This is a genomic window from Andreprevotia sp. IGB-42 (assembly GCF_009848685.1).
Lineage (GTDB): Bacteria > Pseudomonadota > Gammaproteobacteria > Burkholderiales > Chitinibacteraceae > Andreprevotia.
Map to the genome: position 1 here is coordinate 115,344 of NZ_WXTX01000002.1, position 56,346 is coordinate 171,689.

General features: G+C 62.2%; 54 protein-coding genes (2 of these 54 running past the window's edge). 23 read left to right on the forward strand and 31 right to left on the reverse strand.

The features are described 5' to 3' along the window. The 3 genes from IGB42_RS03240 to yaaA form a co-directional block, all read left to right on the forward strand. A protein-coding gene (locus tag IGB42_RS03240) for a PAS domain-containing sensor histidine kinase (protein WP_159666676.1) crosses the window boundary here: on the forward strand, window positions 1–2,060 show its 3' portion. The gene continues 142 nt to the left of window position 1, outside the view; the window shows 2,060 of its 2,202 coding nt (coding positions 143–2,202); the start codon falls outside the window, past its left edge; its stop codon occupies window positions 2,058–2,060. After that, a complete protein-coding gene (locus IGB42_RS03245) occupies window positions 2,044–2,661 on the forward strand; it encodes a response regulator transcription factor (protein WP_159666679.1) in 618 nt (205 codons plus the stop codon). Before IGB42_RS03240 ends, IGB42_RS03245 begins: the two co-directional genes overlap by 17 nt. Before the next feature lie 259 nt (window positions 2,662–2,920). Next, entirely contained in the window at window positions 2,921–3,685 is a 765-nt protein-coding gene (gene yaaA / locus IGB42_RS03250) for a peroxide stress protein YaaA (protein WP_159666682.1), read from the forward strand. Between the two features lie 45 nt (window positions 3,686–3,730). Here yaaA and IGB42_RS03255 read toward each other — a convergent pair whose 3' ends face one another. Continuing rightward, on the reverse strand, window positions 3,731–4,798 hold the full coding sequence (locus IGB42_RS03255; RefSeq protein ID WP_159666685.1) for a LysR family transcriptional regulator: 1,068 nt from the start codon (window positions 4,796–4,798) through the stop codon (window positions 3,731–3,733). Window positions 4,799–5,283: 485 nt separating this feature from the next. Here IGB42_RS03255 and IGB42_RS03260 point away from each other — a divergent pair, with 485 nt between their 5' ends. Continuing rightward, entirely contained in the window at window positions 5,284–6,375 is a 1,092-nt protein-coding gene (locus IGB42_RS03260) for an ABC transporter ATP-binding protein (RefSeq protein WP_255461408.1), read from the forward strand. Between the two features lie 10 nt (window positions 6,376–6,385). On the opposite strand, the gene IGB42_RS03265 is transcribed toward IGB42_RS03260, so the two are convergent. Further along, window positions 6,386–6,802 (reverse strand): hypothetical protein, encoded by a 417-nt coding sequence (locus IGB42_RS03265; RefSeq protein ID WP_159666692.1) that lies wholly within the window; start codon window positions 6,800–6,802, stop codon window positions 6,386–6,388. A 307-nt stretch (window positions 6,803–7,109) separates the two neighbouring features. Next, entirely contained in the window at window positions 7,110–8,114 is a 1,005-nt protein-coding gene (locus IGB42_RS03270) for an NAD(P)-dependent alcohol dehydrogenase (RefSeq protein WP_159666699.1), read from the reverse strand. Window positions 8,115–8,281: 167 nt separating this feature from the next. Here IGB42_RS03270 and IGB42_RS03275 point away from each other — a divergent pair, with 167 nt between their 5' ends. Further along, complete coding sequence (locus tag IGB42_RS03275; RefSeq protein ID WP_159666703.1) at window positions 8,282–9,160, forward strand: LysR family transcriptional regulator; 879 nt, start codon at window positions 8,282–8,284, stop codon at window positions 9,158–9,160. Window positions 9,161–9,290: 130 nt separating this feature from the next. Here IGB42_RS03275 and asd read toward each other — a convergent pair whose 3' ends face one another. Then, complete coding sequence (asd, locus tag IGB42_RS03280; protein ID WP_174764168.1) at window positions 9,291–10,397, reverse strand: aspartate-semialdehyde dehydrogenase; 1,107 nt, start codon at window positions 10,395–10,397, stop codon at window positions 9,291–9,293. A 155-nt stretch (window positions 10,398–10,552) separates the two neighbouring features. Between asd and dtd the strand changes: the two genes are divergently transcribed. The 3 genes from dtd to IGB42_RS03295 all read left to right on the forward strand — a co-directional run bounded on the left by dtd (window position 10,553) and on the right by IGB42_RS03295 (window position 13,007). Beyond that, window positions 10,553–11,005 (forward strand): D-aminoacyl-tRNA deacylase, encoded by a 453-nt coding sequence (gene dtd, locus IGB42_RS03285; protein ID WP_159666712.1) that lies wholly within the window; start codon window positions 10,553–10,555, stop codon window positions 11,003–11,005. Window positions 11,006–11,388: 383 nt separating this feature from the next. Next, window positions 11,389–11,685: a hypothetical protein gene (locus IGB42_RS03290; RefSeq protein ID WP_159666717.1), complete on the forward strand. Its 297-nt coding sequence runs from the start codon at window positions 11,389–11,391 to the stop codon at window positions 11,683–11,685. Further along, window positions 11,652–13,007: an MATE family efflux transporter gene (locus tag IGB42_RS03295; protein ID WP_201799807.1), complete on the forward strand. Its 1,356-nt coding sequence runs from the start codon at window positions 11,652–11,654 to the stop codon at window positions 13,005–13,007. Before IGB42_RS03290 ends, IGB42_RS03295 begins: the two co-directional genes overlap by 34 nt. Window positions 13,008–13,041: 34 nt before the next feature. Here IGB42_RS03295 and IGB42_RS03300 read toward each other — a convergent pair whose 3' ends face one another. The 11 genes from IGB42_RS03300 to IGB42_RS03350 all read right to left on the reverse strand — a co-directional run bounded on the left by IGB42_RS03300 (window position 13,042) and on the right by IGB42_RS03350 (window position 21,597). Then, window positions 13,042–13,656, reverse strand: coding sequence for a flavin prenyltransferase UbiX (locus IGB42_RS03300; protein WP_159666741.1), 615 nt, complete (start codon window positions 13,654–13,656; stop codon window positions 13,042–13,044). Between the two features lie 197 nt (window positions 13,657–13,853). Next, entirely contained in the window at window positions 13,854–14,708 is an 855-nt protein-coding gene (gene rapZ, locus IGB42_RS03305; protein ID WP_159666744.1) for an RNase adapter RapZ, read from the reverse strand. Next, entirely contained in the window at window positions 14,708–15,652 is a 945-nt protein-coding gene (gene hprK, locus IGB42_RS03310) for an HPr(Ser) kinase/phosphatase (protein WP_159666747.1), read from the reverse strand. Before hprK ends, rapZ begins: the two co-directional genes overlap by 1 nt. A 16-nt stretch (window positions 15,653–15,668) precedes the next feature. Beyond that, window positions 15,669–16,136, reverse strand: coding sequence for a PTS IIA-like nitrogen regulatory protein PtsN (ptsN, locus tag IGB42_RS03315; protein WP_159666750.1), 468 nt, complete (start codon window positions 16,134–16,136; stop codon window positions 15,669–15,671). A gap of 149 nt (window positions 16,137–16,285) precedes the next feature. Beyond that, window positions 16,286–16,621: a ribosome hibernation-promoting factor, HPF/YfiA family gene (gene hpf / locus IGB42_RS03320; RefSeq protein WP_159666753.1), complete on the reverse strand. Its 336-nt coding sequence runs from the start codon at window positions 16,619–16,621 to the stop codon at window positions 16,286–16,288. Between the two features lie 26 nt (window positions 16,622–16,647). Further along, on the reverse strand, window positions 16,648–18,084 hold the full coding sequence (locus IGB42_RS03325; protein ID WP_159666756.1) for an RNA polymerase factor sigma-54: 1,437 nt from the start codon (window positions 18,082–18,084) through the stop codon (window positions 16,648–16,650). A 139-nt stretch (window positions 18,085–18,223) separates the two neighbouring features. Continuing rightward, complete coding sequence (gene lptB / locus IGB42_RS03330; RefSeq protein WP_159666759.1) at window positions 18,224–18,976, reverse strand: LPS export ABC transporter ATP-binding protein; 753 nt, start codon at window positions 18,974–18,976, stop codon at window positions 18,224–18,226. Next, complete coding sequence (lptA, locus tag IGB42_RS03335; protein WP_159666762.1) at window positions 18,973–19,539, reverse strand: lipopolysaccharide transport periplasmic protein LptA; 567 nt, start codon at window positions 19,537–19,539, stop codon at window positions 18,973–18,975. Before lptA ends, lptB begins: the two co-directional genes overlap by 4 nt. Next, complete coding sequence (gene lptC / locus IGB42_RS03340; protein ID WP_159666765.1) at window positions 19,520–20,089, reverse strand: LPS export ABC transporter periplasmic protein LptC; 570 nt, start codon at window positions 20,087–20,089, stop codon at window positions 19,520–19,522. Before lptC ends, lptA begins: the two co-directional genes overlap by 20 nt. Before the next feature lie 6 nt (window positions 20,090–20,095). Continuing rightward, a complete protein-coding gene (locus tag IGB42_RS03345) occupies window positions 20,096–20,611 on the reverse strand; it encodes an HAD family hydrolase (RefSeq protein ID WP_159666768.1) in 516 nt (171 codons plus the stop codon). 11 nt (window positions 20,612–20,622) lie between these two features. Then, the gene (locus IGB42_RS03350; RefSeq protein WP_159666771.1) at window positions 20,623–21,597 is read right to left on the reverse strand and encodes a KpsF/GutQ family sugar-phosphate isomerase; all 975 of its coding nucleotides are present in this window, start codon (window positions 21,595–21,597) and stop codon (window positions 20,623–20,625) included. 163 nt (window positions 21,598–21,760) lie between these two features. Between IGB42_RS03350 and IGB42_RS03355 the strand changes: the two genes are divergently transcribed. Beyond that, window positions 21,761–23,734, forward strand: a complete 1,974-nt coding sequence (locus tag IGB42_RS03355; protein WP_159666774.1) for a monovalent cation:proton antiporter family protein — start codon at window positions 21,761–21,763, stop codon at window positions 23,732–23,734. Between the two features lie 151 nt (window positions 23,735–23,885). On the opposite strand, the gene IGB42_RS03360 is transcribed toward IGB42_RS03355, so the two are convergent. Beyond that, entirely contained in the window at window positions 23,886–25,046 is a 1,161-nt protein-coding gene (locus IGB42_RS03360; RefSeq protein ID WP_159666777.1) for a Do family serine endopeptidase, read from the reverse strand. Between the two features lie 24 nt (window positions 25,047–25,070). Between IGB42_RS03360 and IGB42_RS03365 the strand changes: the two genes are divergently transcribed. The 7 genes from IGB42_RS03365 (at window position 25,071) to IGB42_RS03395 (ending at window position 30,633) form a co-directional block, all read left to right on the forward strand. After that, window positions 25,071–25,820 carry a Nif3-like dinuclear metal center hexameric protein gene (locus IGB42_RS03365; RefSeq protein WP_374705043.1) on the forward strand — a complete coding sequence of 250 codons (750 nt, stop codon included), beginning with the start codon at window positions 25,071–25,073 and terminating at the stop codon, window positions 25,818–25,820. A gap of 5 nt (window positions 25,821–25,825) precedes the next feature. Continuing rightward, window positions 25,826–26,326 (forward strand): hypothetical protein, encoded by a 501-nt coding sequence (locus tag IGB42_RS03370; protein ID WP_159666780.1) that lies wholly within the window; start codon window positions 25,826–25,828, stop codon window positions 26,324–26,326. A 133-nt stretch (window positions 26,327–26,459) separates the two neighbouring features. Then, window positions 26,460–27,044 carry a ubiquinol-cytochrome c reductase iron-sulfur subunit gene (gene petA / locus IGB42_RS03375; RefSeq protein ID WP_159666783.1) on the forward strand — a complete coding sequence of 195 codons (585 nt, stop codon included), beginning with the start codon at window positions 26,460–26,462 and terminating at the stop codon, window positions 27,042–27,044. 15 nt (window positions 27,045–27,059) lie between these two features. Continuing rightward, on the forward strand, window positions 27,060–28,421 hold the full coding sequence (locus IGB42_RS03380; protein ID WP_159666786.1) for a cytochrome b N-terminal domain-containing protein: 1,362 nt from the start codon (window positions 27,060–27,062) through the stop codon (window positions 28,419–28,421). Between the two features lie 12 nt (window positions 28,422–28,433). Further along, complete coding sequence (locus tag IGB42_RS03385) at window positions 28,434–29,210, forward strand: cytochrome c1 (protein ID WP_159666789.1); 777 nt, start codon at window positions 28,434–28,436, stop codon at window positions 29,208–29,210. A 207-nt stretch (window positions 29,211–29,417) separates the two neighbouring features. Beyond that, window positions 29,418–30,023 carry a glutathione S-transferase N-terminal domain-containing protein gene (locus IGB42_RS03390; protein ID WP_159666792.1) on the forward strand — a complete coding sequence of 202 codons (606 nt, stop codon included), beginning with the start codon at window positions 29,418–29,420 and terminating at the stop codon, window positions 30,021–30,023. Between the two features lie 175 nt (window positions 30,024–30,198). Continuing rightward, window positions 30,199–30,633, forward strand: a complete 435-nt coding sequence (locus IGB42_RS03395; protein WP_159666795.1) for a ClpXP protease specificity-enhancing factor — start codon at window positions 30,199–30,201, stop codon at window positions 30,631–30,633. A gap of 38 nt (window positions 30,634–30,671) precedes the next feature. Here the strand turns inward: IGB42_RS03395 and IGB42_RS03400 are convergent, their stop codons facing one another. The 4 genes from IGB42_RS03400 to purM form a co-directional block, all read right to left on the reverse strand. Further along, complete coding sequence (locus IGB42_RS03400) at window positions 30,672–31,994, reverse strand: RsmB/NOP family class I SAM-dependent RNA methyltransferase (RefSeq protein ID WP_159666798.1); 1,323 nt, start codon at window positions 31,992–31,994, stop codon at window positions 30,672–30,674. 29 nt (window positions 31,995–32,023) lie between these two features. Then, on the reverse strand, window positions 32,024–33,184 hold the full coding sequence (locus tag IGB42_RS03405) for a DUF3108 domain-containing protein (RefSeq protein ID WP_159666801.1): 1,161 nt from the start codon (window positions 33,182–33,184) through the stop codon (window positions 32,024–32,026). Further along, the gene (gene purN / locus IGB42_RS03410; protein WP_159666805.1) at window positions 33,185–33,781 is read right to left on the reverse strand and encodes a phosphoribosylglycinamide formyltransferase; all 597 of its coding nucleotides are present in this window, start codon (window positions 33,779–33,781) and stop codon (window positions 33,185–33,187) included. Between the two features lie 113 nt (window positions 33,782–33,894). Next, complete coding sequence (gene purM / locus IGB42_RS03415; protein ID WP_159666808.1) at window positions 33,895–34,932, reverse strand: phosphoribosylformylglycinamidine cyclo-ligase; 1,038 nt, start codon at window positions 34,930–34,932, stop codon at window positions 33,895–33,897. Window positions 34,933–35,035: 103 nt separating this feature from the next. Between purM and IGB42_RS03420 the strand changes: the two genes are divergently transcribed. Beyond that, the gene (locus IGB42_RS03420; protein ID WP_159666811.1) at window positions 35,036–36,133 is read left to right on the forward strand and encodes an AI-2E family transporter; all 1,098 of its coding nucleotides are present in this window, start codon (window positions 35,036–35,038) and stop codon (window positions 36,131–36,133) included. Further along, window positions 36,130–36,807 (forward strand): DnaA regulatory inactivator Hda, encoded by a 678-nt coding sequence (gene hda, locus IGB42_RS03425; RefSeq protein ID WP_159666814.1) that lies wholly within the window; start codon window positions 36,130–36,132, stop codon window positions 36,805–36,807. The genes IGB42_RS03420 and hda overlap by 4 nt, the downstream gene beginning before the upstream one ends. 131 nt (window positions 36,808–36,938) lie before the next feature. Here hda and IGB42_RS03430 read toward each other — a convergent pair whose 3' ends face one another. The 7 genes from IGB42_RS03430 to yihA form a co-directional block, all read right to left on the reverse strand. After that, window positions 36,939–37,697: a copper homeostasis protein CutC gene (locus IGB42_RS03430; RefSeq protein WP_159666817.1), complete on the reverse strand. Its 759-nt coding sequence runs from the start codon at window positions 37,695–37,697 to the stop codon at window positions 36,939–36,941. 4 nt (window positions 37,698–37,701) lie between these two features. Then, window positions 37,702–43,779 (reverse strand): Hpt domain-containing protein, encoded by a 6,078-nt coding sequence (locus IGB42_RS03435; protein ID WP_159666820.1) that lies wholly within the window; start codon window positions 43,777–43,779, stop codon window positions 37,702–37,704. 72 nt (window positions 43,780–43,851) lie between these two features. Further along, window positions 43,852–46,020 carry a methyl-accepting chemotaxis protein gene (locus tag IGB42_RS03440; protein ID WP_159666823.1) on the reverse strand — a complete coding sequence of 723 codons (2,169 nt, stop codon included), beginning with the start codon at window positions 46,018–46,020 and terminating at the stop codon, window positions 43,852–43,854. A gap of 95 nt (window positions 46,021–46,115) precedes the next feature. Beyond that, window positions 46,116–46,622 (reverse strand): chemotaxis protein CheW, encoded by a 507-nt coding sequence (locus tag IGB42_RS03445; protein ID WP_159666826.1) that lies wholly within the window; start codon window positions 46,620–46,622, stop codon window positions 46,116–46,118. 27 nt (window positions 46,623–46,649) lie between these two features. Beyond that, window positions 46,650–47,006: a response regulator gene (locus tag IGB42_RS03450; protein ID WP_201799828.1), complete on the reverse strand. Its 357-nt coding sequence runs from the start codon at window positions 47,004–47,006 to the stop codon at window positions 46,650–46,652. A gap of 47 nt (window positions 47,007–47,053) precedes the next feature. After that, complete coding sequence (locus IGB42_RS03455) at window positions 47,054–47,437, reverse strand: PleD family two-component system response regulator (RefSeq protein WP_159666832.1); 384 nt, start codon at window positions 47,435–47,437, stop codon at window positions 47,054–47,056. 300 nt (window positions 47,438–47,737) lie between these two features. Further along, window positions 47,738–48,370, reverse strand: a complete 633-nt coding sequence (gene yihA / locus IGB42_RS03460; protein ID WP_159666835.1) for a ribosome biogenesis GTP-binding protein YihA/YsxC — start codon at window positions 48,368–48,370, stop codon at window positions 47,738–47,740. 166 nt (window positions 48,371–48,536) lie between these two features. Here yihA and IGB42_RS03465 point away from each other — a divergent pair, with 166 nt between their 5' ends. The 5 genes from IGB42_RS03465 to IGB42_RS03485 all read left to right on the forward strand — a co-directional run bounded on the left by IGB42_RS03465 (window position 48,537) and on the right by IGB42_RS03485 (window position 53,772). Continuing rightward, window positions 48,537–49,199 carry a cytochrome c gene (locus IGB42_RS03465; protein ID WP_159666838.1) on the forward strand — a complete coding sequence of 221 codons (663 nt, stop codon included), beginning with the start codon at window positions 48,537–48,539 and terminating at the stop codon, window positions 49,197–49,199. Between the two features lie 69 nt (window positions 49,200–49,268). Continuing rightward, window positions 49,269–51,299, forward strand: a complete 2,031-nt coding sequence (locus IGB42_RS03470; protein ID WP_201799808.1) for a cytochrome c biogenesis protein ResB — start codon at window positions 49,269–49,271, stop codon at window positions 51,297–51,299. After that, window positions 51,296–52,423, forward strand: a complete 1,128-nt coding sequence (ccsB, locus tag IGB42_RS03475; RefSeq protein ID WP_159666844.1) for a c-type cytochrome biogenesis protein CcsB — start codon at window positions 51,296–51,298, stop codon at window positions 52,421–52,423. The genes IGB42_RS03470 and ccsB overlap by 4 nt, the downstream gene beginning before the upstream one ends. Before the next feature lie 125 nt (window positions 52,424–52,548). Next, window positions 52,549–53,037, forward strand: coding sequence for a hypothetical protein (locus IGB42_RS03480; protein ID WP_159666847.1), 489 nt, complete (start codon window positions 52,549–52,551; stop codon window positions 53,035–53,037). A 237-nt stretch (window positions 53,038–53,274) separates the two neighbouring features. After that, the gene (locus tag IGB42_RS03485; protein ID WP_159666851.1) at window positions 53,275–53,772 is read left to right on the forward strand and encodes a hypothetical protein; all 498 of its coding nucleotides are present in this window, start codon (window positions 53,275–53,277) and stop codon (window positions 53,770–53,772) included. Here IGB42_RS03485 and IGB42_RS03490 read toward each other — a convergent pair. The 4 genes from IGB42_RS03490 to pth form a co-directional block, all read right to left on the reverse strand. Continuing rightward, window positions 53,762–54,847 carry a GTP-binding protein gene (locus IGB42_RS03490; protein WP_159666854.1) on the reverse strand — a complete coding sequence of 362 codons (1,086 nt, stop codon included), beginning with the start codon at window positions 54,845–54,847 and terminating at the stop codon, window positions 53,762–53,764. The genes IGB42_RS03485 and IGB42_RS03490 overlap by 11 nt on opposite strands. A 66-nt stretch (window positions 54,848–54,913) precedes the next feature. Further along, window positions 54,914–55,537 (reverse strand): ParA family protein, encoded by a 624-nt coding sequence (locus IGB42_RS03495; RefSeq protein WP_159666857.1) that lies wholly within the window; start codon window positions 55,535–55,537, stop codon window positions 54,914–54,916. Then, window positions 55,534–55,851, reverse strand: coding sequence for a chorismate mutase (locus tag IGB42_RS03500; protein ID WP_159666860.1), 318 nt, complete (start codon window positions 55,849–55,851; stop codon window positions 55,534–55,536). Before IGB42_RS03500 ends, IGB42_RS03495 begins: the two co-directional genes overlap by 4 nt. After that, window positions 55,844–56,346, reverse strand: the 3' portion of a protein-coding gene (gene pth / locus IGB42_RS03505; protein WP_159666863.1) for an aminoacyl-tRNA hydrolase. Its footprint extends 112 nt past the window's final position; only the last 503 of its 615 coding nucleotides appear in the window; the start codon falls outside the window, past its right edge; it ends in the stop codon at window positions 55,844–55,846. The genes IGB42_RS03500 and pth overlap by 8 nt, the downstream gene beginning before the upstream one ends.

Consider the following 56,346-nt stretch of genomic DNA (forward strand, 5'->3'; position numbering starts at 1 on the left):
GCACCGATGTGGATGCGTTGTCAGGCTTGGCCGCCACGCTGTATACCAGCATTGATTACACGGTACCGCTATTTCAGGCCCGCGCGCTATCGCTCACGCAGAACAGCCCGGAAGTGGTCGGGCTGACGATACAGGATGCGCAGGGGCATATCATCTGGCGCGCGGCGCAGGCATGGCAAACGCTGCCCTTCAATGGCGAAGCGGGCTGGGGCGACCTGGTGCAGCAGGAGCGCACGCCGCTGCTGCAGTACGCGGTGACCACGCCGGACCGGCAGCACTTCGTGGTGGCCACACTGGCGATGGACCGGCTGCTGCAGCAGCAGGTGCCCTGGTGGATTGCCCAGCGTTACCAGGTGGCGATGGTGGATGCGCAGCAGAATATCGTCACCGCCAAATCGCAGCGCCAGCTCGATCCATCCGGCGTATTCAAGAGCGTGGCGCTGGACATGCCGCCGCTGGGGCTATCGCTGCGCGCCGAGGTCTACCACGCATCCGACCGGCGCTCGTTTGCCGATTACCTCCCGTGGCTGCTGTTTGCGCTGTCGCTGGCCATCCTTGCCACCACGCGGCTGCTGCAGAACCACATGCGCCAGCATGCGGATGCGGTGATCCAGCTGCGCAGCGAAACCGCACTGCGCGAGGCAATGGAAAACTCGCTGGTGACCGGCATGCGTGCGATGGACATGACCGGCCGGGTGATTTACGTGAACCGGGCGTTTTGCGACATGGTGGGCTTCGATTCCGCCGAGCTGCTGGGCCACCAACCCACCATGCCGTACTGGCCACCGGAAGAAATGGCGCGCTGCCAGGCTGCCAGCGATGCCATCCTGGCCGGCCGGCTGGACCCGAACGGCTTTGCCGTGCGCTTCATGCGCAAGAACGGCGAGCGCTTCGACGTGCGCCTGTACGCATCCAAGCTGATCAATGGCGAGGGCCGGCAGATCGGCTGGATGGCATCGCTGTACGACATCACCGAAATCCGCCGCGAGCGGCAGGCATTGCAAGCATCGCACGAGCGCTTCGTGACGGTGCTGAACGGGCTGGATGCCGCGGTGGCGGTATCGGATGCGCAAAGCGGCGAGTTGCTGATGAGCAATCACCAGTTCGACCGCGCATTCGGCCTGCCGGACTGGCGCGGCCGCTGCTGCGTGGTGCCCTTCGTGGTGCGCCGCGCCGAACCACCGGTGGATGCCGAATGGTTCGACAGTTACCGCGAACACTGGTACCAGGTGAAAAGCCGCCAGAGCGTGTGGGTGGATGGCAGTGCGGTGTGGCTGGAAATCGCCACCGACATCACCGCGCTGAAAACCGCCGCCGCGCGCGAGCGCCGCCAGAACGAAACGTTGCAGCAAACCTCGCGGCTGATCTCGATGGGCGAAATGGCATCGAGCCTGGCGCACGAGCTCAACCAGCCACTGGGGGCGATTGCCAGCTATGCCAGCGGTTGCCGCAACCTGCTGGCCGCACCACAGCCCAACCTGGGCCAGCTCTCGCAGGCCATTGAAAAAATGGGCGAGCAAGCCAAGCGCGCCGGCCACATCATCCGCGGCATCCGCGAATTCGTGCAGCGCCGCGCGCCGCACCGCAAGCGCTGCGAAATCGATGCGCTGCTCGACACCGTGCTGGGCCTGCTGGGCCACGAGATCACCCGCCGTGGCGTGCAGGTGTCGTTCCGGGAAGACAACGCACTGCCCACGCTCTACGCTGACCCTGTGATGCTGGAACAGGTGATTTTCAACCTGATCAAGAATGCGCTGGAAGCGATGGAATCCACCCCGCCGGCGCAGCGCCTGCTGACCATAGACCTGGCACGCGACGGCAACCAGCTGCGCGCGACCATTGCGGATAAAGGGGCTGGCATTGCACCCGAGCAGCTGGAACAATTATTCAAACCGTTTTTCACCACCAAGGACGCCGGGATGGGCATGGGGCTGAACATCTGCCGCTCCATCATCGAGCATCATCAGGGCCGCTTGTGGGTGGAAGCCAATCCCGGCGGCGGTAGCCGCTTCATCTTTACCGTGCCGTTCAACGAGGAAACCGATGCCGTCGAACCCTAACCGAATTGCCATCGTCGATGATGACGATGCGCTGCGCGACGCGCTAGCCTGGCTGTTCTCCACCCGCGATCACGAAGCGCAAAGCTTTGCCAGCGCAGATGCTTTCCTCAAGGACTACAGCCCCGACCGCTTCGGTTGCATCCTGCTCGACGTGCGCATGCCCGGCATGAGCGGGCTGGAGCTGTTCCAGAAGCTGAAGGAGTACGCATACCTGCCACCGGTGATCTTCCTCACCGGCCACGGCGATGTGCCGATGGCGGTGGGCGCACTCAAGGATGGCGCCACCGATTTCGTCGAGAAACCGTTCAACGACAACGACATCGTCGACCTGGTGGAAAAAAGCCTGGCAGCCGACCTGGAACACCGCAATCAGTGGCAAGCGCGCAACGCGGTGGAAATCCGCCTGGAATCACTCACCCCGCGCGAACGCGAGGTGATGGCGCTGATCCTCACCGGCCGTCTCAACAAGCAGATCGCCGATGACCTGTCGATTTCGATGAAAACCGTCGAAGTGCATCGCGCGCGCATCCTGGAAAAAATGCACGTCAAGACCGCGATGGAGCTGGCGGCACTGCTGCGCGATGCCGGCGTGGAAACCTGATCCGGCAATACGGCTGCACCCGCGCTGAATACGGCAGCTTCCTTGTGGAAGCTGCCGACCCGCTTTTTGCGGGATGCCCCATCGCATGCGGCTGCGACTGCCCCAGCCCGCCGTGCACGCCGGGCAAGCGCCTCAAGATAGCTACCGGGCAAAATGGCGTTTACACGCCGCAGCACGCGCCCTACCCTGTCGCCACACTGCACGCCCCGCTGCTGCCAGATCAATCGCCCTATCCATCCCGCCTTTTGCAGACCCCGCCATGCTCATGCTGATCTCGCCAGCCAAAACGCTGGACTATCAATCGCCGTTGCCCACGAAACACCACACCGAAGCCGCTTTCCTCGCCCGCTCGGAACAGCTGATCACGCAATTGCGGCAGTTAGCGCCGGCCGATCTGTCGCGCTTGATGGCCATTTCGGATGAACTGGCGGTGCTCAATGCCGGCCGCTACCACAGCTGGAGCCTGCCATTTACGCCTGCCAATGCCCGCGCGGCAGTGTTCGCGTTCAAGGGCGATGTGTACGAAGGGCTGGATGCATACTCGTTCGATGCCAGGGGGCGTGATTACCTGGAAAAACACCTGCGCATCCTGTCCGGCCTGTATGGCCTGCTCAAGCCGTTCGACCTGATCCAGCCGTACCGGCTGGAAATGGGCACGCGGTTGGCCAACCCGGAGGGCAAGGACCTGTATGCGTTCTGGGGGGATGCGATCACGCAGGCGGTCAACGCCCGCAGGAACGATGTGGTGATCAACCTCGCCAGCGAGGAGTACTTCAAATCGGTGAAGCCCCGGCTGCTGGAGGTACCGGTGATCACGCCGGTGTTCGAAGACTACAAGGGCGGCCGCTACAAGATCATCAGCTTCTACGCCAAGCGCGCACGCGGGCTGATGGTGCGCTATGCAGCGCTCAACAACGTGAGCGACGCCGCGGCGCTCAAGCACTTCGATTACGAGGGCTACCGCTTCGTACCCGAGGACAGCGATGCCAGCCGCTGGCTGTTCCGCCGCCGGCTGCAGGATTGAGCTGCGACTGGCCTCTCCCCACCGGCAAACGGCCCGGCAGCACGCTCAAACGCCGCGGTACCCCGGATAGAAACTGCCCACGCGTGGATACTCTCGCGGCGCTTCGTACTTCGCCCCCGGTACTTCCGGTGGCAGCGGGCGCATCTGCTTGATGGCGGCCAGATCGGTCGGCGCATGCTGCTGTCGCGCCTGCCAGTTGCGGTATTGCTCCTGCAGCCCCTCGCACAGTGCGTTGCGCAGCCAGATATGTGCCGGATCATTATGCCGGCGCGCGTGCCAGAACAGTGACATCGTCAATGGCGGCACATCAAATGGCAGCGGCAGGATCACCAGGCCATCGCGTGCCTCACGCCGTAATACATGCTCCGGTGCCGTCAGGATCAGATCGCTGTCGGCGATCACCGGCAGTGCAGCGCTGATCTGCGCCAACTGCAGGCCTACCTGCCGCGCCGCGCCCAATGCCAGCAGGCGGTCATCCACTAGCCGGCGCAAATCATGCCCCAGCTGCAACTGCAGATGCGGCCAGCGGCAATAGTGTTCGACATTCATGCCTTCTCCGGTGCGCAGCAGCGGATGATCGGCACGCACCGCGCACATCAGCCGGTCGCGGTAAACCACACGCTGGTACACATCCGCCGGTGCGTTGCTGGCAAGGCCCAGCAGCAGATCGGCGCCGTCATCACCCAGGCGCTCGAACGGCTGCGCCTCCAGCCCCACCACATCCAGCCCCAACTGCGGTGCACGGCCGATCACGCCGGGCAGCACCTGTGGCAGGAACCCCGTCTGCGCAAACTCCACACAGGCCACGCGGAAGCGCCCGCGCGCGCGCGCCGGGTCGAAATCCGTGGGCACCACCAGTTGATCGATCTGCTGCAGGATGGTATTGAGCGGCGTACGCAGCGCTTCGGCACGCGGCGTGGGCGCCAGCTTGTTCGCAGCACGCACGAACAACGGATCGTCAAATGCCTCGCGCAGCCTTGCCAGCGAACGGCTCATTGCCGACTGCGTGACACCCAGCGTATCCGCCGCCCGCGTCACACTGCCATGCGTAAGCAAGGCATTCAGACACAACAGCAGGTTGAGATCGAGGGGTACCTGACTGGTTTGCAGCATGGCCGTCTCCGAATCTTGTAGTCATTTTTCTGGCAATACATAAATCACATTATTACCACAGTGTGAAGTACAACACATGCACTGCATGCATGCCAGCCATGCAGCAAACGCCTGCTGCAATCAATCGGGCAAATATCGCCTTCCGCGTGGACAACCGGCTGACCACAAAATACTGATTACAAACGCTTTATCCGCCCGCGCTGCACCCGTTTCGCCCCATGCATGCGGTGCATGGATGGCATTCGCCAGCGCATCTGGCCGCAGGCAATGCCGGCCGCTACATTGCGATGGCAGGTCTTACCGGGCTTTGCATTTCATCCTCACTCTCCATCCTTCATCCCCGCCCGTGCGGGGATTTTTTATGCGCCGCGCAATCGGCGAGCACACAGCCATGCAATGCACGCATGGACGACATGCGCATCGCTGCCTTTCCGTTGCGGCTGGCCCGCGCCTACATTGCAGCGATCACCCCCCAGGAGGCAACCATGTCCCGGCTTGTGCTGCGCAATATCCGCAAGGCCTACACGCGCGATCAGTACATCATTCCCGGCCTGGACCTGGAAATACACGATGGCGAATTCATGGTGTTCGTCGGCCCGTCCGGCTGCGGCAAATCCACGCTGCTGCGCATGATCGCGGGGCTGGAGGACATCACCGCTGGCGAGCTGTATATCGGCGATACGCTGGCCAACGATATCCACGCCAGCAAGCGCGGCATCGCCATGGTGTTCCAGAGCTATGCGCTGTATCCGCACATGAGCGTGTACGACAACATGGCGTTTGCGCTCAAGCTGGCCAAAACCCCGGCAGCGCAGATCGATGCCCGCGTCACCCGCGCCGCCAGCATCCTGCAGATCACACATTTGCTGGCCCGCAAGCCCAAGGCGCTGTCGGGCGGGCAGCGCCAGCGCGTGGCCATCGGCCGCGCCATCGTGCGCGAGCCGGAGGTCTTCCTGTTCGACGAACCGCTGTCCAATCTGGATGCATCGCTGCGGCTGCAAATGCGCGTGGAGCTGGCCAAGCTGCACCATGATCTGGGCACCACGATGATCTATGTCACCCACGATCAGGTGGAGGCCATGACGCTCGGGGATCGCATTGCCGTATTCAGCGCTGGCCGCATCGAGCAGATCGGCCCGCCGCTGGCGCTGTACAGTGAACCCGTCAACGTGTTCGTGGCAGGCTTCTTGGGCTCCCCCAGGATGAACCTGCTGCGCTGCACCTTGCTGGCCAACCGGGCCGGTGGCACCGATGTGCAGCTGGCCGGCCGGCACAGGGTTGCCACCGGCCGCAACGCCGCTGCCATTGCAACGGGCACGCAGCTCACACTGGGCATACGGCCCGAGCACATCACGCTGACCAGCCCGGCAGATCCGCAGGCAATCGCCGCACGGGTGGACCTCATCGAGCACCTGGGCGACATGCAGGTGGCCTATGTGGAAATCGAGGGCCTGGACGAGATCGTGACCATCAAGCTGCCCGGCCATGCCGGCTTGGTGGGCACCGTCCACCTGCGTATCGATACCGGCTGCACACAGCTGTTCGGCCCGGATGGCCACGCCTTGCCGCGCGGCTGATCCGGCAGGGTCAGGCCGGCTTGCTGCTCTTGCGTGGCGGCGGCGTCTGCACGCCGCGCAACGGCTGGGTGCGGCGCTCACCCAGGCCGTGGCGGATGTTCAGCGCATGGTACTTGGCCAGCGCGATGCGCTCTTCCTTGGGAATGCGCTCGTCGTGGTAAGCCGCCTGGATCAGCTCTTTCTGCACGAAAGCCAACTGGCGGGCCAGCAGATCGCAATCTTCCATTTTCACGCCACGGTTCATTTCCGCAACGATCAGCAAGGCATCGCGCTTGACCCGGTACAGCATGGATTTGCGCAATGGATGATGCCGGTCTTCGTCGGCACGCGGCGCAGGGCGCGGCATCAGTTCCGTTTGCGGAAACGCGGAGGGCTGGGGGGTGTCGCCATAGTGGCCGACCAGTTTGCTTCTGAGCCATTCGAGCATGCGTACCATTCCATCCACGTTACGCCAGGAAGACGGCGGAATGTAATTCTAACGTCATGCAATGTTGTTTGAAACGATTGTTGCGGCATCGCAGCAACGGCGCAACGCTCGGGTGTGATCTGGCTTACCTTGCCTGCGGCCTGAATGACTGCCTCCGCCATGATGTCCGCATTCGCCCCTGCTCCAAACCGATGCACTACCACCGATGCGCCATGCGGCCCCGACCAGCCTGCCGTCAATGCACGCAGGTCAAGGATACGGCTCCCGGCCGGCTCGCGAAGGCGAAAAGCCGATCGCCTGCCATCAATCAATGCAAAATCGCAACCTTGCCGAAGTGCTGCCCGCCGCTGCCGAGCGCCGCATAGGCAGCGGGTGTTTCATCAATACCGAACACCTGATCGATCACCGGCACGATGCAATGGGCTGCAATGGCGCGGGCTGCCTCAGCCAGATCGGCCACGGAGCCGGTATTGTTACCAACAATACGCAAAGCCTTGACGATGACCGGCAACAGATCAATGGATGCAGCGGTGCCGGTGACAAAACCGACCGTGAATACCGTTCCTCCCATGGCAGCGGCGTTGATCGAACGCGCAAACGTAGCACCGCCCGCCGTTTCAACCACCAGATCGGCACCACGTCCTGCGGTGAGTTGCAACACCGTTTCATCCCAGGCGGGCGTGGCGCGGTAGTTGATCAGGTGATCGGCCCCCAGCTCACGGGCACGCTGCAGCTTGTCATCCGATGATGATGCAATGATCACCGTGGCGCCGGCTGCCTTGGCAAACTGCAACGCAAAGATGCTGACGCCCCCGGTTCCCAGCAAGACCACGACGGACCCTAGGCGCAGTTGCGCCGAGCGCACCGCATTCCAGGCCGTGGTTGCGGCAATCGGCAATGCCGCCCCCTGGACAAAATCCAGGTGTGCGGGCAACGCCACCACACTGTTGGCGGGCACTGCGACATATTCCGCCAGCGAACCCGGCAGATTGACGCCACGCAAAGCAGCCACATTGTGCGGTGTGATGGCACCGCCTTGCCAGTTGGGCATGAAATGCGGAATCACCCGCTCCCCCACCGCCAGCGCCGTAACCCCCTCACCCAGCGCCACAATTTCACCCGCGCCATCGGCAACCGGGATGATCGGAAAACCCGGCACCGGAAAATGTCCTGCCGCAACGGCTACATCGAGGAAATTCAGCGTGGCGGCACGCAGGCGCACCAGCACCTCGCCACGGCCGGCTTTCGGCTCGGGCAACTCGGTCTGGCGAAACGCACCGGGTTCAGGGGCAATGAGTTCGATGGCTTTCATGATGTTCTCTCTGTGGTTGAAGTCTGTCGTGGATGCATGAGCAGATAACCCAGCTGCCGGCGGCATGGCCGGACCGTGCTGCTTGCAACGCTGGTCACCAGTTTCATTCAGAACAATTCAGCGATAAACTCCATCACGATTGATACATTTGACACTTGGAATAAGCAATGGACTTGCTCGACAGCATGCAGGTGTACGTGCTGGCCGTCGAAAAAGGCAGCTTGAGCGCGGCCGCCAGCGCATGCGACATCTCGGCCACCATGGCAGGCAATCACCTGCGCATGCTGGAAAAACGCCTGGGCATGCGGCTGCTCAATCGCACCACCCGGCGCCAGAATCTCACCGCGTTTGGCGAGGACTACTACATCCGCTGCAAGGAAATCCTCAGGCTGGTGGCCGAAACCGATGCCCAGGCACAAAACCTGCAGTTGGCGCCTGCGGGCAAATTGCGCATCACCGCCCCTGTCTCTTTCGGTACCGAGGCGCTGATGTCCGTACTGCCCGACTATCTTGGCCGCTACCCGGATGTCAGCGTTGATATCGCGCTGCACGACCGCGTGGTCGATCTGGTGGAAGAGGGATTCGAAGTGGCCATCCGCATCGGCCCGCTACCGGATTCCGCGCTGATTGCCAGGCCGCTGGCGCCGTACCGGCTGATGATCTGCGCCTCGCCTGCCTATCTGGCACGCCGGGGCACGCCAGACAAACCGGACGATCTGACCGGCCATGAGTGCCTGTCCTTCAGCCTTGCCACCTTGAACAGCTGGCAGCTGCTGGATGAAGATGGCGCATTCCGCGTTCCCATCTCGGGCCGCTTGCAGGTGAACAATGGGCAGGCACTGCGCATGGCGGCGCTGCATGGCTTGGGCATCGTGCTGCAGCCCGCCATCCTGCTGGAAGCCGATGTGCGCGCGGGGCGCCTGATCAAGCTGCTACCCGCATATGCGCTGCCCAGCCGGCCCATGCATGTGGTTTATCTGCCGGATCGCTATCGTTCGCCCAAGCTGCGCAGCTTCGTGGATTTCCTGGTAGAGCGATTCGGCTGACTGGCTGGCAGCCGGCCACTTGATGATGGCACCATCTGCAAGCAAGCCCGCTGCGGCATCCGGCAGTCGCACGCCAGGCGGGGGAATGAAAAAACCGGGCAAGAGCCCGGTTTTTTTCTGATGCTTGTGTTTACTTGTCGAGCAGGATGCGCAACATGCGGCGCAGCGGTTCTGCAGCACCCCACAACAGTTGGTCGCCAATCACGAATGCGGAGACGTATTCCGGGCCCATGTTCAGCTTGCGCACGCGGCCCACGCCGATTTCCAGGCCACCGGTGATCGATGCAGGAGTCAGTTCCTTCACCGAGATTTCACGGTCGTTCGGCACCCATTTCACCCACGGGTTGCCCGACTTGATGATGGCTTCGATCTCGGACAGCGGCAGGTCTTTCTTCAGCTTCAGCGTCAGTGCCAGGCTGTGGCAACGCATGGCGCCGATGCGCACGCACAGGCCGTCAACCGGGATGGTCTGTGCCGTGCCGAGGATCTTGTTCACTTCGGCCTGGCCCTTCCACTCTTCCTTGGACTGGCCGTTGTCGAGCTGCTTGTCGATCCACGGGATCAGGCCCCCAGCCAGCGGGGCACCGAAATACTCGGTCGGCACGTCGCTGCGGATGGTTTGCGCCACTTTGCGATCGATATCCAGAATGGCCGACGACGGCGTGGCCAGCTCATCGGCCACGGAACCGTACACCACGCCCATGCCCTTGAGCAGTTCACGCATGTGGTTGGCGCCGCCACCCGATGCAGCCTGGTAGGTCATCGACGATACCCACTCGACGAGGCCCTGCTTGAACAGGCCACCCACGCCCATCAGCAGGATGGAGTTGGTACAGTTGCCGCCGATGTAGTTCTTCACGCCGCGCGATAGCGCGCCCTGGATCACGTCGTCGTTCACCGGGTCCAGGATGATGACCGCGTCGTCTTCCATGCGCAGCGTGGAAGCCGCGTCGATCCAGTAGCCTTCCCAGCCGGCTGCGCGCAGCTTGGGGAATACGTCGGTGGTGTAGTCGCCGCCCTGGCAGGAAATGATGACGTCCATCGCCTTGAGTTCGTCAATCGACGTGGCGTCGCGCAGCGTGCCAGCCGATTTGCCGAAGTTCGGTGCAGCAGCACCGGCTTGCGACGTCGTGAAGAAAACCGGTTCGATCAGATCGAAGTCTTTTTCTTCCTGCATCCGTTGCATGAGGACCGAGCCCACCATGCCGCGCCAACCGACAAGACCCACGCGCTTCATCATCAATTCCTTTGAATACAATAGAAAATCCCGAACCGGATATCTTAGTGAAAATCCTGATTGCTGACCAGCGCCGGCCATCGCAGCGTGCCGGAAACCGCAGTTTGCATTAATCTGCCGGCTGTTTTCTTCCCGACAACACCGGAAACCCAGCCATGCGAGTGCTGTTGCAACGTGTTACCCAGGCATCCGTACAGGTCAATGGTGCCATCGTTGGCGAAATCGGCGCCGGCCTGTTGCTGCTGTGCGGCGTGGAAGCGGCCGATACCGAGACCGACCTCGCCTGGATGGCCGGCAAGGTCTGCAAGCTGCGCATCTTTGCCGACGAGGCCGGCGTGATGAACCGTGCCGTGATCGATAGCGGCGGCGATATCCTGGCGGTTTCGCAGTTCACGCTGTTTGGCGCCTATAGCAAGGGCAACCGGCCATCGTGGGGCCGCGCAGCGCCCGGGCCGGTATCGCAACCGATGTTCGAGCGCTTTGTAGCCTTGCTGCAAGCGCAACTGGGCAAGACGGTGCCCACCGGCGTGTTCGGTGCGGACATGCAGGTGGCACTCGTCAACGATGGCCCGGTGACCTTGCTGCTGGATTCGAAAACCCCGGAATAGCCCGTTTGCACACAGTGATCGCCCGGCGCTGCCGGCGCGGGAAATCCCGTACTTGCAAAGCAACGCACTGATCTGCAAGAATAACTTCAACACACAGCGCCGATTTGATGTCCCAGCTTGCGGGGCGCTGCCAATAAATCCTGCTAAAGCGTGCGAGCGAAACCCGCGTCTTGCACGCGGGTTTTTTCGTTTCCGCGGCACCCCAAGGGCTGCCGGTTTGCGGAAGCGGGTTTGCGGGGCTGTGATACCGGAGCGGATGCCGTTACATCCGCCGCGCCTGATTTAAACGACAACTTGCGGGGCGCGCCCGTTTTCTACGGGGAAATGCCGCTAAAGCGTCGGCCGCATGGTGTGGCCGTCGTCGAACCGACCCGGAGGCTGCCATGTACGACTGTCTGAACCACGATGCCGATTGCTGCCCGCGCCTGAATGCGCGCCACCATGCGCCACGCAACCGCCGCTGGCTGCATCTTTCCGGCCCGTGCGATACGGTCAGCCAGGCCGCCCGCCGGCTGGCCGCGCTGGGCTTTGCACTGGAGCGGCTGCGCGATGGCAGTTTGCTGGTGTTCGATCTCTCGGTGCATACCGCACTGTCCCTGCAACAGGACTGGCCGCAACTGGTCGGCCATTATGAAACCCCGCTGCGATGTCCGAACAACACCACCTCAAAGACGAACTGAAGTCGATCTGGCACCTGGGCTGGCCCATCATGATCGGCCAGCTGGCCAGCACCGGCACCGCATTTGTCGATGCGGTGATGGCCGGCCACGTGTCGGCGGGCGATCTGGCCGCGGTATCGATCGGCGCATCGGTGTGGGTGATGCTGCTGGTCACGCTGGTGGGCCTCACGCTGGCGGCCAGCCCGCTGATCGCCCACGCGGTGGGCGCGCAGAACCGCGCCATCATTCCCGGCATCACCCAGCAGGCGCTGTACCAGGGCATGGCATGGGGGCTGATTGCCTTTGCGGCGGCGCGGCTGGCGTTGCCGGTGTTCGATCTACTGGGCCTGACGCCGGACGTGGCGCACAAGGCGCGTGAATTTCTCAAGGCCATCAGTTGGGCGCTGCCGGCGTTTGCGCTGTTCCGCGTGCTGTATGGCTACAGCGCCAGCCTGAATGCCACCAAGCCGATGATGGTGATTGCGCTGATCGGCCTGGCGATCAACGTACTGGCCAACTGGGTGCTGATCTATGGGCACTTCGGCTTTCCGGCGCTGGGCGCAATCGGCTGTGGCTGGGCCAGCGCCTTCGGCATCTGGCTCACGCTGATCATGATGCTGGCGTGGCTGAAAATCTCGCCGGTGTATCGCGATACCTATCCACTGCGCCACTGGCAGCGCGTGGACTGGCACCAGCAGTGGCGGCTGCTGAAACTGGGCCTGCCGATGGGCGCGATGTTCTTTGTGGAAGTCAGCGCGTTCTCGGGCATTTCGCTGCTGATCGCCAAGCTTGGCACCGTGCCGGTGGCTGCGCACCAGATTGCACTGAACATGGCATCGATGCTGTTCATGATTCCATCCGGCCTCGGCACCGCCATGACGGTGCGCGTGGGGCAAGCGCTAGGGGCAAACCAGCCGGCGTACGCGCGTTTCATCGGCTGGACCGGCTTGCGCGTCGGGCTGGTAGTGGCGGCCACCACGGCGCTGTTCATGATGCTGGGCAATCACTGGATTGCCACCTGGTATACAAGGGATAGCGCGGTGCTGGCGATGGCCGGCAGCCTGTTGATGCTGGCCGGTATCTTCCAGCTGGCCGATGCCACACAGGTGGTCGCCGCTGGCGTACTGCGCGGCTACAAGGTCACCCGCACCCCGATGCTGATCCACTTGGCGGCGTTCTGGGTCATCGGCATACCCGGTGGCTATGTACTGGCCTTCCATCTGGGCTACGGCGCTGCGGGCTTCTGGTTTGCGCTGGTGCTGGCGCTGTCGTTTGCCGCCAGTGCGCTGGTGTGGCTGTTCCACCGCCACAGCAAGCCGCGCGCTGACGCATCCGCCCGCTAACGAAATAAGTGTTAGCAGGTCCCAGGCAGCAAAATCAGGCGACGGCGTCGTCGCCCCAGCGCTGCATCAGCTGGTGCGGCACACCCAGCTGATCGAGGATACGGGCCACCACGAAGTCCACCAGGTCGGCAATGCTTTGCGGGTGATGATAGAAGCCCGGATTGGGCGGCAGGATCACCACGCCCAGACGTGCCAGCTTGAGCATGTTTTCCAGGTGCAGCGCGGAAAACGGCGCTTCGCGCGGCACCAGGATCAGCGTCTTGCGCTCTTTCATCATCACGTCGGCAGCGCGCTCCAGCAGGTTGTCGCTGTTGCCGTTGGCAATGGCCGCCAGCGCGCCCATCGTGCACGGCACCACCACCATGCCGTCGCCGGGGTTGGAGCCCGATGCCATCGGTGCAAACCATTCCTGCTGGCCCCATACGGTGAGCTGCGCCTCATCGGCAACGCCGAATTGCGTGCGCAGCAGCTTGCCCAGCTCCTCCGCCCTGCCGGGCCAGGTGAGGCCCAGCTCCTGCTTGGCGACGATCTGCGCCGCTTGCGTATACAGCACGTGCACCTTGCAGCCGGCGGCCAGCAGGCATTCAAGCGTGCGCAGCCCGTATGGCAGGCCGGATGCACCGGTAAAGGCAACGGTAATGGTTTTCATGATGTCATCCTGACTGGCCAAGCAGCCCGGCTTTGCGCTACCGATGTGCAAGGTGCGTTCACGGCGGCGGGAGAAAGCGGGCATGGAACAATGCAGGAAACGCCAGCGCACTCCCTGCCACAACAGAAGAAAAACCGGCCAGGCCGGGCGCCGGATGCCTGTTATCCCCCATAGGGGATTAGCAAGCATACAGCCGGTCAGGCGTGGAATTGCTCGCGGTGGCGCACCAGCACCTGCCGGTTCAAGCCGAAATGTTTCGCCAGTTGCTCGGCCAGGTACACCGAGCGATGCTGGCCACCGGTGCAGCCGATGGCCACGGTGACGTAATTGCGGTGATCGCGCTCGAACTCGGGCAGCCAGCGCTCCAGGAAACCCAGGATATGCGTGAGGTATTGCCCCACCTTGGGCTCGCGCTCGAGGAAATCGATCACCGGCTGGTCTTTGCCTGTCAGCGGCCGCAGCGCCGGATCGTAATGCGGATTGGGCAGGCAGCGCACGTCGAACACGAAATCCGAATCGAGTGGCAAGCCGTGCTTGAAACCGAAGGACTGGAAAATCAGCGTCAGTCGTGAGCGATCGAGCGCCACGAATTCGCGCACCCAAGAGCGCATCTGGTTGGCGGATAGCCCGCTGCTGTCCACGCGGTGTGCCAGCTCGGCAAAGCCGTCGAGCAGCTCGCGCTCCAGCGCCACGCTTTCCGCCACGGTGAGCTTGCCGCCGGCCAGCGGGTGGCTGCGGCGCGTTTCCGAAAAGCGCTTGATCAGCGTTTCATCGTTGGCTTCGAGGAACAGCAGGCGGATATCGATATCCAGCTCGGCCAGCGCCGCGTAGTGATCGGGGAAGCTGCCAAAGTTGTGCGCGCTGCGCACGTCGATGGCGATGGCCACGCGCGGGTAGCCGTCTTCATCCAGCAAGGCGGTGGTTTGCGCCAGCAAGGGTACCGGCAGGTTGTCGACGCAGAAATAGCCGAGGTCTTCCAGTGCGCGCAGCGCCACGCTCTTGCCGGCGCCAGACAGGCCGGACAGCAGGATGAGCTGCTGCTTCCTTGCCATTATTCGCCCATTTCCATGAAGCGCTGGTGCCGTTCGATAAATTCGCGCGTGGAATCGATGCCACGCAATTGCAGGATGTAGTTACGCACTGCAGCCTCCACCAGCACCGCCAAGTTGCGCCCCGCTGCCACCGGCAGCACCAGCTTGCGCACCGGCACACCCAGGATGTCCTGCGTGGCTGCCTGCATCTGCAGCCGGTCTATCGGCGCCAGGGCATCGCCACCGGCTTTGGCCAGGTGCACGATGAGCTTGAGGGTTTTCTTTGGCCGCACCGCAGTTTCACCGAAAATGGTACGGATGTTCAGTACGCCGATACCGCGCACCTCAAGGAAATCGCGCAGCATGGGTGGGCAGCGGCCTTCCAGCGTTTCCGGATTGGTGCGGTAGACCTCGACCACGTCATCGGCCACCAGGCCATGGCCACGCGAGATCAGCTCCAGCGCCAGCTCGCTTTTACCCATCGACGATTCGCCGGTCAGCAACACGCCTACCTCGAGCACATCGAGGAACACGCCGTGCAGATGCGTGGATACCGCCAATGCCTTGGCCAGGTAATAGCGCAACACATCCATCAGGTACGGCGATTGTTCAGGGCTGGTGAGCAGCGGCACGTGGTGGCGTTCGGCCCCCTCGCGCAGTGCATCGGGCACCGCAAGGCCGTTGGCGACGATCATTGCCGCCATTTCGCTGGCAAACAGCCGGTTGACCGATTCCTTCTGCGCCTCTGGCGACAGGCCGAGAAAATACTTGGTCTCGGCAATGCCCAGCACCTGGATGCGGTTGGGGTGGATGAAATTCAGATGCCCGACGAGTGCCAGGATGGGCTTTTGCTCGCTGGCATCGTTCGATAGCAGATTGTTGGCGCCGGACTGGCCGGCCACCCAGGTAAGCCGCAGCTTTTCTGCGTTGTCGATGAAAAGCTGGCGGACGGTAATCTGCGGCATAGGGTCTCGCTGGAGATCAGAAGCCCGCGTAGGGCTCCCAGGTGCTGATCAGCTTGTACGCCTCGCCCGGCTCGGTCAATACGGCCAGTTGATCACGTACCGCCTTGTCGGAGAAGAGCTGCGCCAGTTCGGACAGGATCTGCAAGTGCAGATCGGTGGCCGCCGCCGGCACCAGCAACACGAAAATCAGCGATACCGGCTTGCCGTCGGGCGCATCGAACGGGATCGGCGCCTGCAGGCGCAGGAATGCCCCGGTCGCCTCCTTCAGCCCCTTGATGCGGCCGTGCGGAATGGCCACGCCCTGGCCCAGGCCAGTGGAGCCGAGCTTTTCGCGTGCGAACAGGCTGTCGAAAATGACGCTGCGCGCAATGCCATGGCTGTTTTCAAACAGGATACCCACCTGCTCGAACACACGTTTCTTGCTACCTGCCTCGAAATCGAGAAACACATTACCGCTAGGCAGGATTTTGGAAAGAAGGCTCATCCGGAACTACCCGCCCCGCTGCAGGCAGCAGGGTTATACGTGAAAAGAAGCGCCATTGTAGCGCCACACCCGTTAAACAAAAACGGGAACCGGCATGTACCGGATTCCCGTTGGCTGGTTGCGACGCTTTATCGCGTCAAAACAGGGACTTACTCGGATTCGGCGGTAATCACAGGTTGGTGTTTGATTGCATCACCCCGGTGATCCATCAATTTTTCCTTGTACTTCAGGATCTGCCGGTCGAGCTTGTCGGTCACGAGATCGATGGCGGCGTACAGATTCTCCTCTCCCGCCTCTACGTGGATATCCTTGCCGCGCACGTGCACGGTTACCTCAATCTTCTGCTGCAGCTTTTCCACCGACAGGATGACACCCACGTCGATGACGGAGTCGAAATGGCGCGTGATGCGATCCAGTTTGCTGATGACATACTCACGGATCGCCGGGGTCACTTCGAGATGATGGCCGCTGATGTTGAGGTTCATAGCCTTACTCCTTGCGTGTTAAAGCACTACAAAGTTTTGCGCAGATTGACGGGCGGGATTTGCATCGCCTCCCTGTACTTGGCAACGGTTCGCCGCGCAACCACGACCCCCTGCCCGGCCAACGCTTCTGCGATGGCACTGTCCGATAAAGGCTTTAACGTATCCTCCTGTGCAATGAGCTGCCGGATTTGCGCCTTGATGGCGGTTGCGGATGCTTCGCCACCGGCCTCGGTTTCGACATGGCTGCCGAAAAAGTATTTGAATTCGAAGATGCCGCGCGGCGTGAGCATGTACTTCTGGGTGGTAACGCGCGAGATGGTGGATTCGTGCAGATCGAGCTCGGTGGCAATGTCACGCAATACCAGCGGGCGCATGGCGATTTCGCCATGTTCGAAGAATGCGCGCTGGCGTTCCACGATGGCCTCGGCCACGCGCAGGATGGTTTCGAAGCGCTGCTGCACGCTTTTCACCAGCCATTTGGCTTCTTGCAGTTCCCGGGCGAGCGAGCCGCCCTCGTTGCGTTGCAGGATTTCTGCGTACATCCGGTTGACCCTGAGCTTTGGTATCGCAGCTGTATTGAGCCGCACCCGCCAGCGATTGCGCTGCTTGTAGACCAGTACATCGGCAACCACGTAGCGCGCCGATTCGGTCGACCACTGCGCCCCCGGGCGGGGGTTGAGGCTGAGTATCAGTGACTGCGCCGCCTTGAGGCTGGCCTCGTCACATTTGAGCTGCCTTTTAAGCTTAATGTAGTCTCGTGCTGCCAATAAATCGAGGCAGTTTTTCACCAGATCAAGCGCCAGATCGCGCAACTGACCAGCGGGGCGGGCAGCAAGCTGCAGGGCCAGCGAATCGGCCATGTCACGCGCGCCTACACCCAGCGGCTCCAGTTGCTGCAAGCGGATCAGCGCAATGCTCAGGTCCTCGACTTCCAGTTCAGCCGCTTCTATCAGTTCGTCCGGCAATTGCGCAAAGAGTTCCGCTGGCGTTTGCGGCAGGAAGCCATCGTCGTCCAGCAACTCGATCAGCGCGGTCAATACGGCGCGGTCGCGCGGCGGTATCGGCAGCAAGCCGGCCTGCGCCAGCAGGTGTTCACGCAGGCTCAGTTCACGCGCTACGTTGGTGGCGGGATCGAACGCATCGTCGTCATCGCTCTGGCGCTCGCCGCTGCGTCCTTCCCAAGACCATTCCTCGCCGCTGCCGTAATCGGTATCCGGGCCGTCGTCGTGCGATTCGGCCGGGCTGACCTCGTCACCACCGCTCTCCCCGCCTTCCGGCGGTGCGTCACCGCTCACTTCCGAACCCGACTCCATGCCGGTTTCCAGTAATGGGTTCTCGGCCAGAAAGCGGTCGATCTCCTGCTGGAAATCGAGCGTGGACAGCTGCAGCAGCTTGATCGACTGCTGCAGCTGCGGCGTCAGGTTGAGTTGCTGCGACATGCGCAGCTGCAGTGATTGTTTCATTTGTATTGATCATAACCAAGCGCGAGGGCGTCGTACCAGCAAAAACCGATCCAGCTGTCAGACAGTTGCGCAAACCTTTGGCCACAAAAGGAAAAAGCCGGCGCAATGGCCGGCTTTTCTGGCTGCATTTGCAGCTTTTTTACATACGGAAGTGTTCGCCCAGATAAACCTTGCGTACCTGTTCGTTCTCGATGATCTCATCCGGATGGCCGGAAGCCATCACCGCCCCTTCGGAAATGATGTAAGCACGGTCACAGATACCCAGCGTTTCACGCACGTTATGATCGGTAATCAGCACGCCGATGCCCCGACCCCGCAAGAAGGCGATGATGCGCTGGATATCCATCACCGCGATCGGGTCCACGCCGGCAAACGGCTCATCCAGCAGGATGAAACGCGGCTTGGCCGCCAGCGCACGGGCGATTTCCGCACGGCGGCGCTCACCCCCGGACAGGCTCATCGCACTGCTTTCCTTCAGGTGGGCAATATGCAGATCGTGCAGCAACGCATCCAGCCGCTCGTCGATCACGTCCTGCGACGATTCGTGCAACTCCAGTACCGCGCGCACGTTCTCCGCTACCGTCATCTTGCGGAAGATCGATGCTTCCTGCGGCAGGTAGCCGATGCCCAGTCGGGCACGCTGGTGCATCGGCAGGTGGCCGATATCGTCACCATCGAGCAGGATTTCACCACCGCCCTTGGCCACGAGGCCGACGATCATGTAGAAGCTGGTGGTCTTGCCGGCGCCGTTGGGGCCCAGCAGGCCGACCACTTCGCCCGCAGCCACGTCCAGCGAGACATCGCGCACCACCACGCGTTTCTTGTACTGCTTCATCAGCCCGCGGGCCGACAGCGTGCTGACCCTGGCACCAGACCTGGCAGCTTCGCTCATTTGGCTTCCGCCTTGCCAGCTGGTGCACTCGCAGCCTTGCCTGCCGGCGCGCTCGCCGCCTGGCTGGCGTTCTTGGGCTTGGGCTGGAAGGTGATGTTGACGCGGCCGCTGCCCTCCTTGTTGCCCAGCGCCTCGTAGACCTCGGTATTGGTGTTGTAGGTGATCACGTCGCCGAACACCTCGTCCTTGCCGCGCTTCACCCATGCCTTGTCCAGCAGCTTGAGCGTGCCGCTGGCACCGTCGTATTCAAAGCGCAACGCTTCGGCATCGATCCACTCGCCACTGTCGAGCTTCTGCCGGAAATGCACCGGGCTACCGTTGCCGGTCATCGACTGGTTGCCCTGCGCATCCTCGCGGCTGATCAGCCTGGCAGAACGCAGTGTCATCGTGCCCTGGGTAACGATCACGTTGCCGGTGGCGGTGCGGGTAAGCTTTTTCTGCTCGACCATGCCCTGATCGGATTCGATGCGCATCGGCTTGTCGCGGTCACCCTGCTCGGCATGGGCCATTGATGCCAGCGGCAACAGCGCCAGCAACACAAACTTAAGGACGTTTCGGTTCATAAATACCAATCACTTTCGATTTGAGTAACAGGGTTTCCTGCTTCATGTCTGCTTCGAAACCCACGCCCGATATCTGGTAAGACCTGGAAACCGCCTTCACAGGCTCGGCCGACCAGGCAAACTCCCTGACCGTGTCCAGCCATACGGCGCTACCGTCCACAGTCAGCGCTTCGCCCCCCGGTGCCGCGGCACGCGCCAGCGTCACCTGGCCGGGAAACCACACTCGCGCGCCTTTTTTCTCCGAGCGTGCCGATCCGCTCTGCACATCCATTTCCGGCTCGCCCGGCGCGGTATAGCGCAAGCGCGGCTGATCCAGCCAGACGGTATCGCCATCGGGCAGATGCCGCATCCTTTCCGCCACCAGCCGCGCCAGCGGCTGGCCATCCGTACCGAAGCGCACGCTGACGGCCTGGCTGGCGATCAGATCCGCTTCGTACGGCTTGGCCTTGCGGGCGAGTAGTGGCAGGTTGGCCGCGTCATTGAGCAGCCACACCAGGCCACCCAGCAAGGTAAGCAATACAACCGGCAGAACGCGCGTGGAACCTGTCATCGGCGCTTACTTGAGATACTGCGCCAGCACATCATCAAGCGTGCCCTGCGCCTGCATGATCAGCTCGCACACTTCGCGCACCGCACCGCGGCCACCATGATGGGCAGCCACGTAATGCGCGTGCTTGCGAACGATCTCGGGTGAATGCGGCACTGCCACCGCAAAACCCACCCGCGTCATCACCGGCAGGTCGATCACGTCGTCGCCCATGTAACCGCATTCGGCCGCGGTCACACCGGCACGCGCCAGCAATGCTTCGAATGCCTCACGCTTGTCATGCACGCCCTGATATAGATAATCGATCTGCAGATTGCTGGCGCGGTGCTCGACCAGCTTCGAATTGCGCCCGGTGATGATGGCCAGCTTCACGCCGGTCCCGGCCAGCATGCGCATGCCGTGCCCATCCAGCGAATTGAACGCCTTGGTTTCTTCGCCCGCATCGTTGTAATACAGGCTGCCGTCGGTCATCACGCCGTCGACATCAAAAATCATCAGCCGCACCGCGCGGGCAAGTTCACTCATTCCGTTTCCTTTTACACCACGCGTGCGCGCAGCAGATCATGCATATTGAGCGCACCAGCCAGACGGCCATTTTCAGTGACCAGCAAGGCGAAGATACGCCGGTTTTCCATGATGGCCACCGCTTCCGCAGCCAGCTTGTCGGCATCGATGCTGACCGGCTTGCGGCCCATCACCGCAGACACCGGCGTGGACAGCACGTCGATGCCGCGATCCAGCGCGCGGCGCAGGTCGCCATCGGTAAATACGCCCACCAGCGCACCGGCGCCATCCAGCACCGCGGTCAGCCCCAGCCCCTTCTTGCTGATTTCCACCAGCGCATCGCGCAGCACCGCGCCTTCGCGCACCGTGGGCAGTGCATCCCCGCCATGCATCACATCACGTACGCGCACCAGCAGCTTGCGCCCCAGGCTGCCACCCGGATGTGAGCGGGCAAAATCGTCGGCATTCAGACCGCGCGCATCCAGCAAGGTCACCGCCAGTGCATCACCCAGCGCCAGCGCTGCCGTCGTACTGGCAGTAGGCGCCAGGTTGAGCGGGCACGCCTCCTGTTCGACTGCCGCATCCAGCCATACCACGGCTTCGCGCGCCAGCGTGGAATCGGCATTGCCGGTCATGGCAATCAACGGCACCTTCAGCAACTTGAGGCTGGGCAACAGCGTGATGAGTTCATCGCTCTCGCCCGAATAGGATAATGCCAGCACCATGTCACCTGCAGTGATCATGCCCAGATCGCCGTGCGCCGCTTCGGCCGGGTGCATGAAAAATGCCGGCGTGCCGGTACTGGCCAGCGTGGCGGCGATCTTGCGCGCAACATGCCCTGATTTGCCGATGCCGGTTACCACGACCCGCCCGCGACAGGCCAGGATCAGCTCGCAGGCGGCGACAAAGCGCGTATCCAGCCGCCCGGCCAGTTTGCCGATGGCTTCTGCCTCTATGGTCAGCACGCTGCGCGCGCGCGCCAGCGTCTGCGGGAGGGGTAGTGTCATCCCGAGAGTATAAAAGACGCGGGTATCCGCAAGCCAGCAAGGCTTGGGTAAATCTTGCGGCAGGCGGGAATCGGCCGCTGCTCGGTTATACTCGTCTGGCAGCCGGCACGCTTGGCCTGCCTTCAACACCCTGACACCAATCGCTCCGCGTCCTGACATCGACATGCCCGTACACCTGTCTTCACTCCTGCTTCTGCTTGCCGCCGCCGTTTTCAGCGTGGTGCTGTGCCGCCGCTTCAAGCTGCCTGCGATGCTCGGCTACCTGTTTGTCGGCCTGCTGATCGGCCCGCACGCGCTGGGCCTGATCGCCTCATCGACCGAGGCCACGCACCTGGCGGAATACGGCGTGGTGTTCCTGATGTTCACGCTGGGGCTGGAGTTCAACCTGGCCAAGCTCAATGCGATGCGGCGCATCGTATTTGGCTTGGGGTTCTTCCAGGTGGCGGTTACCGCATCGCTGGTGCTGGGCGTTACCCTGCTGATGCAGCTGGACTGGAAAGCCGGACTGACACTGGGCGGCGCAATGGCCATGTCATCCACCGCCATGGTGTCCAAGATGCTGGCGGACCGCAACGAACTGAATACCCCGCACGGGCGCAATGCCATCGGCATCCTGCTGTTTCAGGATCTGGCCGTAGTGCCGCAACTGATCATGCTGCCGGCGCTGAGCCAGCCGGGCGAGCAACTGCTGACAGCGCTGCTGATTGCCGCAGCCAAGATCATCGTGGTGCTGGTATTGCTGCTGTACCTGGGCCAGAAGCTGATGCGGCCGTGGTTCAACCTGGTGGCCAAACAGCATTCCAGCGAGCTGTTCATGCTCAACCTGTTCCTCGTCACGCTGGGCATTGCGTGGCTGACTGAGCAGACGGGCCTGTCGCTGGCACTGGGCGCTTTCCTCGCCGGCATGCTGATTGCCGAAACCGAATACCGCTACCAGGTGGAAGACGATATCCGCCCGTTCCGCGATCTGCTGCTGGGGCTGTTCTTCGTGACCGTCGGCATGACGCTCAATTTCGCCCAGGTGTTTGCCAACTGGTATCTGGTGCTGCTGGTGGTGATCCTGCTGGGCCCGATCAAGATCGCACTGATTGCCGGGCTGTCCAAGCTATTCGGCAGCCCGGCCGGTACCGCATGGCGCACTGGCTTTGCACTGGGCCAGGGGGGTGAATTCGCCTTCGTGCTGCTGGCGCTCGCGGCCACCTCTGGCGGGCTGGTGCCCGATCCGGTGCAGCAGGCGGTGATTGCCGGCATCGTGCTATCGATGCTGGCCACGCCGTTCATCCTGATGCACAGCGACAAGCTGATCCTGCGGCTGGCCAGTTCCGAGTGGATGAACATGGCCGCCAACCTGCACCAGATCGCCGTGCGCTCGATGGGCACCAATGGCCACGTGATCGTTTGCGGCTACGGCCGTAGCGGCCAGTCGCTGGCGCGGATACTCAGCCAGCAGGACATCCCCTTCTTCGCGCTCGACCTGGACCCGGAAATGGTGCGTGAAGCCGCCGCTGCCGGCGAATCAGTGGTGTATGGCGACGCCGCCAAGCGCGAAGTACTGATGGCCGCCGGCCTGCTGCGCGCACGCGCGCTGGTGGTCACCTATGCCGATACGCACTCGGCGCTGAAAATCCTCGAGGTAGCCCACCAGGCCCGCCCCGAGCTGCCCATCATCGTGCGCACCAGCGATGACAGCGATATCGACAAGCTCAAGGAGGCCGGCGCCGCCGAAGTGGTGGCCGAAATCATGGAAGGCAGCCTGATGCTGGCATCGCACACGCTGATGATGCTGGGCACCCCGCTGAACCGCGTACTGAAAACCATCCGCGATGTACGCGAGGCGCGCTACGAAATGTTCCGCGGCTTTTTCCGTGGCCTGAACGAACACCTGGACGACGCGGACCGGCCGCAACAACGGCTGCACACCGTGCACCTGACCGCAGGCGCCGCTTCGGTGGGCCACCTGCTGGGCGAATATGACCTGATCGGCCTGCACGTGGAAGTGAAAAGCGTGCGCCGCCGCCACATGCACGCGGCGCAACCCGACGGCACGCTGCAGCTGGCAGATGGTGACGTACTGGTGCTGCTGGGCGAAGCGGACAACCTCGCAGCAGCGGAGATGCTGCTGTTGCAGGGCAAGTAAACCGCCGGGGCGGGCATGAGCCGCAACCGGCCTGCATGCGCTACGCCGACCATCAAAAAACAGGGATACCATGGCATCCCTGTTTTTTATTGCCAGCAGCAACGCAACCCACTGCGGCGGTTAGCCAGCACCTGACCGCACCGCCACGCGCTTACTGGTTGTTGATCTTCGGCCGCTTGCCGATGTGCACCTTGAAGCTTTGCTGCTGGCCACTGCGGTAGGCAAGCATTTCCACATCCACATCCGGCTTGAGTGCGGCAATCAGGTTGAGCATGGTCGATGAATCCGTCACCGGCTTGCCGTCGATGGATTGCAGGATATCGCCCGGGCGCAAGCCTGCACGGTCTGCCGGGCTGCCGCGCACGATGCCGGCGATCAGTGCACCCTGGATATCCTTGAGCTTGAACGATGCCGCCAGCTCCGGCGTCACGTCCTGCGCTTCCACGCCCAGCCAGCCGCGTGTTACGGCGCCGTCCTTGATGATGGCGTCCATCACCTGCTTGACCGTGGTGGCCGGGATGGCAAAGCCGATGCCCAGCGAGCCGCCGCTGTTGGAATAGATGGCGCTGTTGATGCCGACGAGGTTACCGGCAGCATCCACCAGTGCCCCGCCCGAGTTGCCGGGGTTGATTGCCGCATCCGTCTGCACGAAATTCTCGAAGGTATTGATGCCCAGCTGCGAGCGTCCCAACGCGGACACGATGCCCATGGTCACCGTCTGGCCCACGCCGAACGGGTTGCCGATGGCCAGCATCACGTCCCCCACCTGCACTTTCTCGACATCCGCAAAGGCGATCACCGGCAGCTTGTCGAGGTCGATCTTGATCACCGCCAGGTCGGTATCCGGATCGGTGCCGATCACCTTGGCTTCGGCGGTGCGGCCATCGGCCAGCGCCACCTCGATCTCGTCGGCCGATTCGACCACATGGTTGTTGGTCACGATATAGCCATGCTCGGATACGATCACGCCCGAGCCCAGGCTGGACGCACGCTGCGCCTCATCCCCGCCGAAACGGTCGCCGAAGTAGCGCTTGAGGATGGGGTCGTTGAGCAAAGGATGCTTGCGCGACTTCACCGCCTTGGCAGTGTAGATATTCACCACCGCCGGCATCGCCCGTGCAACGGCATCGTGATAACTGCTGGGGCCGGAGGTCACGGCAATGGCAGCAGGCGCGGGGGCCGGCAGCACCGGCGGTGGCGGTGCCTTGGCGGCGACACCAGGCCGCCATTGCGGATAAAGCGTGGTAAGCAGGAACCACACGGCCAGACCTGCGGTGGTGGTTTGTGCGAAAATCAGCCAGAGTTTTTTCATCGGTCCAATCAATGGGTTGCGCAAGTGCTGACACGGAATAGCTTGGAAAATTATATCGGACAACTTTTATCTGTTGACCGGTTTCGTGATTACGCGCCCAACGGGCTGCAGGTGGAAGGTCGCGAAGAGATCAGCATCATCGCCACCGCGGTGACCGCCAGCCTTGCTGCCATCGATGCGGCGCTGGCCGTCGGCGCGGATGCGCTGCTGGTCCACCATGGTTACTTCTGGAAGAACGAGGCCCCGGCAATACGCGGCACCAAAAAGGCGCGCATTGCCCGCCTGCTGAACAATGATCTTAACCTGTTCGGCTATCACCTGCCGCTTGATGCGCATGCCGAGTTGGGCAATAACGCAACACTCGGCGCCTTGCTCGGGCTTACCCCCACCGGCCGTTTTGCCGAACAGGACATGGGCTGGCTGGGCGAACTGGCGGTGCCGCAAACGTTCGCGCAGTTTGCCGCCACGGTGGAATCCGCGCTGGGGCGCACCCCGCTGGCCATCGGTGATAGCGACCGACTGATCCGCAACGTGGCGTGGTGCACCGGCGGTGCACAAGGCTATTTCCATGAAGCGGCAACCCGCGATATCGATTGCTTCATCACTGGCGAGGCCTCCGAATTCGTCACCCACCTGGCACGCGAAACCGGCATTGCCTACCTGGGTGCCGGCCACCATGCCACCGAACGGGGCGGCATCCGCGCACTGGGTGATCACCTGACCCACGCGTTCGGCCTCACCGTGCACCATCTCGACATTCCCAACCCGGTATGACACCCATGTTCCAACGATTCCGCACGCCGCTCTGGCCAATATCCATGCTGGCCGCAGCGCTACTGGCCGCCTGCGCCGCCCCCGGCACGCCGGGCACCAATACCACGCCGGGCAAGCCTGCAGCCCCGGCGGTACCCACCCCGCTGCCCACGCCGGCGCGGCCCTCGCCCGAGGCCCAGCCACCCAGCGTGACCATACAGGGCCGCGCTGCCGCCGCCGTACTGGATGATATCGTTCGCTACCGTACCGGCCGTGGCATGACGCTGAAAATACGCACCGGCAACCGGGTGGAGTTCACCATGCCGGTGCAGAAAACCAAGGTGCCGACCGAGGCCCGCATGCGCTACCTGCTGACCCCGGTCAGCGGCAACCTGCAGCTTTCCGCGCGCGTATTCCAAGTACTGAACCCGGGCACCGGCCGCGAACAGGTGAACGAAATTACCAACGAGGTGGCAAGCCAGCTTGAGCGCGAGCTGGCGGGCTATGCGGGTAACGACAGGCGGTGACCGCAACACCGGCTTTGAGTTCCCAAACCGCTCGGGTAGAATTCGCGCGTTTAGCCTCGGAAGCCGTGCATCCCGAGCGTTGCGCCCAGCATGCTGTGGCGGCACATCGGATTGCTTTCATCAGGGATAAGGTATGAGTGATCAGCAAGTAGATAACAGCAAACGGCGCTTCCTGCTGCTTGCCACCAGTGGCGCGGGCGCCGTGGCAGTGGGCAGCGTAGCGATTCCGTTCGTCGCCAGTTTCCTCCCGTCCGAGCGCGCCAAGGCCGCCGGTGCGCCGGTGGAAGTGGACATCAGCAAAGTGGAACTGGGCCAGAAGATCAACGTCGAATGGCGTGGCAAACCGGTGTGGGTGGTCAAGCGCACGCCGGAAATGATTGCCAACCTCGCCAAGAACGATCCGATCCTGGTCGATCCGAAATCGGAATCGAGCGATCAACCCGAGTACTGCCGCAATGAAGGCCGTTCGCGCAAGCCGGATATCTGGGTGGCCGTCGGCGTCTGCACGCATCTGGGCTGTTCGCCGACTTTCCGCCCGGAACTCGCGCCGGCCGATCTCGGCCCCGAGTGGCGCGGCGGGTTTTATTGCCCCTGTCATGGCTCGAAGTTCGATCTGGCCGGCCGCGTATTGAAAAATGTCCCGGCGCCGATCAACCTGGTCATCCCGCCGTACAAGTTCCTTTCCGACAGCACCATCATCGTCGGCGATGACAAATAAGGCCCGGAGCGAACAATGAGCAAACTAGAACAAATCGGCAAAGATACCCTGCAATGGGTTGATGACCGTTTCCCGCTGACTGCGCTCTGGAAAGAGCATGTCTCCGAGTACTACGCACCGAAGAACTTCAACTTCTGGTACTTCTTCGGCTCGCTGGCGCTGCTGGTGCTGGTGATCCAGATCGTGACGGGCATTTTCCTCACGATGAACTACAAGCCGGACGGCAACCTGATCCCGGGCACCAATGTGTCGGTGGCGTTTGCATCGGTCGAATACATCATGCGCGACGTGGGTGGTGGCTGGGTGATCCGCTACATGCACTCCACCGGTGCATCGATGTTCTTCGTGGTGGTTTATCTGCACATGTTCCGCGGGCTGATCTACGGCTCGTACCAGAAGCCGCGCGAGCTGGTGTGGATCTTCGGCATGCTGATCTTCCTGTGCCTGATGGCTGAAGCGTTCCTCGGCTACCTGCTGCCGTGGGGCCAGATGTCGTTCTGGGGTGCGCAGGTGATCGTGAACCTGTTTGCATCGGTGCCGGTGATCGGCCCGGACCTGTCGGAATTCATCCGCGGCGACTTCGTGGTATCGGACGCCACGCTGAACCGCTTCTTCGCACTGCACGTGATTGCCGTGCCGCTGATCCTGCTGGCACTGGTGGTCGCCCACCTGATCGCGCTGCACGAAGTGGGCTCGAACAACCCGGACGGCGTGGAGATCAAGAAGAACAAGGATCCGGCAACCGGCATCCCGCTCGACGGCATCCCTTTCCACCCGTACTACACGGTGAAGGATGTGTTCGGCGTGGCGGTGTTCCTGGTGGTGTTCACCACCATCGTGTTCTTCCTGCCCAATGTGTTCGGTTACTTCCTCGAAGACAACAACTTCATCCCGGCTGATCCGCTGAAAACGCCGCCGCATATTGCACCGGTGTGGTACTTCACGCCGTTCTACGCGATCCTGCGGGCAATTCCGTCCTTCCTCGGCACACAGGTGTGGGGGGTGCTGGGCATGGGCGCCGGTGTGGTTGTGATTGCTTTCCTGCCGTGGCTGGACCGCAGCAAGGTGAAGTCGATCCGTTACCGCCCGACCATCTTCAAGGTGTTGCTGGGCCTGTTCCTGGTGGCGTTCATCGGCTTGGGCATCCTCGGCGCATTGCCGCCGACCGGCCCGCGTACCACGCTGTCGCAGATCTTCTCGGTGATGTATTTCGGCTTCTTCCTCGGCATGCCGTACTTCTCCACACTGGGCAAGACCCTGCCAGTGCCGGAGCGGGTGACCGATACCAATGGCAAGCGCCAGCTGCACTTCGTGTTCTGGATGCTGGTGGCGATCATCGGTTCTGCCGTGTTCACCGCATTGATCCAACACATCTAAGGAGACGACCCCATGATCAAGCATATCCGTCGTTTCCTCGCTGCACTGGTGCTGCTGGCACCTGCGGCATTCGCCAACGAGGGCGGCATCGCCCTCGACAAGGCACCCGTCAACCTGCGCGATGTCGAAGGGCTGCAACGCGGCGCGCAAACTTTTGCCAACTACTGTCTGTCGTGCCATGGCGCGATGAACATGCGCTTCAACCGCCTGCAGGCGCTGGGTCTGACCGAAGAGCAGATCAAGAAGAACCTGATGTTCACCACCGACAAGGTGGGTGACCAGATGCGCATTGCCATGCCGGCGGCAGACGCAAAGGCATGGTTCGGCGCCACGCCGCCGGACCTGTCGGTGATTGCCCGCTCGCGCGGTGCAGACTGGCTGTACACCTACCTGCGCACCTTCTATCGCGATGACACCCGCCCTACCGGCTGGAACAACCTCGCGTTCGACAAGGTCGGCATGCCGCACGTGCTGTGGGAGCTGCAAGGCATTCAGGAAGCCGAATACAAGACCGTGAAAAACCATGAGACCGGCAAGGAAGAACATCACCTTGAAGGCCTCAAGCTGGTGAAGCCGGGCCTGTTGACCTCGATTGCCGAAGACGGCAAGTACGACCAGCGCGAGTTCGACAAGCGCGTGGGCGAACTGGTGAGCTACCTGGTGTTCGTATCCGAGCCCGGCCAGGTCAAGCGTGAGCAGATCGGTTACGCCGTGCTGCTGTTCCTGCTGTTCGTGCTGGTACCGCTCACTTACCTGCTGAAGAAAGAATACTGGCGCGATATCCACTGAGGCATCGTGGCTGGATGAAGGCACCCTGCGGGGTGCCTTTTTTTATGGCAATTTGCGCCAGACGCCCGAAAAACATGCTTTTCATGCTGCACGACATCAGCCGTTTTTCTCATTAAATACAAGGCATTACGCAACACTCGCTGGCTTATCCACAGCCCTTTTCGGTAGAATCTCGTCTTTGCAATTGTCCACAGGAAATTCCGCGCCATGATGAAGCTGTATTCCGGTACCGCCTGCCCGTTCAGCCACCGCTGCCGTATTGTGTTGTTCGAAAAGGGCATGGACTTCGAAATCATCGATGTCGATATCCACAGCAAGCCGGAAGACCTGGCCGTGATGAACCCGTACAACGAAGTGCCGGTTCTGGTCGAACGTGATCTCACCCTGTACGAATCGAGCATCATCAACGAATACATCGACGAGCGCTTCCCGCACCCGCAACTGATGCCGGCCGATCCGGTAATGCGCGCGCGTACCCGCCTGATGCTGTTCAACTTCGAACGCGAGCTGTTCATCCACGTGCGCACGCTGGAAGACGGCAGCAGCAACAAGAAGGCACTGGAAGCCGCCCGCGTGGCCATCCGTGACAGCCTGACCCAGATCGCACCGGTGTTCGCCAAGCAGAAGTTCATGCTGGGCGAAGAATTCTCGATGCTGGACGTGGCGATTGCACCGCTGCTGTGGCGCTTCGACCACTACGGCATCGAAGTGACCAAGGCCATGGCGCCGCTGATGAAGTACGCCGAGCGCCTGTTCAGCCGCGAAGCGTTCATCGAATCGCTGACCGCCAACGAAAAGGCCATGCGCAAGTAAGCAGCGCACACGGCAAGCGGGTTGCACGCGTGGGTGGATGAACCGGCATCATGTGCCGGCATGCATGCCACACGGGCTGCCCGATTGCTGGAACAGGCTCTAAAATAGAGTGAAGACTGCAGCACCGGCGGCGACTCTGCCGGCGCTTCTACCTCCCCTCACATGGAGAGTCCCCATGCAATCTGTCTCGACCAAACCGTATCTGATCCGCGCGCTGCACGAATGGTGTTCGGATCATGGCTTCACGCCCTACCTGGTGGTATCGGTGCGCGGCAAGATGCAGGTGCCAATGGAGTACGTGAAGAACGGCGAAATCGTGCTCAACATCAGCTACAACGCCACGCGCAACCTGAGCCTGGGCAACGATTACATCAGTTTCTCCGCCCGCTTCAACGGCGTATCACGTGATATCAACCTGCCGGTAGGCGCGGTGGTATCGATCTTCTCGCGCGAGAATGGCGAGGGCATGGGCTTTGAATACGAAGAAGGCCCCGTGCACGAAGTGCCGCCGCTGGAAACCGCACCGGAGAGCAAGCCGGATGACGACGGTGATGAACCGCCGCCATCGCGCCCCGGTACCGGCAAGCCGGCACTGCGCATCGTCAAGTAGTTGCCATGAAAAACCCGCCTTCCGGCGGGTTTTTTGTTTCAGCTTGCTGCGTCGTCAGGCGCTGCGGTTTCATTGGCTTCGTCCGGCACCGCTACTTTGGCCGCCTTGCGCGTCATCACCGCGGCAAAGAAGCCGTCTGCCGCATGCGTTTGTGGCCACAGCTGCAGCATCGGGCCATCCAGCGCGATCTCCACGCGCTCCTTGGCCAGCAGCTCGCGCACATCCAGCAGCTCGAAATCCGGATGGGCAGCCAGGAAAGCATCGACGATCTGCGTGTTCTCGCTCGGCAGCACGCTGCAGGTGGCATACACCAGCCGGCCGCCGGTCTTCACCAGCCGCGCGGCAGAGGCCAGGATGCTGGCCTGCTTGGCATTGAGTTCCTGCACGCTTTTGGCACTCTGCCGGTATTTCAGGTCCGGATTGCGGCGCAGCGTACCCAGACCGGAACACGGTGCATCCACCAGCACCGAATCCATCTTGCCGGCCAGGCGCTTGATCTTCTGGTCGTTTTCGCTGGCAATCAATTGCGGCTGCACGTTGGAGAGGCCCGAGCGCGCCAGCCGCGGCTTGAGATTGGCCAGGCGCTTCTCAGAGATATCGAATGCATACAGGCGGCCGGTCGATTGCATCATTGCGCCGATGGCCAGCGTCTTGCCACCGGCACCGGCGCAGAAATCGGCGATCATCTGGCCGCGCCTGGCACCGGTCAGCAGCGCCAGCAGCTGGCTGCCTTCGTCCTGCACCTCGAAACCGCCACCAAGAAATAACGAATGCTTGTTGAGCGCCGGCTTGCCGTGGATACGCAGACCCCATGGTGAATAGGGCGTGGGCTTGGCTTCGATGCCGGCTGCCAGCAATTCTTCCACCACACCTTCACGCTTCATTTTCAGGATGTTCACGCGCAGGTCCAACGGTGCGGACTGCATCAGCGCACGGCCCAGCTCGAGCACGTCCGCATCGCTCATGCCGCCGGCCTGCAATGCAGCCACCGACCAATCCGGCAAGCCGGCCTGCACGTGCAGCGGCGCGCTCGACCAGTCCACCGCCTTCCACTGCTTGGCGAGCTCCAGCTTCTTGTCGTCGAAAATGCTTTCCAGCTCGCGCATGTTGCGCTTTTCCACCGCCGAGAAATACGCGATCAGCCACTCGATCACGCCAGCCTTTTCGCCGGTCAGCCACTGGATACGTGGCAGGTGGCGCAGCAGGCCGAACACGGTTTCGGCAATCATCGCGCGGTCACGCGCGCCCAGTTGGCGCTCATCGCGGAAATAACGCGACAGGATCACGTCGGCCGGGGCAGTAAAGGGCAATACTTGATGCAGCACGTCCAGCGTGGCATCGAATTGGGTACGGTTCAGCATGGTATCTCTCTTGGCCTGCAAAGCCCGGTTCAGGGGCGGTGCATGCCGTTGGGTCTTTGTTGCGCCGGCGAAGCCAGTACGGTTTCGCCATTGATGGTGATCTGGCTTGCCCAGATATCGAACGTGTTTTCCTTGCCCAGCGTCAGGTGAATGCGCACGGGCATGTTGTTCCATTCCGGCGCCAGCCAGAAATCGAATACGCGGTCTTCATACTGCCCACGCAGCAGGATGGCATCGACCAGCTTGCCGTTCAGGTTGAGCGTGCTCTCGCCACGCAGCTCGAACGGGATATCGCGGTAGAACTTGCGACCGCTCACCATGGAGAACGTGAAGTTCTTCATTTTCGAGCCTTGCAGCGCAAACTGGAACGCCGCCGAGAACAAGTCCTGATCACCAGGCTTGAGCACCTCGCTGGCGAACTTGCCGTTGTCGTTCATCTGCACCGCCAGCGCATCCCAGTCGAATGTCGCTTCGTTGAGCAGCTTGCCATCCTTGGTATCGGAGAAATGCATCGGCACCACGCCGTTCCGGCCTACCTTGCCTTCACTCGCAATGGTACGGGTGCGCCCGAACAGCGCGCCGCGTAGCGCCAGCTTGTATTGACCGTGGTCGACTTCCCAGCTCATGCGCGCCGGGATCACGCCCCAGGTATAGGTGATATCGACCTTGCGCGGAAACTGCAGTGCTTTCGGTGTCTCGCTGGCTGGTGCAGAGGCGGGCTCGGCCGGCTTGCTGGCCGCCTGCGTCGCGACAGCCACCTGGGGCACTGTGCTGGGCTGTGGCGCCACTGCCGAGGCCTGCGCCAACACCTGCGATGCGGTAACACTGCTCGCCGCCGCAACCGCAGACGCCGTGCCCGCCGCCGCCAGCGCAGGCTTGCCGGTAACGGCGGGCTTGCGTGCATTGCGTGCCGGCACCGGTGTTGCCGCCGGTCGCGCGGCAGGTTTGGGCTTGCCCAGTTGTATGGTGATGTTTTCCGCCGGCTTCACACCCGCCAGCGAGGCAAGCTCGCCGGCTTCATCCATATCCTGGCTGACCAGCTTCCTGGTCGGCGTGCGCAGCTTCAGCGGCTCGTTGCGCGCCCATTCGCCGGCCAGCAGCAACAGCGTGTCGCCGCCGATGCTGACGATGTGCAGGAACAGGGACGCGAGCAGCGCCCAGATCAGCCAGCGGCGGTGGCGCGGTGTCATTCAGCCCCTGCGCTTCACGCGGCCCGCCTCAAGCACCAGGCGGTCTGCGGCAAAATCGGCAACGGCTTGCGGATACAGACGGTGCTCCTCCTTGAGTACACGGGCAGCCAGTGTATCCGGGGTATCGTCATCCAGCACCGGTACGACCGCCTGCGCGATGATGGGACCATGATCGAGTTCGGCAGTGACGAAATGCACGGTGCAGCCGGCAAACTTCACGCCTTCATTGATGGCGCGCTCGTGCGTGTGCAGGCCGGTGAATGATGGCAGCAGCGACGGGTGGATATTGATCAGCCGGTTGGCATAATGATTGACGAAACCGGCGGTGAGGATGCGCATGAATCCGGCCAGCACCACCAGATCGGGCCGGTAGCCATCGATCAGCTCCGCCAGCGCGGCGTCGAATGCCTCGCGCCCGGCAAAACCCTTGTGATCGAGCACCGCGGTGTCAATGCCCCGCTCGGCTGCCCACACCAAGCCACCCGCATCCGCACGGTTGGCGATCACTGCGGCGATCTTGGCGCCGGCGATATCGGCATCGACAATGGCCTGCATATTGGAACCACGGCCGGAAATCAGGATAACGATGTTTTTCATGAACTCTTGATAGCTGGAAAAGCGACGGGGCGCTTGCGCGCCCCCGGTGAAAGGGCCGGGATCACCCGGCGCTTCACGATACCCCGCCACTGCGGCGGGGCTTGCCAGTCGCGTTACGCGATTTGCGTCTGGTGTTCGTCCCCGTTGCGGGCGCGGATCGCACCCAGCGTATAGACGGTTTCACCTTCGGCTTCGAGCAGCGCCTTCGCAGCAGCAGCATCTTCCGCAGCAACGATCACGACCATGCCCACGCCACAGTTGAAGGTGCGGTGCATTTCATCGGTCGCCACATTGCCTTCCTTCTGCAGCCACTGGAACAGCTTGGGGAAAGACCAGCTCTTCGCATCGATCTGCGCTACAACATTGGACGGCAGCACGCGCGGAACGTTCTCGGTAATACCGCCACCGGTAATGTGCGCCATGCCCTTGACCGTCAGTTGCTCGATCAGTTTCAGGATGGGCTTCACATAGATGCGGGTTGGCGCAATCACCACGTCGGCCAGGCTCTTGCCGTTTTCGAACTCGCCAGCGTAATCGGCATCGGTCAGATGCAGGATCTTGCGGATCAGCGAATAGCCGTTGGAGTGCGCGCCATTGGACGCGAGGCCCAAGACCACATCGCCGGCCTTGATGTCGTTGCCGGTGATGATGTGGGCTTTCTCGACCACACCGACGGCAAAGCCGGCCAGATCGTACTCACCCAGCGGGTACATGCCGGGCATCTCGGCGGTTTCACCACCGATCAGCGCGCTGCCGGACAATTCACAGCCCAGTGCAATGCCGCGGATCACTTCGGTAGCGGTATCGACATCGAGCTTGCCGCAGGCGAAGTAATCGAGGAAGAACAGCGGCTCGGCACCCTGGACGAGGATATCGTTCACGCTCATCGCCACCAGATCCTGGCCGACGGTATCGTGGCGGTTCAGCTCGAAAGCCAGCTTGAGCTTGGTGCCCACGCCGTCGGTGCCGGAAACCAGTACCGGCTCCTTGAACTTCTTGCTGATCTCGATCAGGCCACCAAAACCGCCAATGCCGGACAGCACTTCCGGGCGCATGGTGCGTTTGGCAAAGGGTTTGATATTTTCGACAAGCTGGTCGCCGGCGTCGATATCGACACCCGCATCGCGGTAGCTCAGGCTTTGGGAACTCATGCACGGCCTCGTGGTGAAATCAGGGTTTACGGTGGAACGGATGCTTTCTCGGTTAGAATGGCGCCCAACCCACTGAAAACGCGGTAGTTTACCGCATCCCGCGATGAAACGCCTGTCTGCCCGCCGCACGCGCGATCTCCACCCGGCCTGGCCCTTGGTCCTGGTCGCCGTGGTGGGCGCCATTTGCTACCAGCTTTTGCCCATCCTGATGCCTTTCGCGGCGGCGGCTGTGCTCGCCTATATCCTGCATCCGGCACAGGACTGGCTGGTTGCGCGGCGGATCAATGCCAACATTGCCGCCATCGTCGTGATGACCGGGGTACTGGTTTTTTTCCTGCTGCTGGCCGTCATCGTCACCCCATTGCTGATCGACCAGTTCCAGATGCTTTATAGCAGCATCCCCAAGCTTGCCGAAAAATTGTCCGGCAGCTGGCTGCCGGCCATCAACAGCCGGCTGGGGCTGCAACTGGCCATCGATACCAATACCCTGTCCGCCTGGGTGGCCAGCCATACCGGCGAGCTGAAAAGCTGGTTACCCGGCCTGGCGCAACAGGTCGGCAGCAAGGGCCTGTTGCTGTTTGGCCTGCTGGTGAACCTGGCGCTGGTGCCGGTCGTCCTGTTCTATGCATTGCGCGATGGCAACCGGCTGTTTCCCACGCTGCAGAGCTGGGTGCCGCGCCGGCTGCTGGGGCGGGTGAACCGGCTGTTCCACGAGTTCGATGATGTGCTGTCGGAGTTCTTGCGCGGCCAGCTCACGGTGATGCTGGTGATGAGCGCGATCTACGCGGGTGGCTTGTGGCTGGTGGGGCTGGATGCCGCGCTGCCGGTAGGTATCGTCTCGGGCATGCTCACGTTCATCCCCTATCTGGGCTCATTCACCGGCCTGCTGCTGGCCACGCTGGCCGCGCTCAGCCAATACGGCAGCTTTGCCGGCCTGTGGCCCGCGTGGCTGGTATTCGGGCTGGGCCAGGCGCTGGAAGGCAATGTGATCACACCCAAGCTGGTGGGTGATCGCATCGGCCTGCACCCGGTGCTGGTGATTTTTGCCTTGCTGGCGTTCGGCCAGTTGTTCGGCTTTGTGGGCGTGCTGCTGGCGCTGCCGATGGCGGCCGTGCTGCAGGTGGGCGTACGCCACCTCAAGCGCATGTACATTGCCAGCCCCGCTTATCGCCGCGCAGCAGTACGCAAGGCCATTCGATGAAACAGCTGGTGCTGGACCTGCGCCTGGCGATGCCGTCGGGCTTCGAGGATTTCGTTGCCGGCGACAATGCCGAGCTGCTGTTCATGCTGGCCGAATGGGCTGCAGGCAGCGACAGCACGCGTTTCCTCTACCTGTGGGGTGAATCCGGCGCCGGCAAGACGCATCTGCTGGCGGCTACGGCCAGCCGTGTGGGCAACGCGGTGCATATCGATGCGGCTACGGAAGCGTTGCCGTTCCCGCTGCCGGCCGATGCCGCACTGATCGTCGATAACGTTGCCGCGCTGGATGCCGAGCAGCAGATCCGCCTGTTCGATCACTACAACACGCTCAAGGAAGGCAGCGGCCGGCTGCTGGCTGCCGGCCCCATGCCGCCGATGTTGCTGGCGCTGCGCGACGACCTGACCACGCGCCTGGGCTGGGGGCTGGTGTACCAGTTGCGCCCGCTATCCGAGCCGGACCGCATTGCCGCACTGAAGCGCCATGCGCGCCTGCTGGGGTTCGAGCTGAGCGACGACGTGGCCGACTACCTGCTGCGCCACGCCACGCGTGACCTGGGCAGCCTTGCTGCCTTGCTGGACCGGGTGAACGAGCGCGCGCTGTCGCTGAAACGGCAGGTGACCAGCGCACTGATCCGCGATGTGCTCAACGAACAGGCAGGTAGCGCGATAACCTGACAACGGCACCGCTGGCAATGTTGGCAATGTGGGCAAGCAAAGCCACCCCATCCGCTCGGCCCCTGCGCGCCGGGCAACAAAAAACCGCATCAGGCCGATGCGGTTTTTTTTCATGCTCATGCACACGAATCTCAGCCGGGCGCTGCGTCGCTGGCAAGGCGGATGATTTCGCGCGTCATGTCGGCCGAGGTTTCCAGGGTGCTGTATTCATCCAGCCCCGGGCCGCCCATCTTCACGCGCTCGTTGCGGTAGCGCATGCCGCTGGGCACCGGTGCCCGGGCGGAGGTATGGAATTCGCGGCAGCCGGTGCTGCGCACCAGCTCGGCGATATTGTTGGCGCGCACGCCGGCTCCCGGCATCACCGCCAACCTGCCGGCGGCTTGCGCCTGCAGTTGCGCCAGCAGTGCCGCACCCTGCAATGCGGTGGGCTCCTGCCCGGACGACAGCAGGCGGTTGCAACCGCAGGCAATGATGTCCTCCAGCGCCTGCACCGGATCACGCGCCACATCGAACGCGCGGTGGAACGTCACCTGCATGGGCGTGGCCAGCGCCACCAGCTCGCGCGTGCGGGCGACATCCACATCACCATCCGCGGTCAGCAGGCCGATCACCACGCCATCGACGCCGATCTTTTTGCACGCCAGCACATCGCGGCGCATGGTTTCGAATTCATCATCCGAATACAGGAAATCGCCGCCACGCGGCCGGATGATCACGTTGAGCGTGATCCACAAGCGATCGCGCGCAGCGGCAATGGTGCCGAAAGACGGCGTAGTGCCGCCCTCCAGCAGGTTGTCGCACAGCTCCACCCGTACCGCACCGCCCTCTTGCGCGGCCAGCGCGCTCGCCACCGAGCCGGCACAGATTTCCAGATCGATGACGGTACTCATGGCCTTATGCCCCGGTAAATTCGCGGATATGGCCAAGCAGCTCGTCTTCCTGGAACGGCTTGCCCAGGAACACGTTCACACCGAGGTCATGCGCGTACTTCTTGTGTTTTTCCGCGGTACGCGAGGTGATCATGATGATGGGGATGGTCTTGGTGACATCATCGGCACGCACGTTGCGGGTCAGCTCGAAGCCATCCATGCGCGGCATTTCGATATCGACCAGCATCACGGCGGGTGTCACATCCTGCAACTGCTGCAGTGCATCGACGCCGTCCTTGGCCAGCACCACCTGGAAGCCTTCGCGGGCCAGCAAGCGCGACGTGATCTTGCGCACGGTCAGCGAATCGTCCACCACCATCACCAGCGGCGCCTGATGCAGTGCCTCCGGCGCCGCGGCGGCCTTCTTCTGCGTCGGCGCCACTTCGCCACGCTCCAGCAGCGCCAGCGGGTTCACGATCAGCACGATATCGCCGTTACCCAGCACCGTTGCGCCTGCCACGCCCGGAATGCGCGCCAGCTGCGGGCCGATGGTCTTGACCACGACTTCCTGGTTCTTCACCAACTGGTCGATATGCAGTGCCATGCGCGCCACGCCGCTGCGCAGCAGCAGCACGGTGGAGAAGCGCTTCTGCTCGGGCACCGACTGGCCATCGCCAATCAGGCGCGGGAAGTAGGCAAACGGATAACGCGAGCCCATCCAGTCCTGCGCGCGCTCGCTATAGAGCTGAGTCAGCGCTTCCTGCTTGAGTTCCTGCACCTGCTCGATCATCACCGACGGAATCGCCAGTGTTTGCGCGCCGGCCTTCACCAGCAGCACTTGCGTCACCGCCAGCGTCAGCGGCAGATGGATGGTGAAGGTGGTGCCGCGGCCGGCTTCCGAGTTCACATCGACACGGCCGCCCAAGTTGCCGATTTCGTTCTTCACCACGTCCATGCCGATGCCGCGGCCGGAAATCTGCGTGACGCTGGCAGCAGTGGAGAAGCCCGGTGCAAAGATCAGGTGCATCAGGTCGCGCTCGGTCGGCTCGGTACCGGCTTCGATCAGTCCCAGCGATACGCCCTTGGCGCGGATGCGCTCCAGGTTCATGCCACGGCCGTCGTCCTTGAGCACCACAACCAGTTCGTTGCCTTCCTGGCGCACTTCCACCACCACCTCACCGAATTCGCTCTTGCCGGAGGCTGCGCGCTCTTCCGCGGTTTCCAGACCGTGGTCGATCGCGTTGCGCAGCATGTGCTCGAACGGCGAGATCATTTTTTCCAGCACGCCGCGGTCGATTTCCACGCGGCCGCCACGCAGTTCCAGGTTGACCTTCTTGCCCACTTCCTTGCCGGTCTGGCGCGTCAGCCGGTACAAACGATCGGACACGCTGGCAAACGGCACCATGCGCACGCGCATCAGGCTTTGCTGCAGCTCCTTGGTCATGCGGTTTTGCGCGGTCAGCGCAACGCTGGAGTCGTCCAGGCTCTTGAGCATGTTGTGCTGCACCGTCGCCACGTCGTTCACGCTTTCGGCGATGAAGCGGGTGATTTCCTGCAGGCGGGTAAAGCGGTCGAACTCGAGCGGATCGAAATTCTTGTGGTCGTCCTCGATCTCTTTCACGCGCGCCTGCATCTGGCTTTCAGCCTGGATTTCCAGCTCGCGCAGCTGACTGCGCAGGCGTGTGACGTTCTCGGTCAGATCCAGCAACGAGGTTTTCACCGTCAACATTTCGGCTTCGATACGCGAGCGGGCAATCGCCACCTCACCCGCCTGGTTGACGAGCTCGTCCACCAGTTCGGATTTCACGCGGATCGTCGTTTTGCCTTCTGCATCCGGTGCTGCACCGAACAGTGGCTGGGCAATGCCGGCCACCGGTGCACCCGGTGCGGCTGCCGCCGGCGTGGCAGCACCTGCAGCAGGTGCAGCGGGCTTCTTGCGGCCGGTAAGCTCGTCGTGGATGGCCAGGATCAGGTCGTAGTCGGCTTCGAGTTCATCCAGCAGTGCCGGGCCCGGGGTTTCCGAGGCGCTGGCCAGCAGCCGTGATTCCATCTCGTGCGTGGCCTGGCCGATACGCATCGCGCCGGACATCCGGGCGCTGCCCTTTAGCGTATGTAGCGTGCGCTTGAGCGTGGCGACGGATGCCGGATCGGCCCCCTCGCGCAGCGTGCGCAGTGCATCACCGATTTCCGGCAGCAGCTCGTCGGCTTCTTCGACGAATACCGGCAGCAGTTGCTCGTCGACTTCATCGACGATGCCCGCTTCCAGCTCGGCCTTGCGTTCGGCCAGCGAGTGCGCACCGGCCACCACCAGCAATTCGGACAACGGCGACGGTGCATCATGCGCAAGCAGCGCATCCAGCGGCTCGGCAGCCAGTGCGGCCAGGCTGTCGGATTCGACGGCTGGCGCGCTATCGGCCGGCTCATCCCCGAGGTCTACATCAAGCAGGATTTCATCCAGCACGGTTTCTTCGGCCGCTACCGCCGGCAGTGCTTCTGCCACCTGTGGCGTTTCTTCGATCAACGATGCTGCGTCGGTCAGCGTGGCGAATGCCTCGGCCACGCCATCTGCCACCGCGGCAGGCTCGTCATCAAGCCGCACATCCAGCAAGGCCTCGTCCGGCAACACGACCGGCAGGGTTTCGGCCACCGGCACTTCAGCATCCAGTACTTCGACCTGCAACGGCTCGGCATCGAGCTCGATATCCAGGTCATCCAGCGAAAAGACCAGCTCTGCATCTGTCGCCAGCGCGGTATCAGCCACTGTGGCGGCGGAGGTATCCGGCATCGCTGCAGCCGGTGCTTCTGCCGGCAGCTCAATGCTGATTTCTTCGTCGGCGGCAGCTTCATCGGCAGCGGGCAGCGCCTCTGCCTCGCCCTGCAGATCGAGCACCAGCAGCTCATCCAGCTCGGCAGTATCCACTGCAGCCGGCGCCACTTCATCCGGAGGGAGATCCAGGCTGGCAATCGCCTGTTCGCTGTCCTCGGCTGCGGCATCCGTCATGGCATCAAGCAGCGGCAATTCCAGCTTGATGGTGTCGGCAAACGGATCGGCAACGGCTTCTGACGCAGCAACCGCAGCGTCATCCACCTGCGTATCGGCCTGCTCGTCCAGCAACGGCGGGGCATCCACCCGTTCGGCAGGTGCCCATTCAGCTGCCGGCCCGGCATCGTCCAGCGTCAGGTCGAAGCTGATTTCCTCGGCAGCAGCGTCCGCTGCGGCGTCAGGCGTGGCATCGGTCGGCAGATCAAGCAGCGGCACCGCATCGAACAGTTCCAGCGGCTGTTCGGCTGCGGCATCGGTCGCAGCGTTATCCAGCGGCAGGTCAAAGCTGATGTCGATGATTTCGGTTTCGGCTTCCGTTGCGGCAACGGGTTGCTGCAGCATCGGCATTGCGGCAAACGTACCGGTGTCTTCGGTGCCTTCCAGCAGCGTTTCGTCCAGCGACATTTCCATCGGCTCGCCGGCATTCACCGTGGCCAGGCTGGACAACTCCGGTTCCGGGCTGGCCGGGCTTTGCTTCTGGAACAGCGCAGCCAGCATCAGCGCCAGTTTTTCCACCGCGGCGGACACCGCATCGGCATGGCGCGCCAGGCTGGCAGGCCCCTTGTTCAACTGCTGTACTGCATGTTCAAGGCCATAGGCCAGCTCGCCCAGCGGACGGAAGCCGGCAGTAGACGCAATGCCACCCATGGTGTGTGCGGCCAGCACGAAGTTGCCGGGCAGGTTGGCACCGGCCAGCAAGGCATCGCGCCCGGCCTGCAACACGTCAAGGTGGCGTGCAGCTTCATCGCGAAAAATCGAGAACAGCGTGCCCGATACGATCACGTCACCAATCAGCACGTCCTCATTGCCGGACGACGCTGCTTCACCGTCGCCATTGGCGCTGCGTTCAACTTCGATTTCCGGCAGCGGCTCGACGGGTGCCTGGTCCAGCTGGTGGCGCAGCGCTTCGGCGCGTGCAATCCACGGTGCTTCATCCACTTGCGCACTGCCACTCTTGGCCAGTTGCGCCACCCAGCCGACGAATGCCGCGTGCGAGTCATCGATCAGCGCCAGCAGGCCAGCTGCTGCCGGTTGTTCGGCCTGCAGCCATTTGTTCAGTGTCTGTTCAACCGCCCACGCCACTTCACCCAAGTGGTTGAGGCCGACCATGCGGCCACTGCCCTTGAGCGTGTGGAAACCACGGCGCAGCACGGTGACAGCTTCCCGATCATTCGGGTTGGCACGCGTGGCAGCCAGGTTATCGCTGATGGTGGCCAGCACTTCGACCGCTTCTTCAAGGTAAACCTCGAGCAGCTCGGCATCGACCGCTTCGTCAGATTGCGGCAGTTCGCGCGCCGGCTCCGATTCAGGCTGGGGCTCCACCACGGGCGCAGGCGTGCCCAGTTCCGGCTCCTGCTCGAGTTCGGCCAGCACCGGTACATCATCTTCATCCGGGCCAGCGCCCAGCAGCTTGGCCAGACTGGGGGCCAGCAGCTCGCTGCCTTCATCGCGGCCCTGCGCCATCGCGTCGATATAGAAGCCGAGGCTGGACAACGCTTCAGCCAGCTCTTCAAGCTCGAACGACTCCGGTGCCGTTTCCTGTTCGGCATAGCGCTGGATACGTTGCTGGCTGGCTTGCAGCAAGGCCACCGCATCGTGCTTTTCCAGCATCATCAGCGCGCCCTGGATCTGGCGCAGGCCAGGATCGAGCTGCTTCAGGCCGGCCTGGCTGGTCGGATCGCGGAAATAGCTGTCCAGTGTTTCTTCGATCTGCTGCAGGTTGCTGCGCATTTCCTGCGCCAGCTGCGCCTGCAACAGCTTTTCCTGGGCCTCGCGGCTGACCTCGTCGAGCTGCGGTGCCTCGGTGGTGTCTGCGCCCGGATCGGCCAGGCGCAGCGCCATCACCTCGGCCTGCGCAGCAAAATCCGGCGCACGGGTCGGGTAGATGGCCAGCGCGTTATCGGCCAGCAGCAAGGCGGTGGCCATTTCCAGCGCATCGCCTTCGCTCACGCCTGCGCTGGCATAGCGCTGGCAGGCTGCGGCAACGGCTTGCCACAATGCCGGCAAGCCATCGATTTCCAGCGCACGGCTGCGCTCGGCCAGTTTGCCCACCTCGGCCTGCAACGCAGGCAGACGGTCGCGGTGGCCGATGGCAACACGAGTCCAGATTTCCTTGGCGGCACTCACTTCATCGCGCAATGCGCGTGCCTGCTGGCGTTGCGCCTCGGCTTCGGCCGGCAGTGCCGCAGCGGCGGCGTCTACCAGCAAGCCGGAAAGGGCAAAAGCTTCATTCAATTGTGCAGCCAGCGCACTACCGGTCTGATCGTGCGCCAGTGCATACAGCAGATCGCGGAACAGGCGCTCGGCCACCTTGGTGGAGCCGTCGGATAGCCGACGGATCTGCAGGTTCAGGCGCAGCAGCAACTGCTTGAGATCGATATCGAGCGGGCCGCGTACCGGCAGGGTTTCCGACACCGCAGATGCGGTCCACCAGAATGCGCGTGCCAGCCCTTGCGGCTGCACGGCGGCAATATCGGCCAGCGCGCGGCCCAGCACGGCTGCGGCAGCCGGGTCATGATCACGGATCCAGCGCAGCAGCGCGGCTTCGAAACGGCGGCGCTGCTCGCGCAACCACACGCCCCATTCGGAGGGGCCGAGTGGCTTGGTCGGCATCGATCTGGGCAGGTCCAGCTCGGTCAGCAGCGGGAAGAACAGCTCGGCACCGCTGGCATTGCCCTTGCGCGCACGGGCCATTTCCGCAAAGCGCGGCAGCAGGGTCAGCGGCAGATTGGGGCTGCCGGCCAGCAGGTCGTCAAGGTAACGCTTTACCTCGCCAATAGCGGTTTCCGCCAGGGTGACGAAATCATTGGCAACGTCTTCACGCGCAATGGCGGCCACCAGTTGCTCGATTTCCTCGCCGAAACGGGCAAGGCCGTCGAGGCCCACCATCTGCAGCGCACCGGCAGCCTGGTGCAAATGGGTTTGCGCATGCTTGAGCAGCGCGGCATCGGTCTTTTCGCGGTAGGCGGCGAGCGCATCGCTGGCGCGAGCCAGGGTTTGCTCCAGCTCGCCTTTCACCCAGATCAGCGAGCCTTGGTCAAATTCGGTATGAACGCTCATGGCGGGTCTCGCGAGAGAAGGCAGGGGCGTACGGCCCCCGCAGTGGCGGATCGTTAGTGACCCTGATACAGGTTAGGAGAGCTTGAAGCCGGACACCGAATCTTTCAGCTCTTGCGCCAGGCCGGAGAGCTGGCCGATGATTTCGGCCGACTGCTTGGTGCCCTCGGTGGTCTGCTCGGTGATCGACAGGATGTCGCGCATCGAGTGGTTCACCCGGCCAGCAAGTTGCGTCTGGTCTTCCGTTTCATGCGCGATCGAGCCGATCAGCTTGGCCAGTTCTCGCGACACCTGACCGATCTCGGTCAGCGCCTTGCCGGCGGCATCGGAGAGCTTGGCCCCTTCCACCACACCCTGGGTGGACAGCTCCATGGCGGCCACCGCGTCGTGCGTGTCGGTCTGAATGGTCTTCACGATCGCGCCGATCTGCTTGGTGGCTTCGCCGGAGCGCTCAGCCAGCCGCTGCACTTCTTCGGCCACCACCGAGAAGCCGCGCCCTGCATCACCGGCAGCAGCCGCCTGGATCGCCGCATTCAACGCCAGCACGTTGGTCTGCTCGGTAATGTCGGAAATCAGTTCAACGATTTCGCCAATTTCCTGTGACGATTCGCCTAGGCGCTTGATGCGCTTGGCGGTTTCCTGGATCTGTTCACGGATTTCGCCCATGCCCTTGATCTGGTTCTGCACCGCATCGGCGCCCTTCTCGGCGGCGGACAGCGACGATTGCGCCACGTTGGCCGATTCAGCCGCGTTGTGCGATACACCCTGGATCGAGCGCACCATCTGTTCAACGGTCTGCGTGGTGTCCTGGATTTCATGCGACTGGCGTTCTGCGGCCAGCAGCAAGCTGTTGGACACCTCCTGCGCCTGCCCGGTGGCACTGTTCACCTGCCCCGTGGCGCGGTTGATACCGCCAATCAGATTACGCAGCTCTTCAATGGTGAAGTTGATCGAGTCTGCGATCGCGCCGGTCAGGTCTTCGGTTACCAGCGCGCGGACCGTCAGGTCACCATCGGCCAAGTCGGACATTTCGTTCAGCAGGCGCAGAATCGCGTCCTGGTTCTTCTTGTTTTCGTTTTCCGATTCAACCCGGCGGCGCACCGCTTCCTGGTTGAACACGCGCACCAGCAGGTACAGCGAAATCACCGCAACGATGATGAAGATGGCTTCCAGCACGGTGGTCAGGAAACTGCCGAAGCGGTTTTCATAACGTGCGGCCAGATCGACCGTGTCTTTCAGCAGCTTGTCCGAGTCACGCACGATGGCCTGGTTGGCCAGACGGGTATTCACCAGCGGCTGCATGTTCTTGGAGAACGACGTCACCACCACTTCGAAATCGTGGAAAGTGGTCTTGATGTTGTTCAGTCGTTCAACCAGCGCGGAGCTGGAGGCCGGGCGGATCTGCATGCCCTCGTTGCCGTCGATGAAGCCGGCCACAATATCGTTGAATGTCGATACGTCCTTGCCCAGCAGGAACACCACCTCGGGGTTGATCAACTCGCCCGCCAGCATGGCGTTGGCGTTCTTGGCCATACGCTGGCTCAGCATGGAAAGCTGGTTGGCGTAGTCGAGTTCGCGCACGTTACCGCCAGTCTCGGCCAGCAGCGATGCAAATTGCTGTGTCTGCTCAAGCAGCTTGGCATCGTTGGCATTGATGCCGGCGACGCTCTTGCCCACCGCGATCAGCGCAGGTTTTTGCTTGAGGATGGAATCAATGGTTGGCCGGCTGGGGTTGGGGCGATAGGACGCGGCCCAAGTCTGCTCGATGGCATCGAGCTGCTCGTTGCTGCCGCTGACCAGGCCAAAGAAACCGCCGCTGCTCTTGAGCTGCGCCAGGTCACCATCGAATTTCTGGTACGCGGATTCAAGAATCGGGAATGCATCGGGCTGGCCCTGCACCGCTTGGGTCGATGCCCGCGCCAGACGCTGCGAGAGCATCTGCATTTCGGTGGCAATCGAGCGGCGCTCGGCGTTGTTGCTCGAATCACGGTAGGCCAGGAAGGCGGTACCGGCAAACAGCAGCACGGACGCACCCGCCACCAGCAGGAACAGCGCCATCTGCTGGCGCGCCGGCAAGCGGCCCACGAAAGGCAGTGGCTTGAGCGTGGCCGCATCATCGGTATCGGGCAACCGGATCTTTTCCAGAATCCAGGTGGTCTTGGTGGGCTCGTAGCCCTTCTTGCCCTCAGCCTTGGGCGCTTTGCGGCCAAACAGCTTGGCGAGGCCGTCCAGTTTCAGTGCCATTTGCGTGTCTCTCCCAATGCGTTTTTATCTGATTATGTGTTGTTCAAGCACGGCTGTCAGCTTGGCTGTCAGGTATGGCTTGCCGGGCATGGCGCTCAGGCCTGCCCTGCTTGCAGGAAGACGGGATCGGCAACCAGCGAAACGATGTCCAGCGCACGCCACTCCTGCCCTGCGGCGTCGCGCCAGCTACCGGCGGCGCGCGGGTGCTCCGTCTCCACCGCCTGCATGTCGGCCAGATGCTTGAGGCCCAGCATGCGCTCCACCAGGATGGCCGAATGCAGGATATGGCGCGGATGCAACAACATCAGTCGCGCGGCAGATGACCCTTGCAGTTCCGCACCGCCAAAAAAGGCGCCGACATCCGAAACGCTGACAAGGTTACCGCGTACATTGGCCACGCCGCGAAACCATGCTTGCGCCAGTGGCACGGATGAGACGACCGGCACCGGCATGACCTCGGCCACATCGGCCAGATCCACCAGCCATTTTTCGCCTGCGATGCTCACGCCAAGGCGGGCATCGACCTGTGCCGTTGCGGTGGCGTTCTTCAGGCGCGCGACAACGCCTTCCTGATATTCCCGCAGACTGATGCGCTTGGCCATATAAGGCTCCAGGCTGGATGTTGAAGGTTACAGCGCGGCGATCTTGGCCAGCAGCTCTTGCGGATCGACCGGCTTCACCACGTATTCCACCGCGCCCTGGCGCTTGCCCCACACCTTGTCGGTTTCCTGGTTCTTGGATGTACACATGATGATGGGGATATGCTTGGTGGCTTCGTCACGGCTGATGGTGCGCGTGGCCTGGAAGCCGTTCATGCCGGGCATCACCACATCCATCAGGATGAGGTCTGGCATGATTTCCTTGGCCTTGGCGACTGCTTCTTCACCAGATTCGACAGTCAGTATCTGGAAGCCGTTCTTGGTCAGCAATTCGCCGAGGAAATGGCGTTCGGTCGGGGAATCATCAACGATCAGGATTTTCTTGATGGACATGGTGCATTCCTAAAATCTGTAGAAATCTGGCCTGCGCAGTTTCAATCGTGCTTTACATGAGCACCGACGGCGGTCAGCAGGCTGTCTTTGGTAAAAGGTTTGGTCAGGTATTCATCCGATCCGACCATGCGGCCACGCGCACGGTCAAACAGCCCGTCCTTGGACGACAGCATGATCACCGGTGTCGCCTTGTAGCGCGGGTTTTTCTTGATCAGCGAGCAGGTCTGATAACCATCGAGCCGCGGCATCATCACGTCCACGAAAATCACGTCAGGCTGGTGATCACTGATTTTGGCCAGTGCATCGAAACCGTCTTCGGCAAGTATGACTTCACAGCCGGCTTGTCCCAGAAAAATTTCGGCACTGCGACGGATCGTGTTGCTGTCGTCGATCACCATGACCTTGACGCCGGCGAGATTCGACATGGACCTCCTCCTTATGCAGCCTGCCCATTGCACGCAATGTCGCGCAAGCCGAACAGACCTCTTGTTGATGCGATCATACCGATAGCGTTTTCAATAAGACAAGGCTGATGCGCTATTCAATAGCAAATAACCGGGAAATGTGGCGAAGAAAAAAAGAAACCCCGGTCCAAGGGGAAAACGACCGGGGTGTAATAGGCCCCGGCAATGTGGCCGGAGCACCCGCTCAGGGAGGAAAAGCGGGAGGTGCGGGGGCGCACCTAGCTCCTAGGATAGAAAGCCTCGCGCAAAGTTCAACACGATTCACTCGCCGTCCGTCGCCCCGTCTTCCTGACCAAGCGGTAAGCGGTGTGCATCAAACCAGCGGCCGACCACTTTTTCTGTCTCTTCCACGCCCTGTTTTTTCAGGCTGGAAAACAACTGCACGGTAATCTGCGGATCACCGGCAAACTCGGCCTGCACATCACGCAGTGTCTTGATTTTTTCCTGGTTGGTGAGCTTGTCGGCCTTGGTCAGCAGGCAATGCACCGGCTTGCCGGTGGGGCGAAACCATTCCAGCATGCGCCAGTCGCGCTCGGTGAGCGGACGGCGCGCATCCATGATCAGCACGAGGCCGATCAGGTTTTCACGCTCGACCAGATACTGGCCCAGCAGTTTTTCCCAGTGCGCGCGCACACTGGCAGGCACTTCGGCATAACCATAGCCGGGCAGGTCGACCAGACGACGCTCTCCACCAAAATCGAAGTAATTGATATGCTGCGTGCGGCCGGGCGTTTTGGAAACGAACGCCAGGCGGGTGTGATTGGCCAGGGTATTGATGGCGCTGGATTTTCCAGCATTGGAACGGCCGGCAAAAGCGACCTCGATGCCCTCGTTGGGCAGCATTTTCAGGTCGTTGACGGTAATCAGGAACTGCAGTCCGCGAAACAGCGACATGGGCGGGATTCTCAAGGTACTTTGCCCGCGCGGGCAGTGGCCGACTGTGGCAAGAAAAGGGACGGAGCGCGGGCGTGTGGTTCGGCTTTCTTTCTTGCTATAGAATAGCAGGATTATATTCGTAAGCCGTCGGTGAAACCGGCGCTTTGCTTGGGGAGAGCAACATATGCAGCGCGTGACCGCACTGGCAGCAGCACTGTTGATGACGATGGCATCGGGCGTATTCGCCGCCGAAGCTGCACCCGCTACCAAGGGTGACCCGGCCAAGGGCAAGGAAATCGTCGATAAGGTTTGTGCCGCCTGTCATGGCGTCGATGGCAATAGCGCCGCCGCTGCCAACCCCAGCCTTGCTGGGCAGCATCCCGAATACATCTACAAGCAGCTGAACGACTTCAAGACGCAGAAGCGCGCCAACCCGGTGATGCTGGGCATTGCCTCGCAACTGTCGGATGCCGACATGCGCAATGTGTCGAGCTACTTCTCGGCACAGCAGGCCAAGGATCGCGGCGCATCCGACAAGGTACTGATCGAAGCGGGCAAGAAAATCTACCGTGGCGGCATTGCCGCCAAGGGCCTGCCCGCCTGTATGGCCTGCCACGGCCCGTCTGGCTCTGGCATTCCGTCGCAGTTTCCGCGTGTAGGCGGCCAGCATGCGGGTTATATCGAAGCCCAGCTGAAGAGCTTCCGCCTGGCTGCCAACAGCGAGTCGTATACCAAGAGCATCAATCCCAAGCCGCGCGCCAACAACGATGCGATGAAACAGATCGCCGCCCGGATGTCGGACGAAGACATCCGCGCCGTGGCTGAGTTCATGCAGGCGCTGCACTGATCCCCTGCCGGCCGGAACCATTTCCGGCCGCACCACACCAAAGGGGCGGTCAACGCCCCTTTTTGCTTGATGAAAACCAGACGCTACATTCCATTCCGCCACGCACTGTACGACCTGCTGTCGTCGATGCGTTTTGCGATCAGCCTGCTGGTCGTGCTGTCCATCGCGTCCATCATCGGCACGGTGCTCAAGCAGAACGAGCCCTATAGCAACTACCACTTCGAGTTCGGTGATTTCTGGTTCAGCATTTTCGAGCCCATCGGCCTGTTCGATGTGTATCACGCCGGCTGGTTCCTCGGCATCCTGGGCTTCCTGGTGGTATCGCTAAGCCTGTGCATCTATCGCCACCTGCCCGGCTTCGTGCGCGAGATCAAAAGCTACCGCGCCAGTGCCACCGCCAATTCGCTGCAACTGATGCAGCATCACGCCAGCGGCGCGGGCACGCCGGATCAGGCTGCGGTGCTCGCCCACCTGAAAACGGCAGGCTTCCGCTGGAAAATCCGCGATGAAGACGGTGCGGTGCTGATTGCCGCCAAGCGCGGCAGCTGGCAGAAGCTGGGCTACTTCTTTGCCCACTCGGCGATGATCGTGATCTTCGTTGGTGGCCTGATGGACGGCAACCTGCCGCTGAAAATCCGCGAGTTGTTCGGCAACAAGGTGGCGGAAACGCGCGACCTGCCACAAAGCAAGGTGCCGCCGCAAAGCCGGCTGGATGCGGGCAACGGCTCGTTCCGCGGCAATGTCACACTGGCCGAGGGCGGCGGGGCGGACGTGGTGTTCATCAATTCCGGCAATGGTTATTTCGTGCAGGAATTACCGTTCGTGCTCAAGCTCAAGCAGTTCCATGTCGAGCATTACAGCACCGGCCAGCCGAAGAAGTTTGCCTCCGACATCGAAGTGCTCGATCGCGTCAGCGGCAAGCGCATCACATCGGGCACGGTGGAAGTGAACAAGCCGCTGGTCGTTGATGGCGTGGCCATCTATCAATCCAGCTTCGGCGATGGCGGCTCCGGCCTGACCTTTGCGCGCTGGGATCTGGCCACCGGCCAGAAAACCGCGCTGGCCGGGCGCTCGCAAGCGGCACAGGCCATCCGCATCGGCAATGATGACTACACGCTGGAAACCGGCGACCTGCGCGTATTCAATATCGAGAACATGGGCAAACCAGCCGCGCAGACGTCCACCGTGGCGGTCAGCCAGCTGGAGCAGACGCTGCAATCGGCACGCTCGGTGAAGGCCGACCACAACCTGCGCAACCTCGGCCCATCCATCCAGTTCAAGCTGCGCGATTCCGCCGGCCAAGCCACCGAATACCTGAACTACCTGGCGCCATTCAACGACGAAGGAACGCTGTACCTGGTGACCGGCATGCGCCGGGCGGTCAGCGATGCTTTTGCCTTCGTGCGCATCCCGCTCGACGATGCCGCCGAAGTCGATACCTTCCAGCGGCTGCGCGCCACCTTGCTGGACGCGAAGAACTGGCCGGAAATCGCCCGCCGCACCGCAGACAAGGCTTTCAAGGATGGCGCGTTCTCCGCCACCAATCACCGCGAATTCCAAGCCGTTGCACAGAATGTGCTGCAACAGTTTGCGCTGGGTGGCTTTCCGGCGCTGGAGCGCTTCCTCGATGCCAAGGTCCCCAAGGAACAACGCCAGAACGTGGCGCAAACGTACCTGAAAATCTTGCAGGGCGCGGCCATCGATGCGATGGAACTGGCGCAGCAGCGCGCCGGCCTGCCGACATTGACCATGGACGCCGCGCACTACCGCTTCCTGATGGACAGCCTGGTGGCCAACAGCGCGCTGTTCGATTACGGCCCGCCGGTCTACCTGCAGCCAACCGGCTTTACCGAAGTAAAATCGAGCGGCTTCCAGCTCACGCGTTCGCCCGGCAAGAATATTGTATATCTTGGCTCCATCTTGCTGGTGCTGGGCATCTTCTGCATGTTCTATGTGCGCGAGGAACGGCTCTGGCTACGCATGGCCGGCGGGCGTACGCTGATCGCCATGAGCAGCAACCGCCGCAACCGCGATTTTGACCGTGAATTCGAGCGCCACCGCGATGCGCTCCTGCCCCAAGAACCCGGAGATGCAGCATGACTGCCGCCACCCTGAACCTGCGTAGCCGCAGCCCCTTCGATTTTGCCTTTGCCGTGCTGATGGTGATCGCCTGCGGCATTGCCTTTGCACGCTACAACCCGTACATGGATTACTACGAGCAGGCCATTCTGCTGGGCGCCACACTGGCGCTGATTGCATTCGGCTGGTTCTGGCGCGCCATGCGTACGTTCCTGCCGGTGTGCGCACTGGTGGCGCTAACCGGCATCTACATCTACCAGGGCGATCTGGCGCGCGGGCAGACCGCGTTCTGGCTCAAGTACATGCTGGCCAGCCAGTCGCTGGTGATGTGGATGTGCGTGTGCTTCTTCCTCGCCACTGCCATGTTCTGGCTGGGCATGCTGCGCCGCTCGGCAACCGCGCTGTCGATCGGCGTGGGCCTCACCTGGGCCGCTGCCACTGCTGCACTATCGTCCGCACTGGTGCGCTGGTACGAGAGCTACCTGATCGGCAGCGACGTCGGCCACATTCCCGTCTCCAACCTGTACGAAGTCTTCGTGTTGTTTTGCCTGATCACCTCGCTGATGTACCTGTATTACGCAGCGCGCTTCAATGCACGCAGCATGGGTGCCTTCGTGCTGCTGGTGATCTCGGCGGCGGTGGGCTTCATCCTCTGGTACACGTTCGACCGGCAGGCACATGAAATCCAGCCGCTGATTCCGGCGCTGCAGTCGTGGTGGATGAAAATCCACGTACCGGCCAACTTCATCGGCTACGGCGCTTTCGCGCTATCCGCCATGCTGGGTGTGGCGCAGCTGCTGGTATCGCGCGGCATCCTCACCACGCGCCTGCCCAGCTATGACACGCTGGGCGAGGTGATGTACAAGGCCATTTCGGTGGGCTTCCTGTTCTTCACCATTGCCACCATCCTGGGTGCCGCATGGGCTGCAGATGCATGGGGGGGTTACTGGAGCTGGGATCCGAAGGAAACCTGGGCGCTGATCGTTTGGCTGAACTACGCGGCGTGGCTGCATGTGCGGCTGGTTAAAGGCTGGCGCGGCGAGGTGCTGGCTTGGTGGTCGGTGGTTGGCCTGCTTGTAACCACCTTTGCCTTTCTCGGTGTCAATATGTTCCTGTCTGGCCTTCATTCTTACGGCGGACTTTAATCAAAGCATCGAAAAAAACCAGCAAATACAACACCCATCCATAACCCTATCAGGGTTAGCCCGTAGTGCGCAGCAGGCACATGCTGTCTTAATCTGTAACAACCACCACCTTGGGGGGATTGCAGATGGACAGCGTGATCTACCAGAAAACCGACAAGGGTCAACGCGAGCTGACCGAACGCACGGAGCCGCTCTCTCCCAGGCTGCGCCAGCTATTGATCCTGATCGACGGCAAGCGCAATCTGGGTGAGCTGCAACAGATGTCCGCGGGCGCGGACCTGACCGATCCGCTCAATCGCCTGCTCGATCTGCACCTGATTGCAGTGCACTCGGGCAATCCGCTTTTCAAGCCCAAAACCGAAACCCTCGCCGGCAGCGCGGATGCGCTGTCACCCGAGCGCATTGCGGCGGTACAACGCGCCATCCAGGCATGCAGCCAGCAATACCTGGGGCAGCAGTGGGCAGAAAAGCTCGCCACTGCGATGGCTGCTGCACGCACACCCCAGCAACTGCAAACCGTCGTCGATGATTGCCTGACGGCATTGCGCCGCTCTGGCCATCGTGGCGCGGCCGATACCTGCCAGCGCGATGTGAGCAACGCGTTATCGACGTGATCGGTGCGCGATGCACCGGCTCGCGCTGCACGCTGCAGCCCGAGTGTTGCCCGAATAAGACATCCGTGTTTGTTTCACCATGGTGCCGATAACCAGCTATGCTGCAGTTCTTGCAGCATATACATGCCACTGGTCAGCCTGCATTCAATCGCAGCGCACTTGCAGGCAGTGAAGTAACATAAAATATGACACGCCGATTTCCTGACGGCATTTGGGAGCAGTAATGGGGGAGCAGTAATGGAAGGCGTGGTTTACCGGAAAACCCAGAGTGGTCTGGATGAAATGATCACGCGCGCCAACGGCCTTAGCGTCAAGCAGCGGCAATTACTGATCCAGATCGATGGATTGAAGCCCGTTTCTGCGCTGGTCACTCCATTGGCTGGCCGCGAGCTGATCCAGGGACTGATGTCGCTGGAATGGGATGGCCTGATCGAAAAGGTCGGCACGGCATCGGTGCAGCCAGCCAAACCGGCCGCTCCGGTGGAATTCGTGACCGACGGCGCCATCAGCAGCAACCAGCTCGAGCGCATTCGCCAAGTGCTGCAGATGTGCAACCGCGCCCATCTGCAGGGCGAGCTTGATCAGTGGCTGGAAACCACGCTGGCACACGCCAACAACGAACAGGCACTCAATAGCTGCCTCGATTTCTGGAACATGCGCATGCAGGAGCGCGGCCAGGGCGAAATGGCCCGCACCTATATGCAGCAGATCACGGCAATCCTGATCAAACGCTGATCCGCGCCGCCAGCAACGCGGCTTCCAGCGCCGCCCAATCGGGCGGCGTTGTTGCATCGACGATCACTTCCATGCGGGTATCGCGCCGGTATGCAGACAATGCGGCACCAGCCATGCCATCCACCCAGTCGAGGCGGAACCAGTCACGTTCGGTATGGAATACGCCCTTGGCACGCACCAGCCCCGCCAGGCCAAGCGCATCCGGCGAGGAGAGTTGCTCGAACAGCGCCGCCAGCCGTGCAGAATGGAACATCGCCTCCGGCGGGAAAATCCAGCCACAGCTGTGCGAGCCCAGACTTGATTGCGTCTTGCGCACCATTGCCGCGGGTTGATCCGCAACAACCTCTTCGGCCGCTTCTTCACCCGCCACCTCGGCCGCAGCGCGCCGCCGCAGCGCCTGCAGGCCATTGCCGGCATGCAGGCTGGCTGCACCCGCGTCACCCCAGCGTGTGGTATCCAGCGCCAGATCAAGCAAGGCGGGGTCAAACGCGCCCTTTAGCGCGTCCACGACCGCCAGCTTGGGCGGGAACAGCGTGCCCGCCATCGCATGGGCGCGGTCGATCTGGTCTGCATCTGCCAGATCGCCCTTGTTGAGCACCAGCACATCCGCCAGTTCGATCTGATCGCGCCAGGTCTGGTGGCCGGTATAACGATCATCATCCAGGTGGCGCGGGTCCAGCAGCGTGATCACCGCGCGCACTGCATAGCCGCTGGCGACCATGGGGTCACGCAGCAGATCGACGATGCCTGCAGGGTGCCCCAGGCCGGATGGCTCGATCAGCAGCCGGTCCGGCCGCGCTCCACCCTTGCCGGTGCGGGCAATCTTGCCCAGCGCCACGCGCAGCATGGGGCTGGTGGTACAACAGATGCAGCCGCCGGCCACCTCGGCGATCTGCACGTCGGCGTTGCCATCACCGGATAGCGTAGCGCCGTCGATACCGATCTCGCCGAACTCGTTGACGATCACTGCCCAGTATTCATCAGCCGGCTTGTCTGCCAGCAGCCTGAGCAAGGCGGTGGTCTTGCCCACCCCCAGGAAGCCCGTGATCAGATTGACGGGGATTTTTTCATGCATATCGTTTCTTCATATTCAAACGGGCCGGCCGCCATCAGACAGCCGCCATGGTATGGGGACCTGCTGCTATTTCAGCCAGGCCAGCAATGGCGCCCACTGTGTGTAGTCACGCTCGAAGCGCGGTTTGGGCAGATCGAACAACGTCAGGCCGCGTGGTTGCAGCTGCACGTATAGCTGGGTATCACGGATATGCGCCACCACGGGCAGGCCAAAGCCGGCCAGGAATGACTCCAGGCCACGCGCGGCCTGCGTACGCGGGTTGAAACGCATGGCCACGATGCCGACCTGCACGTCACCCTTGCGAACAGCCTTTTCCTCGGCCAGCTGGCGGAAGAAATCCTCGCTGGCCCACATGTCGAACGCTGCAGACTGCACCGGCACCAGGATGCGGCTGGTGACCCTGAGCGCAGCCTCCAGCTTCTTGCCATGCAGGCCGGCCGGGCTATCGAGTACCGCAGCCGTAGTGCCCTTGGGCGGTCTGGCCGGCTCGCCGTCGGCGATTTCCCAGCCGTGGATGCGCGGGTAGCGTTCCGGACGTAGCGCCAACCAGCGCCGCGCCGATTGCTGGCGATCCAGATCGCCCAGCATCACTTGCTCGCCCTGCCATGCCCAGTAACCGGCCAGGTTGGCTGCCAGCGTGGATTTGCCGCTGCCGCCCTTGGGATTGGCGACCAGCACGGTTTTCATCATTGCCGGGCCGTTTGCGCGGCGGCAGCCAGTGCGCGGTGGTTTTCCACCACCTTGTCGATCACCACACGGAACACGCGCTGGGCAAACTGCGGATCCAGCCCCTGCAGGGTGGCCGCTTCGGCAACGCGGTGCATCTGATCCTGCTCGCGCACCGGATCGATTGCCGGCAATGCATGTGCGGCCTTGTATTGCCCCACCTCGTCGGTCACCCGGAAGCGCGCTGCCAGCAGGGCCAGCAGTTGCCGGTCTATCTCGTCGATCTGCTGGCGAAGCGGCAATAGCGGGTTGGGTGTGGCAGCAGGGGAATCAGGCATCGGGCGCACTCTTGTGGGGTCGTTTTTTGGCTTCGTCGGTATGCAAAAGTTGCATGGCGGCGCCAGTTTCTCCGCTCAGCAGCTTGGGCAGCACATGATGGGCGCGTGTCATGGCATCGGCAATCGCCTCGAATTCTTCCTTGCGGGGCGGCTTGAGCACGAAGTTGACCACCTCGTTGCGATCGCCGGGGTGGCCCACGCCAAGGCGCAGGCGCCAGAAGTTGGCGGTGCCCAGGTGCGCCTGGATATCGCGCAGGCCGTTATGTCCGCCATGACCGCCACCCTGCTTGAGCTTGACCTGACCGGCCGGCAGATCCAGCTCATCGTGCACCACCAGGATCTGGTCCGGCAATATCTTGTAGAACTGCGCCAGCGCCACCACGGCGATGCCGCTCTTGTTCATGTAGGTTTGCGGCTCCAGCAACCAGACATCGTTGCCATGCAGCCGTGCCTTGCCGGCAAGGCCGTGGAACTTCACATCGTGGCGCAGCTGCA

What these genes read in the sequence shown, in the direction of transcription:
- IGB42_RS03245 (WP_159666679.1), top strand. Translation starts at nt 2,044, where the DNA reads ATGCCGTCGAACCCTAACCGAATTGCCATCGTCGATGATGACGATGCG.
- yaaA (WP_159666682.1), top strand. Translation starts at nt 2,921, where the DNA reads ATGCTCATGCTGATCTCGCCAGCCAAAACGCTGGACTATCAATCGCCG.
- IGB42_RS03255 (WP_159666685.1), bottom strand. Translation starts at nt 4,798, where the DNA reads ATGCTGCAAACCAGTCAGGTACCCCTCGATCTCAACCTGCTGTTGTGT.
- IGB42_RS03260 (WP_255461408.1), top strand. Translation starts at nt 5,284, where the DNA reads ATGTCCCGGCTTGTGCTGCGCAATATCCGCAAGGCCTACACGCGCGAT.
- IGB42_RS03265 (WP_159666692.1), bottom strand. Translation starts at nt 6,802, where the DNA reads ATGCTCGAATGGCTCAGAAGCAAACTGGTCGGCCACTATGGCGACACC.
- IGB42_RS03270 (WP_159666699.1), bottom strand. Translation starts at nt 8,114, where the DNA reads ATGAAAGCCATCGAACTCATTGCCCCTGAACCCGGTGCGTTTCGCCAG.
- IGB42_RS03275 (WP_159666703.1), top strand. Translation starts at nt 8,282, where the DNA reads ATGGACTTGCTCGACAGCATGCAGGTGTACGTGCTGGCCGTCGAAAAA.
- asd (WP_174764168.1), bottom strand. Translation starts at nt 10,397, where the DNA reads ATGAAGCGCGTGGGTCTTGTCGGTTGGCGCGGCATGGTGGGCTCGGTC.
- dtd (WP_159666712.1), top strand. Translation starts at nt 10,553, where the DNA reads ATGCGAGTGCTGTTGCAACGTGTTACCCAGGCATCCGTACAGGTCAAT.
- IGB42_RS03290 (WP_159666717.1), top strand. Translation starts at nt 11,389, where the DNA reads ATGTACGACTGTCTGAACCACGATGCCGATTGCTGCCCGCGCCTGAAT.
- IGB42_RS03295 (WP_201799807.1), top strand. Translation starts at nt 11,652, where the DNA reads ATGTCCGAACAACACCACCTCAAAGACGAACTGAAGTCGATCTGGCAC.
- IGB42_RS03300 (WP_159666741.1), bottom strand. Translation starts at nt 13,656, where the DNA reads ATGAAAACCATTACCGTTGCCTTTACCGGTGCATCCGGCCTGCCATAC.
- rapZ (WP_159666744.1), bottom strand. Translation starts at nt 14,708, where the DNA reads ATGGCAAGGAAGCAGCAGCTCATCCTGCTGTCCGGCCTGTCTGGCGCC.
- hprK (WP_159666747.1), bottom strand. Translation starts at nt 15,652, where the DNA reads ATGCCGCAGATTACCGTCCGCCAGCTTTTCATCGACAACGCAGAAAAG.
- ptsN (WP_159666750.1), bottom strand. Translation starts at nt 16,136, where the DNA reads ATGAGCCTTCTTTCCAAAATCCTGCCTAGCGGTAATGTGTTTCTCGAT.
- hpf (WP_159666753.1), bottom strand. Translation starts at nt 16,621, where the DNA reads ATGAACCTCAACATCAGCGGCCATCATCTCGAAGTGACCCCGGCGATC.
- IGB42_RS03325 (WP_159666756.1), bottom strand. Translation starts at nt 18,084, where the DNA reads ATGAAACAATCACTGCAGCTGCGCATGTCGCAGCAACTCAACCTGACG.
- lptB (WP_159666759.1), bottom strand. Translation starts at nt 18,976, where the DNA reads ATGAGCGAAGCTGCCAGGTCTGGTGCCAGGGTCAGCACGCTGTCGGCC.
- lptA (WP_159666762.1), bottom strand. Translation starts at nt 19,539, where the DNA reads ATGAACCGAAACGTCCTTAAGTTTGTGTTGCTGGCGCTGTTGCCGCTG.
- lptC (WP_159666765.1), bottom strand. Translation starts at nt 20,089, where the DNA reads ATGACAGGTTCCACGCGCGTTCTGCCGGTTGTATTGCTTACCTTGCTG.
- IGB42_RS03345 (WP_159666768.1), bottom strand. Translation starts at nt 20,611, where the DNA reads ATGAGTGAACTTGCCCGCGCGGTGCGGCTGATGATTTTTGATGTCGAC.
- IGB42_RS03350 (WP_159666771.1), bottom strand. Translation starts at nt 21,597, where the DNA reads ATGACACTACCCCTCCCGCAGACGCTGGCGCGCGCGCGCAGCGTGCTG.
- IGB42_RS03355 (WP_159666774.1), top strand. Translation starts at nt 21,761, where the DNA reads ATGCCCGTACACCTGTCTTCACTCCTGCTTCTGCTTGCCGCCGCCGTT.
- IGB42_RS03360 (WP_159666777.1), bottom strand. Translation starts at nt 25,046, where the DNA reads ATGAAAAAACTCTGGCTGATTTTCGCACAAACCACCACCGCAGGTCTG.
- IGB42_RS03370 (WP_159666780.1), top strand. Translation starts at nt 25,826, where the DNA reads ATGTTCCAACGATTCCGCACGCCGCTCTGGCCAATATCCATGCTGGCC.
- petA (WP_159666783.1), top strand. Translation starts at nt 26,460, where the DNA reads ATGAGTGATCAGCAAGTAGATAACAGCAAACGGCGCTTCCTGCTGCTT.
- IGB42_RS03380 (WP_159666786.1), top strand. Translation starts at nt 27,060, where the DNA reads ATGAGCAAACTAGAACAAATCGGCAAAGATACCCTGCAATGGGTTGAT.
- IGB42_RS03385 (WP_159666789.1), top strand. Translation starts at nt 28,434, where the DNA reads ATGATCAAGCATATCCGTCGTTTCCTCGCTGCACTGGTGCTGCTGGCA.
- IGB42_RS03390 (WP_159666792.1), top strand. Translation starts at nt 29,418, where the DNA reads ATGATGAAGCTGTATTCCGGTACCGCCTGCCCGTTCAGCCACCGCTGC.
- IGB42_RS03395 (WP_159666795.1), top strand. Translation starts at nt 30,199, where the DNA reads ATGCAATCTGTCTCGACCAAACCGTATCTGATCCGCGCGCTGCACGAA.
- IGB42_RS03400 (WP_159666798.1), bottom strand. Translation starts at nt 31,994, where the DNA reads ATGCTGAACCGTACCCAATTCGATGCCACGCTGGACGTGCTGCATCAA.
- IGB42_RS03405 (WP_159666801.1), bottom strand. Translation starts at nt 33,184, where the DNA reads ATGACACCGCGCCACCGCCGCTGGCTGATCTGGGCGCTGCTCGCGTCC.
- purN (WP_159666805.1), bottom strand. Translation starts at nt 33,781, where the DNA reads ATGAAAAACATCGTTATCCTGATTTCCGGCCGTGGTTCCAATATGCAG.
- purM (WP_159666808.1), bottom strand. Translation starts at nt 34,932, where the DNA reads ATGAGTTCCCAAAGCCTGAGCTACCGCGATGCGGGTGTCGATATCGAC.
- IGB42_RS03420 (WP_159666811.1), top strand. Translation starts at nt 35,036, where the DNA reads ATGAAACGCCTGTCTGCCCGCCGCACGCGCGATCTCCACCCGGCCTGG.
- hda (WP_159666814.1), top strand. Translation starts at nt 36,130, where the DNA reads ATGAAACAGCTGGTGCTGGACCTGCGCCTGGCGATGCCGTCGGGCTTC.
- IGB42_RS03430 (WP_159666817.1), bottom strand. Translation starts at nt 37,697, where the DNA reads ATGAGTACCGTCATCGATCTGGAAATCTGTGCCGGCTCGGTGGCGAGC.
- IGB42_RS03435 (WP_159666820.1), bottom strand. Translation starts at nt 43,779, where the DNA reads ATGAGCGTTCATACCGAATTTGACCAAGGCTCGCTGATCTGGGTGAAA.
- IGB42_RS03440 (WP_159666823.1), bottom strand. Translation starts at nt 46,020, where the DNA reads ATGGCACTGAAACTGGACGGCCTCGCCAAGCTGTTTGGCCGCAAAGCG.
- IGB42_RS03445 (WP_159666826.1), bottom strand. Translation starts at nt 46,622, where the DNA reads ATGGCCAAGCGCATCAGTCTGCGGGAATATCAGGAAGGCGTTGTCGCG.
- IGB42_RS03455 (WP_159666832.1), bottom strand. Translation starts at nt 47,437, where the DNA reads ATGTCGAATCTCGCCGGCGTCAAGGTCATGGTGATCGACGACAGCAAC.
- yihA (WP_159666835.1), bottom strand. Translation starts at nt 48,370, where the DNA reads ATGTCGCTGTTTCGCGGACTGCAGTTCCTGATTACCGTCAACGACCTG.
- IGB42_RS03465 (WP_159666838.1), top strand. Translation starts at nt 48,537, where the DNA reads ATGCAGCGCGTGACCGCACTGGCAGCAGCACTGTTGATGACGATGGCA.
- IGB42_RS03470 (WP_201799808.1), top strand. Translation starts at nt 49,269, where the DNA reads ATGAAAACCAGACGCTACATTCCATTCCGCCACGCACTGTACGACCTG.
- ccsB (WP_159666844.1), top strand. Translation starts at nt 51,296, where the DNA reads ATGACTGCCGCCACCCTGAACCTGCGTAGCCGCAGCCCCTTCGATTTT.
- IGB42_RS03480 (WP_159666847.1), top strand. Translation starts at nt 52,549, where the DNA reads ATGGACAGCGTGATCTACCAGAAAACCGACAAGGGTCAACGCGAGCTG.
- IGB42_RS03485 (WP_159666851.1), top strand. Translation starts at nt 53,275, where the DNA reads ATGGAAGGCGTGGTTTACCGGAAAACCCAGAGTGGTCTGGATGAAATG.
- IGB42_RS03490 (WP_159666854.1), bottom strand. Translation starts at nt 54,847, where the DNA reads ATGCATGAAAAAATCCCCGTCAATCTGATCACGGGCTTCCTGGGGGTG.
- IGB42_RS03495 (WP_159666857.1), bottom strand. Translation starts at nt 55,537, where the DNA reads ATGATGAAAACCGTGCTGGTCGCCAATCCCAAGGGCGGCAGCGGCAAA.
- IGB42_RS03500 (WP_159666860.1), bottom strand. Translation starts at nt 55,851, where the DNA reads ATGCCTGATTCCCCTGCTGCCACACCCAACCCGCTATTGCCGCTTCGC.